The sequence below is a fragment of the Virgisporangium aurantiacum genome (assembly GCF_016863635.1).
Lineage (GTDB): Bacteria > Actinomycetota > Actinomycetes > Mycobacteriales > Micromonosporaceae > Virgisporangium > Virgisporangium aurantiacum.
In genome coordinates this window covers 56,864-114,534 of the sequence record NZ_BOPG01000017.1, presented here as the reverse complement: position 1 = coordinate 114,534, position 57,671 = coordinate 56,864, and the positions used below count along the sequence as shown (strand labels likewise).

Annotated in this window: 46 protein-coding genes (2 of these 46 running past the window's edge); 20 read left to right on the top strand and 26 right to left on the bottom strand. The window is 71.8% G+C overall.

All coding sequences use genetic code 11. The features are described 5' to 3' along the window. Both Vau01_RS14465 and Vau01_RS14460 read left to right on the top strand, forming a co-directional pair. A protein-coding gene (locus Vau01_RS14465) for a glycosyl hydrolase family 95 catalytic domain-containing protein (RefSeq protein WP_203992141.1) crosses the window boundary here: on the top strand, positions 1-627 show its 3' portion. Its footprint begins 1,521 nt before the window's first position; only the last 627 of its 2,148 coding nucleotides appear in the window; the start codon falls outside the window, past its left edge; it ends in the stop codon at positions 625-627. Between the two features lie 208 nt (positions 628-835). Beyond that, on the top strand, positions 836-3,115 hold the full coding sequence (locus Vau01_RS14460; RefSeq protein WP_239151582.1) for a TIM-barrel domain-containing protein: 2,280 nt from the start codon (positions 836-838) through the stop codon (positions 3,113-3,115). On the opposite strand, the gene Vau01_RS14455 is transcribed toward Vau01_RS14460, so the two are convergent. The 3 genes from Vau01_RS14455 to Vau01_RS14445 are packed head-to-tail and all read right to left on the bottom strand — an operon-like array spanning position 3,105 to position 6,735. Continuing rightward, a complete protein-coding gene (locus Vau01_RS14455) occupies positions 3,105-4,031 on the bottom strand; it encodes a carbohydrate ABC transporter permease (protein ID WP_239151580.1) in 927 nt (308 codons plus the stop codon). The two genes, Vau01_RS14460 and Vau01_RS14455, sit on opposite strands and share 11 nt — an antisense overlap. Further along, positions 4,028-5,062, bottom strand: coding sequence for an ABC transporter permease (locus Vau01_RS14450; RefSeq protein WP_203992135.1), 1,035 nt, complete (start codon positions 5,060-5,062; stop codon positions 4,028-4,030). The genes Vau01_RS14455 and Vau01_RS14450 overlap by 4 nt, the downstream gene beginning before the upstream one ends. Continuing rightward, complete coding sequence (locus Vau01_RS14445) at positions 5,059-6,735, bottom strand: extracellular solute-binding protein (RefSeq protein ID WP_239151579.1); 1,677 nt, start codon at positions 6,733-6,735, stop codon at positions 5,059-5,061. The genes Vau01_RS14450 and Vau01_RS14445 overlap by 4 nt, the downstream gene beginning before the upstream one ends. A gap of 192 nt (positions 6,736-6,927) precedes the next feature. Here Vau01_RS14445 and Vau01_RS14440 point away from each other — a divergent pair, with 192 nt between their 5' ends. From Vau01_RS14440 to Vau01_RS14430, 3 genes are all read left to right on the top strand, one after another. Continuing rightward, positions 6,928-8,181: an ROK family transcriptional regulator gene (locus Vau01_RS14440; protein WP_203992130.1), complete on the top strand. Its 1,254-nt coding sequence runs from the start codon at positions 6,928-6,930 to the stop codon at positions 8,179-8,181. Between the two features lie 224 nt (positions 8,182-8,405). After that, entirely contained in the window at positions 8,406-11,348 is a 2,943-nt protein-coding gene (locus tag Vau01_RS14435; protein ID WP_203992128.1) for a glycoside hydrolase family 3 protein, read from the top strand. Positions 11,349-11,421: 73 nt separating this feature from the next. Beyond that, a complete protein-coding gene (locus tag Vau01_RS14430) occupies positions 11,422-12,510 on the top strand; it encodes a LacI family DNA-binding transcriptional regulator (RefSeq protein WP_203992127.1) in 1,089 nt (362 codons plus the stop codon). On the opposite strand, the gene Vau01_RS14425 is transcribed toward Vau01_RS14430, so the two are convergent. From Vau01_RS14425 to Vau01_RS14415, 3 genes are all read right to left on the bottom strand, one after another. Then, complete coding sequence (locus Vau01_RS14425) at positions 12,507-13,739, bottom strand: lipase (protein ID WP_203992125.1); 1,233 nt, start codon at positions 13,737-13,739, stop codon at positions 12,507-12,509. The two genes, Vau01_RS14430 and Vau01_RS14425, sit on opposite strands and share 4 nt — an antisense overlap. 83 nt (positions 13,740-13,822) lie before the next feature. After that, positions 13,823-15,307, bottom strand: coding sequence for an FAD-dependent monooxygenase (locus Vau01_RS14420; protein ID WP_203992123.1), 1,485 nt, complete (start codon positions 15,305-15,307; stop codon positions 13,823-13,825). A gap of 3 nt (positions 15,308-15,310) precedes the next feature. Beyond that, positions 15,311-16,270: an MBL fold metallo-hydrolase gene (locus Vau01_RS14415; RefSeq protein WP_203992121.1), complete on the bottom strand. Its 960-nt coding sequence runs from the start codon at positions 16,268-16,270 to the stop codon at positions 15,311-15,313. A 92-nt stretch (positions 16,271-16,362) separates the two neighbouring features. Here Vau01_RS14415 and Vau01_RS14410 point away from each other — a divergent pair, with 92 nt between their 5' ends. The 3 genes from Vau01_RS14410 to Vau01_RS14400 are packed head-to-tail and all read left to right on the top strand — an operon-like array spanning position 16,363 to position 17,898. After that, entirely contained in the window at positions 16,363-17,058 is a 696-nt protein-coding gene (locus Vau01_RS14410) for an IclR family transcriptional regulator (RefSeq protein WP_203992118.1), read from the top strand. A 23-nt stretch (positions 17,059-17,081) separates the two neighbouring features. Further along, positions 17,082-17,510: an uL11 family ribosomal protein gene (locus Vau01_RS14405; protein WP_203992115.1), complete on the top strand. Its 429-nt coding sequence runs from the start codon at positions 17,082-17,084 to the stop codon at positions 17,508-17,510. After that, positions 17,503-17,898: a hypothetical protein gene (locus tag Vau01_RS14400; protein WP_203992112.1), complete on the top strand. Its 396-nt coding sequence runs from the start codon at positions 17,503-17,505 to the stop codon at positions 17,896-17,898. Before Vau01_RS14405 ends, Vau01_RS14400 begins: the two co-directional genes overlap by 8 nt. On the opposite strand, the gene Vau01_RS14395 is transcribed toward Vau01_RS14400, so the two are convergent. Beyond that, entirely contained in the window at positions 17,878-18,315 is a 438-nt protein-coding gene (locus Vau01_RS14395; protein ID WP_203992109.1) for a hypothetical protein, read from the bottom strand. The two genes, Vau01_RS14400 and Vau01_RS14395, sit on opposite strands and share 21 nt — an antisense overlap. Positions 18,316-18,371: 56 nt before the next feature. On the opposite strand from Vau01_RS14395, the gene Vau01_RS14390 reads away from it, so the two are divergent. After that, complete coding sequence (locus Vau01_RS14390; protein ID WP_203992106.1) at positions 18,372-19,016, top strand: TetR/AcrR family transcriptional regulator; 645 nt, start codon at positions 18,372-18,374, stop codon at positions 19,014-19,016. Between the two features lie 68 nt (positions 19,017-19,084). After that, entirely contained in the window at positions 19,085-22,624 is a 3,540-nt protein-coding gene (locus Vau01_RS14385) for an ATP-binding cassette domain-containing protein (RefSeq protein ID WP_203992103.1), read from the top strand. 52 nt (positions 22,625-22,676) lie between these two features. On the opposite strand, the gene Vau01_RS14380 is transcribed toward Vau01_RS14385, so the two are convergent. Genes Vau01_RS14380 through Vau01_RS14360 form a run of 5 tightly spaced genes read right to left on the bottom strand, consistent with a single transcriptional unit; the run spans position 22,677 to position 28,273 of the window. After that, positions 22,677-23,702, bottom strand: coding sequence for a LacI family DNA-binding transcriptional regulator (locus Vau01_RS14380; RefSeq protein ID WP_203992100.1), 1,026 nt, complete (start codon positions 23,700-23,702; stop codon positions 22,677-22,679). Between the two features lie 13 nt (positions 23,703-23,715). Further along, positions 23,716-24,723 (bottom strand): ABC transporter permease, encoded by a 1,008-nt coding sequence (locus Vau01_RS14375; protein WP_239151578.1) that lies wholly within the window; start codon positions 24,721-24,723, stop codon positions 23,716-23,718. After that, positions 24,720-25,670, bottom strand: a complete 951-nt coding sequence (locus Vau01_RS14370; protein WP_203992097.1) for an ABC transporter permease — start codon at positions 25,668-25,670, stop codon at positions 24,720-24,722. Before Vau01_RS14370 ends, Vau01_RS14375 begins: the two co-directional genes overlap by 4 nt. Beyond that, on the bottom strand, positions 25,663-27,186 hold the full coding sequence (locus Vau01_RS14365; RefSeq protein ID WP_239151577.1) for a sugar ABC transporter ATP-binding protein: 1,524 nt from the start codon (positions 27,184-27,186) through the stop codon (positions 25,663-25,665). Before Vau01_RS14365 ends, Vau01_RS14370 begins: the two co-directional genes overlap by 8 nt. Continuing rightward, complete coding sequence (locus Vau01_RS14360; protein ID WP_203992094.1) at positions 27,176-28,273, bottom strand: ABC transporter substrate-binding protein; 1,098 nt, start codon at positions 28,271-28,273, stop codon at positions 27,176-27,178. The genes Vau01_RS14365 and Vau01_RS14360 overlap by 11 nt, the downstream gene beginning before the upstream one ends. Before the next feature lie 228 nt (positions 28,274-28,501). Between Vau01_RS14360 and Vau01_RS14355 the strand changes: the two genes are divergently transcribed. Both Vau01_RS14355 and Vau01_RS14350 read left to right on the top strand, forming a co-directional pair. Next, entirely contained in the window at positions 28,502-31,015 is a 2,514-nt protein-coding gene (locus tag Vau01_RS14355; protein ID WP_203992092.1) for an AbfB domain-containing protein, read from the top strand. Positions 31,016-31,077: 62 nt separating this feature from the next. Beyond that, the gene (locus tag Vau01_RS14350; RefSeq protein ID WP_203992090.1) at positions 31,078-31,770 is read left to right on the top strand and encodes a tetratricopeptide repeat protein; all 693 of its coding nucleotides are present in this window, start codon (positions 31,078-31,080) and stop codon (positions 31,768-31,770) included. Between the two features lie 34 nt (positions 31,771-31,804). On the opposite strand, the gene Vau01_RS14345 is transcribed toward Vau01_RS14350, so the two are convergent. Continuing rightward, a complete protein-coding gene (locus Vau01_RS14345; protein WP_203992287.1) occupies positions 31,805-32,719 on the bottom strand; it encodes an NAD-dependent epimerase/dehydratase family protein in 915 nt (304 codons plus the stop codon). 145 nt (positions 32,720-32,864) lie between these two features. On the opposite strand from Vau01_RS14345, the gene Vau01_RS14340 reads away from it, so the two are divergent. Then, on the top strand, positions 32,865-33,584 hold the full coding sequence (locus tag Vau01_RS14340; RefSeq protein ID WP_373320240.1) for a TetR/AcrR family transcriptional regulator: 720 nt from the start codon (positions 32,865-32,867) through the stop codon (positions 33,582-33,584). On the opposite strand, the gene Vau01_RS14335 is transcribed toward Vau01_RS14340, so the two are convergent. From Vau01_RS14335 to Vau01_RS14305, 7 genes are all read right to left on the bottom strand, one after another. After that, positions 33,569-34,906 (bottom strand): sensor histidine kinase, encoded by a 1,338-nt coding sequence (locus Vau01_RS14335; protein WP_203992086.1) that lies wholly within the window; start codon positions 34,904-34,906, stop codon positions 33,569-33,571. The genes Vau01_RS14340 and Vau01_RS14335 overlap by 16 nt on opposite strands. After that, entirely contained in the window at positions 34,903-35,580 is a 678-nt protein-coding gene (locus Vau01_RS14330) for a response regulator transcription factor (protein WP_203992084.1), read from the bottom strand. The genes Vau01_RS14335 and Vau01_RS14330 overlap by 4 nt, the downstream gene beginning before the upstream one ends. A gap of 10 nt (positions 35,581-35,590) precedes the next feature. Then, positions 35,591-35,794, bottom strand: a complete 204-nt coding sequence (locus tag Vau01_RS14325; protein WP_203992081.1) for a hypothetical protein — start codon at positions 35,792-35,794, stop codon at positions 35,591-35,593. Next, on the bottom strand, positions 35,791-36,165 hold the full coding sequence (locus tag Vau01_RS14320; RefSeq protein ID WP_203992079.1) for a hypothetical protein: 375 nt from the start codon (positions 36,163-36,165) through the stop codon (positions 35,791-35,793). The genes Vau01_RS14325 and Vau01_RS14320 overlap by 4 nt, the downstream gene beginning before the upstream one ends. 62 nt (positions 36,166-36,227) lie before the next feature. Continuing rightward, positions 36,228-36,656, bottom strand: a complete 429-nt coding sequence (locus Vau01_RS14315) for a cupin domain-containing protein (RefSeq protein ID WP_203992077.1) — start codon at positions 36,654-36,656, stop codon at positions 36,228-36,230. Then, positions 36,653-37,423, bottom strand: coding sequence for a DinB family protein (locus tag Vau01_RS14310; RefSeq protein ID WP_203992075.1), 771 nt, complete (start codon positions 37,421-37,423; stop codon positions 36,653-36,655). Before Vau01_RS14310 ends, Vau01_RS14315 begins: the two co-directional genes overlap by 4 nt. After that, positions 37,423-37,572 carry a hypothetical protein gene (locus Vau01_RS14305; protein ID WP_203992073.1) on the bottom strand — a complete coding sequence of 50 codons (150 nt, stop codon included), beginning with the start codon at positions 37,570-37,572 and terminating at the stop codon, positions 37,423-37,425. Before Vau01_RS14305 ends, Vau01_RS14310 begins: the two co-directional genes overlap by 1 nt. Positions 37,573-37,808: 236 nt before the next feature. Here Vau01_RS14305 and Vau01_RS14300 point away from each other — a divergent pair, with 236 nt between their 5' ends. Together Vau01_RS14300 and Vau01_RS14295 are read left to right on the top strand one after the other, a co-directional pair. Further along, a complete protein-coding gene (locus Vau01_RS14300) occupies positions 37,809-39,842 on the top strand; it encodes a hybrid sensor histidine kinase/response regulator (protein ID WP_203992071.1) in 2,034 nt (677 codons plus the stop codon). Beyond that, positions 39,839-42,547: a PAS domain-containing hybrid sensor histidine kinase/response regulator gene (locus Vau01_RS14295; RefSeq protein ID WP_203992069.1), complete on the top strand. Its 2,709-nt coding sequence runs from the start codon at positions 39,839-39,841 to the stop codon at positions 42,545-42,547. Before Vau01_RS14300 ends, Vau01_RS14295 begins: the two co-directional genes overlap by 4 nt. Here the strand turns inward: Vau01_RS14295 and pdxR are convergent. Further along, entirely contained in the window at positions 42,519-43,958 is a 1,440-nt protein-coding gene (gene pdxR, locus Vau01_RS14290) for a MocR-like pyridoxine biosynthesis transcription factor PdxR (RefSeq protein ID WP_239151574.1), read from the bottom strand. The genes Vau01_RS14295 and pdxR overlap by 29 nt on opposite strands. Positions 43,959-44,026: 68 nt before the next feature. On the opposite strand from pdxR, the gene Vau01_RS14285 reads away from it, so the two are divergent. Together Vau01_RS14285 and Vau01_RS14280 are read left to right on the top strand one after the other, a co-directional pair. Continuing rightward, positions 44,027-45,388, top strand: a complete 1,362-nt coding sequence (locus Vau01_RS14285; RefSeq protein ID WP_203992066.1) for an MFS transporter — start codon at positions 44,027-44,029, stop codon at positions 45,386-45,388. An 83-nt stretch (positions 45,389-45,471) separates the two neighbouring features. Continuing rightward, positions 45,472-45,960 (top strand): YflT domain-containing protein, encoded by a 489-nt coding sequence (locus Vau01_RS14280; RefSeq protein WP_203992063.1) that lies wholly within the window; start codon positions 45,472-45,474, stop codon positions 45,958-45,960. Here the strand turns inward: Vau01_RS14280 and Vau01_RS14275 are convergent, their stop codons facing one another. The 5 genes from Vau01_RS14275 to Vau01_RS14255 form a co-directional block, all read right to left on the bottom strand. Continuing rightward, positions 45,961-47,949 carry a CehA/McbA family metallohydrolase gene (locus Vau01_RS14275; RefSeq protein WP_203992059.1) on the bottom strand — a complete coding sequence of 663 codons (1,989 nt, stop codon included), beginning with the start codon at positions 47,947-47,949 and terminating at the stop codon, positions 45,961-45,963. It abuts the gene before it with no gap. Between the two features lie 575 nt (positions 47,950-48,524). Next, positions 48,525-49,754 (bottom strand): hypothetical protein, encoded by a 1,230-nt coding sequence (locus Vau01_RS14270; protein ID WP_203992056.1) that lies wholly within the window; start codon positions 49,752-49,754, stop codon positions 48,525-48,527. Continuing rightward, the gene (locus Vau01_RS14265) at positions 49,738-50,907 is read right to left on the bottom strand and encodes a type III PLP-dependent enzyme (RefSeq protein ID WP_203992054.1); all 1,170 of its coding nucleotides are present in this window, start codon (positions 50,905-50,907) and stop codon (positions 49,738-49,740) included. Before Vau01_RS14265 ends, Vau01_RS14270 begins: the two co-directional genes overlap by 17 nt. 29 nt (positions 50,908-50,936) lie before the next feature. Continuing rightward, complete coding sequence (locus Vau01_RS14260; RefSeq protein WP_203992051.1) at positions 50,937-53,714, bottom strand: putative bifunctional diguanylate cyclase/phosphodiesterase; 2,778 nt, start codon at positions 53,712-53,714, stop codon at positions 50,937-50,939. A 135-nt stretch (positions 53,715-53,849) separates the two neighbouring features. Beyond that, complete coding sequence (locus Vau01_RS14255) at positions 53,850-54,827, bottom strand: NADPH:quinone reductase (RefSeq protein ID WP_203992048.1); 978 nt, start codon at positions 54,825-54,827, stop codon at positions 53,850-53,852. 92 nt (positions 54,828-54,919) lie between these two features. Between Vau01_RS14255 and Vau01_RS14250 the strand changes: the two genes are divergently transcribed. From Vau01_RS14250 to Vau01_RS14240, 3 genes are all read left to right on the top strand, one after another. Continuing rightward, the gene (locus tag Vau01_RS14250) at positions 54,920-55,192 is read left to right on the top strand and encodes an isoamylase early set domain-containing protein (RefSeq protein WP_203992045.1); all 273 of its coding nucleotides are present in this window, start codon (positions 54,920-54,922) and stop codon (positions 55,190-55,192) included. 27 nt (positions 55,193-55,219) lie between these two features. Then, positions 55,220-55,837: an alpha-ketoglutarate-dependent dioxygenase AlkB gene (locus Vau01_RS14245; RefSeq protein WP_239151573.1), complete on the top strand. Its 618-nt coding sequence runs from the start codon at positions 55,220-55,222 to the stop codon at positions 55,835-55,837. 131 nt (positions 55,838-55,968) lie between these two features. Beyond that, positions 55,969-57,671 carry the 5' portion of an AfsR/SARP family transcriptional regulator gene (locus Vau01_RS14240; protein WP_203992042.1) on the top strand. 1,087 nt of this gene lie beyond the right edge of the window, so 1,703 of the gene's 2,790 nt are visible here — the first part of the coding sequence; it begins with the start codon at positions 55,969-55,971; the stop codon falls past the right edge of the window.

Sequence of the window (57,671 nt, the reverse complement as noted above, 5' to 3'; positions counted from 1 at the left end):
CCGACCCAGCACCGCGGCGCCATCTTCAACGTCGGCCTGGCGGGCGGACTCCCGGCCGTGGTGGCGGCGATGCTGGTCCGCTCGACCCAGCGGGTTCTGGCGGAACCCGGACGGGCCCGCCCGTTCCAGCGCTCCGCCGCACACCCAGTTGGCGGTGCGTGGCCGGGGGGCCGGGGGTGGCCGGGAGGTGAGGCGCGGCCGGGCGGCGGAGCGTGGCCGGGCGGCGGGGCGTGGCCGGGCGGCGGGGCGTGGCCGGGCGGCGTGCGGCCGGATGGAGTGCGGCCGAGTGGCGGTGCGCGGAGCGGAGCGTGGCCGGGCGGCGGTGCGCACCTGGGCGGCGGGGCGTGGCCGGGGTCGGGTGGCAGGCCGCCGCGGCCGGGGCGGCTGGATCTGCTCCCGGCGCTGCCCGCTGCCTGGCCGGCCGGTTCGGTACGGGGCCTGGCCGCCCGTGGCGCGGTCACGGTCCGGCAGTTGTCGTGGGCGGGCGGTCGGTACGAGGCGGTCGTCGAGTCACGCATCGATCAGGATCTATTGATCACGGTTGCGGGTGGTGAGGCGGAGCTGTTGTCGGTCGTGGCCGGGCGGCCGGTCCGGATGGCGGGGCCGCTGACGGTCGTGCGCCTCTAAGCTCCGACTCGCTCCATGATCCTGGTGCGTGTGCGTGCCCGCTTTGGTCGGATTCAATGAACGGGGAGATTCGTGTGTGCCATGACGTGGACGGACTTCCCCGCTGATGCGTCGTTGTCCTCGGCGCGGGTGCCGGAGGCGGTGGGATGCCGTTGACAGTTAGTTCGGTTAGAAGAAAAACTAAAGCATGCCGTACCGTCCGCCTTTGGTGCCGTTCGAAACGTTCGTGGCCGATCCGCCCGACCTGCCCGTGCGCGGGCCGGGCGATGCCGGGCCGTCCGTCCTGACCAGGGCCGAGGTGCTCGGCACCGACGCCGGGGGCGCGACGTTCAAGGGGACAACGTCCGACGGCTCGTCGCTGATCGCGCAGGTCAGCGCCGCCGGCGAGGGGGTCATCCGGGTGCGGCTCTCGGCCGAGCCGGACGCACGCAGCCGGAGTGCGGCGGCGATCGCGCTCGTGCGGCCGGGCTCCTACCCGGCGGTCGTCGAGGTCGGTGACGGTACGGTGCGGATCGGCGCCGGACCGATCACGGCGGAGATCACGCTCGATCCGTGGCACCTGCGGTTCGTCGACGCGTCGGGCCGGACCCTGCTGGAGGAGGACCGCGGCGAGCGCGACATCAGCGGCCGGGTGCGTACGTTGCCGTTCGGGCGGTCGCTGGCCTGCGGTGAGGTGGCGGCGTACCACGAGAGCTTCGTCGCGCCGGCGTTGGAGCGGTTCGTGGGGCTGGGCGAGAAGTTCACCAGGCTCGACAAGCGCGGCCAGCGGGCGTTGATGTGGAACTTCGACGCGTTCGGCAGCGAGTCGGACCGGTCGCACAAGGCGGTGCCGCTCTACCTCTCCAGCGTCGGCTACGGCGTGCTCGTCGACAGTGGCATGCCGGTGGAGTTCGACATGGGCCAGTCGACGCACAGCTGCGTGCAGATCCTCGTTCCCGACGACCTCATCGACTACTACGTGCTCGCCGGCCCCACGCCGGCCGACGTGCTCCAGCGGTACGACATGCTCACCACCGCACCGCTGTTGCCGCCGAAGTGGGCGTTCGGCACCTGGATCTCGTCGGGCTTCTTCGTCGACACGCAGGAGCACGTGATGGCCCGCGCGGAGAACATCCGCCGCCGCGACATCCCTTGCGACGTCCTGCATCTGGACTGCTACTGGCAGGTCGACGGCCACTGGTCCGATCTGCAATGGGACGCGAACACGTTCCCCGACCCGGAAGCCATGCTGAGAGCGCTGACGGAGCAGGGCTTCAAGGTCTGTCTCTGGATCAACCCGTACGTCAGCCACCGCAGCCCGGCGTTCGACAAGCACCGCGACCACTTCCTCAAGAAGGCCGACGGCAGCGTCTACGTCGCCGACGTGTGGCACGGGTCGTACCCGGCCTGCGGCATCATCGACTTCACCAACCCGGCTGCCGTCCGGTGGTTCGCCGACGACCTGCGGGCGTTGCTACGTCAGGGCGTCGCGGTGTTCAAGACCGACTTCGCCGAGGGCGTGCCGGTCGACGCGGTGGCACACAACGGGATGCGCGGCGTCGAGCTGCACAACGTCTACACGTTGCTGTTCAACGACATCGTCTCGAAGACGACGCGCGAGATCGCCGGCCACGGCATGGTGTGGGCGCGGTCGTCGTTCCTCGGCGGGCAGCGCCACTCGGCCCAGTGGAGCGGTGACGTCAACGCGTCCTACCCGGGCATGGCGAGCACGCTGCGCGGCGGGCTGTCGCACGGGCTCAGCGGGGTCCCGTTCTGGAGCCACGACGCGGGCGGTTTTCACGGGACGCCCACCCCGGACCTCTACGCGCGCTGGAGCCAGTTCGGGGCGCTGTCGCCGCTGGTGCGCCTGCACGGCACCACGAGCCGCCTGCCGTGGGACTTCCCGGCCGACGCCGAGCGGCACGCCGTCGACGCGCTGCGGCTGCGGTACGCGCTCATGCCGTACCTGTACTCGGCGGCGGTGGAGTCCGCGCGCACGGGCGTCCCCATGATGAGAGCCCTCCTCGTCGACTCGCCGGACGACCCGGCGGCCTGGACCGCCGACCTCGAATACCGGCTCGGCGCCGACCTGCTCGTCGCGCCGATGGTCGACCCGTCCGGCGTCCGCGACGTGTACCTGCCGGAGGGCACCTGGCTCGACTACTGGACACGCGAGCCGCAACAGGGCGGCCGGTACATCAGGGTGAGCCAGCCCGTCGACCGGATCCCGTTGTTCGTCCGGGACAACGCGCTGATCACCGTCACCGAACCGACCGGAGCGATCGGCGCGGAGCCGTTCGCGGACCTCACCGTGGTCAGTTGGGGTGGCGGGGACGGCCGCACGGTGCTGCACGACGTGGACGGCGACTCGTCGGTGGTCGCCGTCCGCACCGGCGACACCCTGGCCGTCGACGTGACCGGCCCGGCACGGGTGCGCCGGGTTACGGTCGCACCGGTGCCGGGCCGTCTTACCCCCACCCGGATAACGCTGAACGGTGTCACCCTTTGACGGCACCCACGATGACGCCCTTCACGAAGTGCCGCTGAACGAACGGATACACCGCGACGATCGGCGCCACGGTGATGATCACGACGGCCATCTTGATGGCGAGCGTCGGCGGCATCGAGACGCCGACCGAACTGCCCGACACGTTGGGCGTCTGCCCGGCCAGGATGTAGCTCTGCAGCAGCCGTTGCACCGGCCACTTGTCGTTGTCGTCGATGTACAGCAGCGCGGTGAAGAACGCGTTCCAGTAGCCGACCGCGTAGAACAACCCGACCACCGCGATCACCGCCTTCGACAGCGGCAGCACGATCCGCCACAGGATGCCCAGTTCGCCGGCGCCGTCGAGGCGGGCGCTGTCGAGCAGTTCCTGCGGCACGTTCATGAAGAACGCCCGGATCACCACGAGGTTGAACGCGCTGATGGCGCTCGGCAGCACCAGCGCCCAGATGTTGTCCTTCAGGCCGAACGCGGTGACGACCAGGTAGCTCGGCACCATGCCCGGGTAGATGAGGAACGTCATCAGGAAGTAGAACAGGATCGCCCGGTGCCCGACCGAGTTGGGGCGGGACAGGCCGTACGCGGCCAGCACGGTGAGCGTCAGGCTGAACGCCGCGCCGACCACCGACACCAGCGTGCTGATCCAGACCGCGTTGGTCACCTGGCCGCCGGCGAAGATGGTGATGTACGCCGACAGGTCGAAGTCGCGCGGTATCACCACCATCCCGCCGGTCTCGTTGATGGTTTCGCGCGAGGAGACGCTGGTGACCGCGATCGACCACAGCGGAAACACCACCGCGAGCACCACGATCGCGAGCACGACGGTCTTGGCCGTCTGGCCCACCGCCGTCGGCGGCTCCTCCCAGGCGGGCCGGCCGGGTCGCCGCTTCCGGCGGACCGGATCCATCGTCTGTACGGTCATCGCTTGGAGTACACCCCCTGCTCGCCGAGCATGTGCGCCACCTTGTTCGCGAGCAGCACCAGCACCAGCCCGACGGCGGCCTTGAACAGGCCGGCCGCGGCGCCGATGCCGAACTGCTGGTTCGCGATCGCCTGGTAGTACACGAACGTGTCGAGCACCTCGGCGGCCTGCCGGCCGACCGCGTCGCGCTGCAGGATGAACTGCTCGAAGCCGACGGTCAGCGCGTCACCGAGGCGCAGGATCAGCAGCAGCACGATCACCGGACGCAGCGACGGCAACGTGATGTGCCACATCCGCCGCCACCGGCCGGCGCCGTCGACGGCGGCCGCCTCGTACTGCTCCTGGTCCACCATGGACAGTGCGGCCAGGAACACGATCGTGCCCCAGCCGATGTCCTTCCACACCGCCTCGGCGGTGACCAGCACGATGAACGTGTCGGGGTTGGTCATGATGTCCCACGGCCGCAGTCCCGCGTCGCGGAACGCCTCCGCGAGCAGGCCGGCGCCGCCGAACATCTGCACGAAGAACGTCACCACCAGCACCCAGCTGAAGAAGTGCGGCAGGTACACGATGCTCTGGATGAACGCGCGCAGCTTCGACGAGACCAGGCTGTTCAGCAGGATCGCCAGCGCGATCGGCAGCGGGAAGAAGAACACGAGCTGGAACGCCGTGATGGCGAGCGTGTTCTGCAGCGCCTCCCAGAACCCCTCGGTATGGAAGAGCGTCTCGAAGTTGCCGAACCCGATCCAGGTGCTGTGCAGGAACGCCTGCAGCGGCGAGTCGCCGGCGTACGGGTTGTAGTCCTGGAACGCCACCACGTTGCCCACGGTCGGCAGGTAGTGGAAGACCAGCAGCAGGAGCATCGCCGGGGCGCACATGAGAAGGAGCGGCCAGTCGCGCCGCAGCCGGGCCCGCAGCGGCATCCTCCGCCGGATCTCGCGTTTCGGCTTCGGCCCCGGCGGCGCAGGTGCGCGAGGGGGCACCCGGTCGGTGTCCGATCCGGGTGCCCCGACGGTTTCGCGTGTGGTCATCGACCCGCGTCGGACAGCGCCTTGGCCAGGAAGTCGCGCGCCTCGTCGCCGCCGTTGGTGCGCCACTCCGCCACGATGGCGTCGATGTCACTGAGCGGCCGGCGGCCGCGCACGACGTCGGTCATCTTGTCCTCCGTGGGCACCATGTTCGACTTGAACCTGGCCGGGAACTCCAGCTTCAGCCCGTCCCACGGGTCCTTCTCCAGGTACTTCACGTTCGTGTTGGAGTAGCCGAGCATGTCCTTGACGTAGTTCGGCGTCTCCGGGTACGGCTGCACCACCGGGTTGCGGCCGCTGATGAAGAAGTACTGGTTCTGGATCTCCTTGAAGGACAGGTCCTCCTTGGCGGGCACGCCGCCGGCACCCTTCTTCCAGTGCTTGCCCTCGACGCCGTACTCGCGCAGCAGGAACTCCTGGGTGCCGAACGGCGCCGAGCACCAGTTCATCACCCGCAGCAGTTCCTGCACGCGGTCCTTGCTCAGGCCCTTCTTCACGAACGTGTACGAGATCGGGTCGTCGGCGCGCCAGATCAGCGGGTCGCCGCCGGTGGCCGAGAAGTTCGGCACCGGCTGGATGTTCAGCGTCGGCGTGACCTTCTGGTACTGGGCCTGCAGCGGCTGCCAGCCACCCATGCCGTCCTGCACGATGGCGATCTTGCCGCTGGCGAACAGCGTCTTCTTGTCCGCGCCCTTCGACGCCACGACGTCGGGGTGGATGAGGCCGTCCTTGTACAGCTTGGCCATGAACTCGGCGGCCTGCTTGTACTGCGGGGTCTCGTACTTGTGCACGACCTTGCCGTCGACAACGCCCCAGCCCTCCTTGGAGCCGGGCGCCTTGTACAGCATCTGGACCATCTGGAAGATGTCGTCGAAGGCCCACACGCCCTTGTTCGGGTCGGTCATCTTCTTGCCGAGCTCGTACAGCTCGGCGCCGCTCTTCGGCATCTGCTGGCCGGCCGCGTCGAGCAGGTCCTTGCGGGCCAGCAGCACCCACGGGTACGCGCCGTCGGTGGGGTTCGGCACCGACATCAGGCGCTCGTTCCACACCGCCTCGCGCCACGCGCCGGTGGGGAACGTCGCGAGCATCGGGTAGGCCGACACCTTGTCGCCCGAGAGGTGGTCGGTGAGGTCCTCGAACAGCGACTTGACCGCGTCGGTGAACCGGGGGAGCTTGTTCACCTCCCAGCCCGGGATGCACAGCAGTTCGGGCACGTCGCGGGAGGCGAGCATCGCGCCGAGCTTGTCGGCGTAGGTGTTGCCGTCCTGGATGCTGAAGTCGACCTGGATGCCGAGCTCGCTGTTGATCGCGTCGTAGTAGGCGTTCGAGCCGAGCCCGGGCGGGGCGGGGCCCCACGCGGGCGTCATCGCGCTGATCTTCTGCCCGCTCTTGCCGGGCTTCTCGGTGATGACCTTCTTGAACGAGGACGGGAACGTGGTGTAGCCGTCGGCGATCGGCGGCGTGCTGGTGATGTCGGGCTTGATGTCGAGCGAGATGTTCTGCTGCTTGGGCAGGACGCCGCTCAGCTTGTCGGTGTCTGTGGCGCTGCCGGATCCGCTTCCGCTCTCGCTGCATCCGGCGAGAACGCCGCCGCCGGCCATGGCGGCGGCGCTGAGGCCGATGAGGCCGAGGAAACTCCGGCGATTGGTCGACGCGCCCGCGACGGGTGGAGTCACGGCGCACTCCCTTCGATATTGGATGTGATTCGGGGGTGTCATGCCCTACAGTTAGTTCGTCTGGCAATTAAACAAACTAGACGAAACTTTTCGTGTTCCACAAGGGACCGGTCGGCTGGCCCGGAGGCCGGGGCACATGCGGCATGATGGTCAAGCCGAACACCGCACACGCAAGGACAGACGGGCCACAACGTGATCACTGCGCAGCACGGGCCGCAGCCCGCTGACTTCGCCGACGTGCGGGCCACCAACCTCGCCGTCGTCCTGCGCCATGTCCGCCGCCACGCGCCCTGCTCGCGCGCCGACATCGCGGCGGTCACCGGGCTGAACAAGGCGACCGTGTCGAGCCTCGTGGCCGATCTCATCGAGCGGCGGCTGGTGCGCGAGTCCGGCCTCACCGAGCACCGCATCGGCCGGCCGGCCACCATGCTCATGCTCGACGGCACCGCGTACGCGGGCCTCGGCGTCACCATCGCGGCCGACCAGGTCACCGCGGTCGCGCTCGACCTCGCCGGCGAGCAGTTGCTGTCGTGGCGGCGCGCGGTGGCTGGTGGTAGCGCAGCCGGCGGCTCGGGCGGTCCGGCGAGTCCCGGCCGCCTCACGAGTGCGGTGGCCACCGTCGTCGGTCGCGCGGTCAACCGGCTCACGGCCGCCGGGCGCCAGGTTCTCAAGCTGACGGTCGGAGTACCCGGCCTGGTCGACGCCGACGGCACGGTCCGGCTGGCCAGCGACCTCGGCTGGCACGACGTCGACCTGCGCGGCGAGCTGACCCGCGCGCTGCGCAAGCCCGGCTACGACGTGGTCGTCGAGAACGACGCGAACCTCGCCGTGCTCGCCGAGTACCGGTTCGGCGCGCACGCCGCCACGGCGAACCTCATCCACGTCACCAATGCGGCCGGCGTGGGCGCCGGCATCATGCTCGACGGCCGGTTGGTGCGCGGCGGCCTCGGCTACAGCGGCGAACTCGGCCATCTCGAGGTCGAGCCCGGCGGCCCGGCCTGCCCGTGCGGCCGGCGCGGTTGCCTGGAGGCGGTGGCGGGCGCGGCGGCGATCGTGCGCCAGGTGCGGCCGGAGACGGCCGGCGAGGGTGCGGTGCTCGACCTGGCCGCCGAGGTCGACGAGGTGGTGCGCCGGGCCCGCAAGGCCGACCGGGCCACCATCGACGTGCTCGGTCGCGCCGGGCAACGGGTCGGGCGGGCGCTCGCGTCCACCGTGAATCTGCTGAATCCGGAGGTCGTCGCGCTCGGCGGGCACTACGTGGCGCTCGCCCCGTGGCTGCTGCCCGCCGCCGAGGTCGAGCTCGCGGCCGGCTCCATCGCGCCCGGCGGGGGTGGCTGCCGGCTGGTCGCCTCGGCCCTCGGCGCCGACGCGGCGGCCATCGGTGGCGCCGCCCGGTTGCTCGACGAACTCGACGGTGGTCTACTTCCAAGACCCAGCGGGACTTGACTGGGAGCGCTCCCAATGCGAGCCTCGAAAGCCAGCGGCAACACCCCCGAAACACGCGCCGCGCCACACCACCGCTAAGAACACCGTAAATACCTGCAGTCCGTTGTCGAAGCGCTTCGAACGGCAACCGTCGTTGCGGAGACGCGAACCGCGCCTCTCGGCGTCGGTGTCGTCGAAGCGCTTCGACATCGGCTGAGGTGTTCACGACCGAGAGAGGCACTCTCGTGACCGAGCTGAGCGAGCTGAGCGAGCGACCCCCCGAGCTCTTCCGCGATCCCGACGAGCCGCTGCCCGCGCGCATCGACGACCTGCTGGGCCGGCTCACCGTCGCCGAGAAGCTCGCGCTGCTGCACCAGTACCAGGCGGCCGTGCCCCGGCTCGGCATCGGGTCGTTCCGCACCGGAACCGAGGCCCTGCACGGGCTCGCCTGGCTCGGCCCGGCCACGGTGTTCCCGCAGGCGCTCGGGCTCGCCAGCACCTGGAACACCGGCCTCGTCGAGCGGATCGGCGCGGCGGTCGGCGCGGAGGTGCGCGGCTTCCACCACAAGGACCCGGACCGGGCCGGCCTCAACGTGTGGGCGCCGGTCGTCAACCCGTTGCGGGACCCGCGCTGGGGCCGCAACGAGGAGGGCTACGCCGAGGACCCGTGGCTCACCGGCGTCGTCGCCACCGCCTACGCCACGGGCCTGCGCGGCGACCACCCGCGGTACCTGTGCACCGCGCCGACGCTCAAGCACTTCCTCGGCTACAACAACGAGACCGAGCGCGACACGACGTCGAGCACGCTCGGCCCGCGCGTGCTGCACGAGTACGAGCTGCCGGCGTTCCGCATCCCGCTCGCCGCCGGTGCGGCGGTCGCGGTGATGGCGTCCTACAACCTCGTGAACAACCGGCCGGCGCACCTGAGCCCGCTCATCAACGACGAACTCCGCGCGGCGTTCGCGGGGGACCTCCTGGTGGTCGGCGACGCCGGCGGCGTGTCGAACATCGCCGGGTCGCAGCACTACCGGCCCGACGACGTCGCCGGCTTCGCCGCGGCGGTGCGGGCCGGCGTCGACAGCGTCACCGAACACGACAGCGACGCCGCCCGCACGGTCGGGCTGCTCGCCGACGCGCTCGACCGCGGCGAGCTGCGAATGTCCGATGTGGACACCGCGGCGCGGCGGGTGCTGTCGGTGCGGTTCCGGCTCGGCGAGTTCGACCCGCCCGAGCGGAACCCGTACGCCGCGATCACCGCCGAGGTCATCAACTGCGCCGCGCACCAGGATCTCGCCCGCGAGGCGGCCCGGCAGTCGATCGTCCTGCTGCGCAACGACGGGCTGCTGCCGCTCTCCCGCGACCGGCTGCGGCGCGTGGCGGTGCTCGGCCCGCTCGCCGACACGCTGCACGTGGACTGGTACAGCGGCACGCTGCCGTACGCCGTCACGCCGCGGGCGGGTCTGAGTGACCTGCTCGGCGCCGGGTCCGTCACGTTCCACGAGAGCGTCGACCGGGTCGCGTTGCGGACGCCGGCCGGCCACGTCGTCGCGTCCGACCGGGGCGAGGGCGAGCCGTTGGTGGTCGTACCGGATGGCGCCGGCGCCGCGGCCGGCGCCGCCACCTGGTTCGACGTCTTCGACTGGGGCGAGGACGCCGTCGTGCTCCGGGCCGTCGCCAACGGGCGGCACGTCGGTGCCGAGGATAACGGGACGCTCGTGAACGACCGCACCGGCCCGGGCGGCTGGATCGTGCGGGAGACGTTCGCGCTGACGGGCACCGATGGGGGCCGGGCGTTGCTGCGCAACCTGGCCCGCGACCGGTACGTGCGCGTCGACGCCGAGGGCATCCTGCGCGCGGACGCTCTTCTGGACGACGCCACCCCGTTCACGGTGGAACTCGTCGTCGACGGGCGGGCGGCGGCGGCCGCGACGGCCCGGGAGGCCGACGTCGCCGTCGTCGTGGTCGGCAACCACCCGATGGTCAACGGCCGGGAGACGCAGGACCGCGCCGACCTCGCGCTGCCGGCCGACCAGGCGGCGCTCGTCCGGGCCGTGCTCGACGCCAACCCGAACACGGTGCTCGTCATCTCCAGCAGCTACCCGTACTCGCTCGACGCGGTCGCCGCCGGCGCGCCGGCGATCCTGTGGTCGGCGCACGGCGGGCAGGAGTACGGCGCGGCGCTCGCCGAGGTGCTCGTCGGCGCGGTGAACCCGGGCGGGCGGCTCACCCAGACCTGGTACCGGTCGGCGGCCGACCTGCCCGACCTGCTCGACTACGACATCATCGCGGCCGACGCGACGTACCAGTACTTCCGCGGCGCGCCGCTGTTCGCGTTCGGGCACGGGTTGAGCTACACCACGTTCGAGTACTCGTCGTTGACGCTCTCGTCGCGCTCGATGGCTCCGGACGGGGCCGTCACCGTCTCGGTCGAGGTCACCAACACCGGTGACCGCGCCGGCTCTGAGGTCGTGCAGGTCTACACGCGACAGTTCCGGTCGCGGGTCAAGCAGCCGCTGCGGCGGTTGCGGGCGTTCCGACGCGTCGCCCTGTCGCCGGGCGAGCGGTGTGTCGTGGAGCTTCCGCTCCGCGCCGCCGACCTGGCGATCTGGGACGTGACGCGGGGCGCCCGGCACGTCGAGCAGTCGCCGCACCAGGTGTTCGTGGGCGGATCGGCGACCGAGCCGCGGCTGTCGACGTCGGTGCTCGTCGACGGAACCGTGATCCCGCCCCGCGATCCGACCCGGGTCACCCGGGCGGTCGACCACGACGACTACGCCGGCGTGACGCTCGTCGACGCGGCGACGTCGGCCGGTGACGCCGTCGCCGCCACCGAGCCGGGCGGCTGGATCGCCTTCCACGACACGGATTTCGGGTCCGATCCGGGGTCGTGCCGGCTCGCGCTGGCCCGTACCCACGCCGGCACCGCTGCGGTGACGCTGCGGCTAGACGACCCGCTCGGCGGGCCGGTGATCGCCACCGCGACCGTCACCTGCGTCGGCGGGCCGTACGAGTGGTCCGCGGTGAGCGTCCCCGTGCTGGGCGCCCTCGGCCGGCGCGACCTCTACGTGGTGTTCGAGGAGCCGGACACGCGGTTGCGCGAGCTGATGTTCACAGTGGACAGTCCACCGTTCACAGTGGACAGTCCGGCCGACCATGCCGACGGCCCGTTCACCGTGGATACGCCATGACCGAGCGGAGCGAGGGCATCATGAGGCAGAGCCCACCCGGTCAGGGCGGGTCACCACGAAGTGGGGACCCGGCATGACCGCCGCATTCGCGGGACGGCGGCGGCCGCCGGCCGGGCCGGTGACGATCGCCGAGGTGGCCCGGCACGCGCACGTCGCGCCGAGCACCGTGTCGTACGTGCTCAGCGGCAAGCGGTCGATCTCGGCGAGCACCCGCCAGCGCGTCCTCGCCAGCGTGCGGGAACTCGGGTACCACCCGCACGCCGGCGCGCGGGCGCTGGCGAGCAACCGGTCGAACGTCATCGCGCTCGTGTTGCCGCTGCGGGCCGGCATGCACCTGCCGGTGGTGATGCGCTTCGCCGTCTCGGTGGTCACCGCCGCGCGCCAGTTCGACCACGACGTCCTGCTGGTCACCGCCGACGAGGGCCCCGACGGGCTGCGTCGCGTCGCCGCCAGCGCGCTCGTCGACGGGCTTGTGCTGATGGACGTCGAGATGGACGACCGGCGGGTGCCGTTCCTCCGCGACCTGGCCCGGCCGAGCGTGCTCATCGGGTTCCCCGCCGACGCGGCCGGGCTCACGTGCGTCGACCTCGACTTCCACCGGGCCGGCGCCGAGTGCGTCGCGCACCTGGCCGGCCTCGGGCACCGGGGGGTCGCGCTGCTCGGCGCGCCGCACGCCGTCTACGAGCGGGGCACCGGGTTCGCGCACCGCACCCGCACCGGGTTCCTCGACGCGGCCGCCGCGCACGGCGTGCGGGCGGTGGCCGGCCCGTGCGAGGAGAACCCGCTCGCCGTGCGGCGGCGCATCGCCGAGCTGCTGGCCACCGAGCCCGGCGTCACCGGCCTGGTGGTACACAACGAGGCCGCCGTCGAGCACGTGCTGGCCGCGCTGCGCGACCTCGGTCGCAAGGTGCCCGAGGACATCTCGGTGGTGGCGATCTGCCCCGAGGAGATCGCCGAACGCACCGTGCCGGCGCTGACGTCGGTGCAGATCCCGGCCGAGGAGGTCGGCATCCGGGCGGTGGACCTGTTGATGTGCAAGCTGGGCGGCGTCCACCCGCCGCAGTCCACGCTGCTCGCACCGCGGCTGACGGCGCGCGACAGCACGATGACGGCCCCCGCGCGGTCCGAACCACCCGGCGGGGGCCGCCTCCCCGTCAGCTAGATCAGTTCGGCGAACCAGGTCGCCACGTGCGGGACCGACAGCACCAGCGACGTGATGTGGTCGACGTCGCCGGCGTCGGTCAGCGTGACGTCCGCGTTCCTGCCCCGGAGGTTGCGGTAGCACCGCTCGCTGTTGGCGTAGACGGCCTCCGGGTCGCCGTGCGCCCCGAACATCCGCACCGGGGCCGCCGGCGTCCACCGCTCGCACGCGTCGTCGTTGGCGCGGGCGGCGAGCGCGAGCTTTCCGGTCGGGTGCAGCAGTTGCCGCGCCCACTCCGGACGGATGAGGTCGCCGGGCCGCTTCGGCAGCGCGTCCTGTGTCTCCTCCAGGCTGTGCGTGCCGTCGAACAGACCGGCGACGCGTCCGGCGTACGGGCCCAGGAAGACCTCGGACTCGTCGTCGTACAGGTGGTAGATCCGGTTCCAGGCAACCGTGATGTAGGCGAGGTAGTAGGTCGCCGCCGCGGGTTCCACGTCTCCCGTCAGCGCGGCCGGCCACTCGACGTCGAACAGGTGGTACGCGCCGCTGATCGGTGCGAGCGCGCCGAGGCTGAAGTTCCGGTCGGCCCCCCGTTGCAGCGCCCGGGCGAGCAGGAACGAGCCGTTGGCGCCCTGCGAGAAACCGGCGACCGACACCTTGCCGCCGACCGTGCGGCTCTTGCCGGCTCCGCCGGCACTGCCGGCACTGCCGGCTCCGCCGGCGGCGAAGTTCCGGGTGGCCCGCAACGCGTCGACGGACGCGCTGACCATCGTCTCCTTGTGGAAGTACGGATGGGTGCCCGGCCCCGCGCCGAGGCCGAGATAGTCCGGCGCCGTGGCCGCGTAGCCGAGGGACGCGAACAGCACGCCCGCGGCGCGGTCGCAGCACTCGCTCACCGACGGCGCGCCGTCCTTGTCGGACTGGGTTCCGTGCAGCCAGACGGCCGGTCGCAACCGGCGGTCGCCGGAGCGCGGCAGCACGACGAGCGTGCTCGCGGTGGTCGACCGGCCGCGCACGTCGACGGTCTGGTACACCACCCGGTGCGCGTCGACGCCGTACCGCGCCTGCGGCACGTACACACCGACCGGTGTGAGGAAGTCCTCGACCTGCTTCGGCTCCAGGCCGAACAGGAACGTGCTGTCGACCACCGCCCCGCGGTTCGTGGGGCCACCGTCGGTCGCGGCGCCCGCGGGCACCGCAGTTGCCACCGTCGCCAGGAGGGCGAGGACGCCTGCCTTCACAACATTCATGCCCGTAACCATTGCCGGGACCGCTGTCCCGATCACGCCGGTCAGCACCCGACCCGGCGTAGGGCTGTCCCGACCGGTCGCGGTCAGGCTGCCGGTAGGCCCGTCGCGCGGCGGACGGCGGCCGCGATCGCGTCGGGGTCGCCGGCGTCGACGATCGCGGCGATGTGGGCGTCGGGGCGCAGCACCCAGGCCTCGCCGTCGGGCACCTCCGGGACCGTCGCGTGGTCGAGGACGACCGGGTCGCAGGTGGGGCGCCGGGCCCACGCCCGCACCCGGGTTCCGTCGCCGCACGGGACGTCGGGCACCAGCACACCGGGCGCCGGCGGGTTCACCTGTCCGCGGGGCGGCCGGCCGGCGGCGGGGTAGCGGGGGTTCGGGGTGGTCAACGGCGAGTCGGCGTACCAGAACGGCTCGGCGAGCCGGCCCGAGTCGACGAGCGTGCGGGCGGCGGGGTTGGTGGCGGCGCGGTCGAGCACGTCGCGGCGGTAGGCGCGGTCGGCCTCGGTGCGCGGGACGAGGAACCGCATCGTCGCCGCGGTGACGGTGAGGTTCTCCACCGCGGCGGCGTGCCGCTCGAGGTGGTACGTCTCCAGCAACGACTCCGGCGACCATCCATTGTGGACGTGGGCGAGCTTCCACGCGGCGTTCTCGGCGTCCTGCACACCGGAGTTGAGGCCCCGCGCGCCGAACGGCGACACCAGGTGGGCGCAGTCGCCCGCGAGCAGCACCCGGCCGACGCGCATCCGGGGCACCAGCCGGGAGCTGAACCGGTAGACCGAGCGCCAGAGAATCTCGTACGGCCGCTCGCCGACGATCTGCCGGATCCGCCGGTCGAGCCCGCCCGACGCCTCCTCGCCGGCCAGGTCGAAGTCCGGGTTCACCTGCCAGTCGACGCGGAACGTGCCGCCCGGGCACGGGTGCACGAGCACCTGCCGGCCGGGGTTCCACGCCGGGTCGAAGTAGAACCGGCGCTCGGTCTCCCACCCCGGGAGGTCGGTGCGGAGGTCGCAGATGAGGAACTGGTCGTCGAACGTCTCGCCGTCGAACGTCAGGCCGAGATCGGCCCGGATCGCGTCGGCCTTCGCGCCGGCGCAGACCAGGACGTGCGGCGCGCGCAGGGTGCGCTCGCCGGTGGGCGTGTCGCAGGTGACGGTGACGCCCTCGGCGTCCTGCGCGATGCCGGTGACCCGGTGGCTCCAGCGCACCTCCGCCAGCGGCGTGCGGGCCAGCCGCTCGTCGAGCAGTTCCTCGGTGCGGGCCTGTGACACGTTGGCGAACGGCGGGAACGGTGACCGTCCACTGTCGACGAACTCGACCGCGAACAGTTCCCGGTCGCGGTGGTACGTACGGGCGGTGCGCCAGGTGACGCCCTCGGCGGCGACGCGCCGGCCGACCCCCACCGCGTCCCAGATGTCGATGACGTCGCGCTGCTGCACGATCGCCCGCGAGCCGACCGGGTCGCGGGCCGTCCGCGCGTCGAGCACCACCACGGGCACACCCCGGCGGGCGAGCAGCAGCGCGGCCGTCTGGCCCACCGGGCCGGCACCGACGACGATCACCGACGGCACGGGTCAGCCCTGCATCGCGGCCCAGACCTCACGGTCCCGCTCCGCCGTCCAGATCCGAGGCCAGTCCACGCCGCTCAGCTCGTCCCATAGCCTTTGCACGTTGAACGGCAGGCAGTGTTCGAAGATCGGCCATTTGCCGAACGTCGGCGCGAGGGCGCCGTGCACCGACGCGAACGCCTCGCGTGGTGTGCCGCCGCGCGCGTGCACCTCCCGGGTGCGGTCGACCATCACGGTGAGGAACGACCGGGTCTGCGCGATCGCCGCGTCCACCGCCCCGCGCCCACGCGCGACGGCGCCGCGCCCGCCGACGAGCGTCTCCGCGCCGAGCGCCGCGACCCGGTCCAATGTGGACGATGACCAGTCGACGTGGAACGCGTCGCCGGTGTACAGGGCGGCCTGCGCCTCGACGAGGTCGCCGGCGAACAGGATGCGCTGCCCGGGCAGCCACGCGACGATGTCGCCGGCCGTGTGCCCGCGCCCGCAGTACTGCAGGACCAGTTCGCCGCGGGAGCCGCCGAGGTCGATCGCGAGGCGGTCGGAGAACGTGACCGTGGGCCAGGTGAGCCCGGGAATCGACTCCTCGCCGGTGAACAGGCGGGGCATCCGTCCCCGTTCCGACGCCCAGTCCTCCATGCCGCGCTCGGCGATGAGTCTCCGCGCCTGCTCGTGCGTCACGATGTTGCCGGCACCGAACGCGGCCGCGCCCAGCACGCGCACCGCGTGGTAGTGACTCAACACGAGGAACCGCACGGGTTTCGTGGTGTGCTCGCGCAACCGGTCGAGCCAGCGCGTCGCCATCACGGGCGTGGCGCGGGCCTCGAACGCGACGAGGAAGTCCTCGCCCTCGACCGCGCCGACGTTCGGGTCGCCCTCCGCGGTGAGCGCGTAGACGCCGTCGCCGATCACCTCGAGGGTCTCGGCCTTCTCGTCGAGATCGGCCGACGAGGCGAACGGCTTGACCACGGCGATCTCCCGTTTCTATATTCGAAAAAGTATTTCTCGTAGAGGTGACCGGACTATATGCGCGCCGTCACGGTGCGACAAGGGGGCGCACCGTGGCGCGACCGCGCAAGGAGCAGGCGACCCCGCACTCGCAGACGCTCGACCGCGGGCTGCGGCTGCTCACCGCGATCACCGACGCGGGCGGTCCGGTCGATCTGGCGGTGCTCGCCGCCGGTGTCGACCTGCACCGATCGGTCGCGTACCGGCTGGTGCGCACGCTGGAGGACCACCGGCTGGTGCGGCGCACCACCGACGGCCGCTACGAACCGGGGATCGGCCTGGCGGTGCTAGCGGCGAGCGTCCGCCGGCCGGTACAGGCCGCCGCGATGCCCGAACTCACCCGGCTCGCCGAGCGGGCGCGGGTCACCGCGTTCCTCGCGGTGCGCGACGGCGACGACGCGGTGACGGTCGCCAGCGTCGAACCGCCGCACGGGCCGGCGCACGTGGCGTACCGGCCGGGCAGCCGGCACCCCGTCGACCGGGGCGCGCCCGGGCTGGCGCTGCTGGCGGGTGCGCGGCCGCGGGCGGGGGAGCGGCCGGAGGTGGCGCTGGCCCGGTCCCGTGGCTACGCGACCTCGCGCGGCGAGGTGATCCCGGGCCTGGAATCGGTGGCGGCGCCGGTCGTGCGCGGCGACAACTCCGTCGCCGGCGCGGTCGCGGTCGTGTTCCTCGCCGGCACGGCCGATCTCGGCGACCTCGGCGCGATGGTGGTCGAGGCCGCGGCGGCCGTGCGGTTGACCCTCCAGTAGCTGGAGTTCCTAGCGTCGCCCGCATGGCACCTCCGAAGAAGTCCCGTGAGCTGACGCTGGAACTCGACGCGGGCAACGCCGCGATGGTCGACCTCGGAAAGATGCTCGGCCCGACGGGCGTCAACACGCGTCAGGTGAAACTCGACTACGACGCCGCGACGGCCGGTCAGCGCGGCGAGATCGTGCCGGTGGTCGTCACCGTGTTCGAGGACCGCTCGTACGCGCTGCGGTACAAGACCCCGCCGACCGCCTACCTGATCCGCCGGGTGCTCGGCCTGTCGTCGGGCTCGCCTCGGCCGGGTTCGCAGGTGGTCGCGAAGATGTCCCGGGCGCAGTTGCGCGAGGTGGCCGAGCGCAAGCTGCCCGACCTGAACACCGACGACGTCGACGCGGCGATGCGGCAGGTGGCCGGCACCGCCCGGTCGATGGGCGTCCTGATCGAGGATGACTGATGGGCTGTGGCGCGGGGTGGTGCCGCCGTACCGGATCCTTGACCCCGCGCTGCGCGACGCGGAAACTTTGCTGGCAACGGCTTTCGCCGACGTGGTGGCGGTACTCCCGGACGAACGCGCCGCGGCCCGCCGGCTGAACCGGTTGCTGGCCGGCGCGCGGCTGCGCGTCGAGCCGCTCGACGGGCGCTGGCGCATCGCCGTCACCGATCCGGTCGGCGCGGCCGCGGCGGCGCTCGCGGTCGTCGCCGTGGCCGGCGGGTGGCATCGCGTGAAGCGGTGTGTCCGATGTGGACGGACGTTCGTGGACCGCACGAACGCCGCGACCCGACGCGGCTGCGCCGACCACCCGGCCCGCCGCCGGTTCGCCTCATCCGGCGATCTCCGGTAGGTAGGCGACCAGCACTGCCGCGCTCAGGAGGCAGGCGGCGGTGCGGATCAGGTCGGCGCGGCGCAGGGTGCGGTAGGTGCCGGGCTGGAACCCGTCGCGTTGCAGGCGTACGTGCGACGGGATGGCGGCGGTGACGGTGGCGATCAGCGCCGTCAGGCCGCCGAGGGCGACCAGGCCGGCCGCCCACCGGGGGAGGTGATCGGCGCCGACCAGCGGCAGGGTCGCGCACGCCAGGAAGTAGGCGAAGCCGGGCGCGATGATGACCAGCGGGATGCGGCGGTTGTAGCGGCGGTGGTACTCGACGAAGGAGCCGGCCGGCACCGCGGCGTAGAGCGGGTAGGTGACCTGGCTGGTCATCAGCGACACGCCGGCCACGTAGACGGCCAGGACGGTGAGGGTGAGGAGGTAGGCGGTCACGGGGGCTCCATATTCGATACGGAAGATCAGTAACGAATATACTGTAGCGTGGGCGGGTGCCACCGGGAACCGCGAAGCCGCGTCGCGTGTACGACAGCTCGTTGCGTCGGGAGCGGGCGCGTGCCCGGCGGGCGGCGATCCTCGACGCCTGCCGCGCGGAACTCGCGCTCTCCGGGTACGCGGGACTGACCGTGCGGGCGGTGGCCGAGCGGGCGTCGGTGTCGCAGGAGACCGTCTACAAGGCGTTCGGGGGCAAGCGCGAGCTGGTGAAGACGTTGTACGACGTCACTCTGGCGGGTGACGACGAGCCGGTGCCGATGGCCGACCGGCCGGAGGTGCGGGACCTGCTCGGCGCGACCGATCCGGCGGTGACGGTGGCCGGCTACGCCCGGCTGGCGCGCCGGATCTCCGAGCGGGTCGGAGTGATCGTGGCCGCCCTCTCGGCGGGTGGGGCGGAGGCCGCCGCGATCATCGGGGAGACCGAGGCGGAGCGGCTCGTGGGTGTGACGGCGTTCGTGCGGCACGTCGAGTCCGCCGGCCGGTTGGGTGCGGGTGTCGATCCGGTGGCGGCCGCCGAGGCGTGCTGGGTGCTCACCGCGCCGGAGGTGTACCGGCTGTGCACCGCCGTCCGCGGGTGGACGGGTGACGCGTACGAGGTCTGGCTCACCCGGATGCTCACCGCGGTGGTCCTCGGCCCGTAAATCGTTTGAAACGCGGCGGGTACCCGGACAGCCTGGAGGCTCAGCCAACTTCTCGGGGTACTTCTGCCATGCGCCTGTTACGCGACCTGTGGGTCACCTCGCCTCGCCGTACGGCGGTGGTGGGCGTCCTCATCGTGCTCGGTGCCATCAGCGACTCGCTCGCGGCGGCGTTCGCCGGTCCGGTGCTGCTCGACCGGTCCCGGGTGCTGTTCGTGCTGCTCGCGGTCGTGCTCGTGGTGGCGGTGGGCACCGACCTGGCGCGGGGTCTGATCACCGCCGGCCTCACGGCCGACTGGGCGGCCGACGTGCGTCGGCGGTTGGCCCGCGTCGCGTTCGGGCAGGATCTGCCCACATTGGAGGGCACGCCGGTCGGTGAGCTGCTCGACCGGATGGACGGCGACGTCAACCAGGTCGCCGGCAGCCTGCGCGGGCCGGGCGTGCGCATCGTGCAGGCCGCCGCCACCGGGCTCGCCTCGGTCGTCACCGCGTTCGTGGTGTGGTGGCCGGCCGGGCTCGGGATGCTCCTCGTCACCACGGTGCTGGGGGTGGCGCTGCGCAAGCCCACCGCCCGCATCACGCCCGCCCGGATGGGTGAGGAGGAGGCGTGGTCCGACCTCGCGGCGGTGATGGAGGAGTCGATCCACGGCCAGGACGACGTGCGCACCAGCCTCGCCCGTCCCTACGTCCTGCGGTTGTTCTCGCGGCGGGCGCAGGTGATCCTCACCCGGGGGCGCCGGGTGTGGCTGCTGTCGGCCAGGGTCACCTCGTCGGCGGCCGCGGTGATGCGGGCCGGTATCGCCGCGGTGGTGGTGGGCGGGGTGGTCGCCATGGTCGCCGGGCGGATCGACGCCGCGCGGCTCACCGCCATCTGGCTGCTGGTGCTGGCGTTCGGGTCGATGATCGAGCATGTCAGCCGGATGGTGCCGGAGTTGCAGTACGCGCTCGGGGCGTGGAACCGCGTCCAACTGCTGCGGGAGGCGAAACAGGAACCCGCGGGCGGGCGCGCGCCGGTCGACGGTGACCTCTCCGTACGCGGCCTCACCTTCCGGTACTCGACCAATTCGGACCGCCCACCGGCCCTGCGCGACGTGAGCCTCACGTTCGCCCGGGGCCGTTCCTATGCGCTCATCGGCCGCACCGGCTCGGGCAAGTCGACGCTGGCGAAGGTGCTCACCCGCGCGGTCGACGTGCCGCGCGGCACCGTGTTCCTCGGCGGCACCGACCTGCTCGACCTCGACCTCGACGGGCTGCGCCGGTGGATCGCGATCGTGCCGCAGCGCACCGAGATCCTGGCCGGCACGCTGGCCGAGAACATCGCGCTGTTCGACCCCGCGCTCATCGGGCCGGCCGGGCGCGCGCTCGACGAGCTCGGGCTCGGCGAATGGGTCCGCGACCTGCCCGACGGGCTGAACACCAAGCTCGGCGACGGCGGTCACGTGCTGTCGGCCGGGCAGGAGCAGCTGGTGGCGTTCGCGCGGATCCTCGTGCGCGACCCGCACGTGGTGATCCTCGACGAGGCGACCGCGCGGATGGATCCGGTCACCGAGGGGCGCGTCCAACGGGCGACGGCCCGGTTGCTGACGGGCCGCATCGGCATCGTGGTGGCCCACCGGTTGTCGTCGGTGCGCAGCTGCGACGAGGTCGTGATGCTCGCCGACGGCGAGGTGGTCGAGGCGGGCCCGCTGCACGAGTCCGACCGGTTCGCCCGGCTGCTCGCCACCAGCCACATGGCGTCGGGGCCGGCGTCGTCTGAACTAAGGAGCGCAGGGAGCGAAGCGACCGGAGCGACGAGGGAAGACGGCGCCTCAGAGGCCCCGACGCCCGCGCCCGCGGAGGCGGGCGCCACCAGCACAGTGGCGACGGTGAACGGAGGGGAACCTCACGCCGTCATCTCGAATCCGACCGGCAGAGCCGCGCCGCCGGAACTGCCGCGACCACCGAAAGCCGGCGCGTTGCGTGAGCTCTTCCGGTTGATGACAAACGATCCGCGGTACGGGCTGCTGTCGGTGGTGTTCTTCCTGACGATGACGTTCCTCGGGCTCGACGGTGTGCTGCTGCCGCTGCTGTGGGCCGACCTGGTCGACGGTCAGCCGTTCTGGCCTGCGGTCGGCATCGTCGCGGCGCTGCTGCTGGCGATGCCGGTGCCGTGGTTCACCAACCGGTGGTTCCCGGAGTGGTGGGTCCGGCAGATGCTGCGGATCAGCCTGCGGTTGGTGCACGGGCAGACCGGCGCGCGGCGGGTGAGTTCGCACACGCCGGCCGAGGTGGTGGCGCAGGGCGGTGACACCGAACGGGTGGTGGAGCTGGCCGACAACCTGGTCGACCAGTTCATCGCGATGTTCGTGCTGGCGGCGATGACGGCGGTGTCCGGCTCCGTCGTGCCGGGGATGTTCTTCCTCGGGACGATGGTGGTGTCGGGCCTGGCGTCGACGATGTTCGCGCCGTTGCTGGAGAAGTCGGCGCAGGCCACGGTCACGGCGCGGGCCGCGTTCGCGACCTCGTTGGTGTCGTCGCTGTCGGCGGCGCGCACGGTGAAGCTGTCCGGTGCGACCGATCCGGTGCTGGGGCACCTGGCCGGGCTCGACACGGTCCGGAGCGCCCGCGTGCGGCGGGAGATCCGGCTGCAGGTGCTCGCCAGGTCGACGCCGGCGCTGGCGGCGGGCCTGCTGCCGATCGGCGTCTGGTACATGTACCTGAGCGGCGACCTGAGTGCCGGGGCCGCGCTGGTCGCGGTGTCGACGCTGGGGTCGGCGCACTGGTTCGCGTGGACCACGGCGTCGCTGGTGGCGCACCTGCCGTCGGCGCGCGTGTGGACGAACCGCACGGTCGCGATGACGGGCGTGGCCGCGTACTCGGCGGGCGTGCCCGGCGTCGACGTGGCCACCGGCAGCGCGCCGGCACCGCCGACCGCGCCGCGCAACCCGTTGCGGCGCCTCGACCTCACCGGCTTCACCGCCGTGCACGAGGACGGAACGGTCGGGGTGCGCGACATCGACCTGAGCGTCGAGCGCGGCAACCTGGTGCTGGTGGTCGGTCCGGTGGGCGCGGGCAAGTCGTCGCTGCTGCGGGCGATGGCCGGCATCGTGCACCACACCGGCGCGCTGCGCTGGAACGACGAGCCGGTCACCGAGCCCGAGGTGTTCCTGCGGCCCAACCAGGTCGGCTACGTGGCCCAGCTGCCGCGGGTGCTGTCCGGCACGGTCGCCGACAACATCCGGCTCGGGTACGACCTCGACCCGGACGGCGCGGTGTCGACGGCCCAGCTCGACCACGACCTGTCCGGCACCGGCGGCGGGCTCGGCCTCGTGATCGGCCACAAGGGGACCCGGCTGAGCGGCGGCCAGTTGCAGCGGCTGGCGCTCGCCCGGGCGCTGGCCCCGCACACGGAGCTGCTGATCGCCGACGACGTCTCGTCCGCGCTGGACGTGACGACCGAGCTGGAGCTGTGGCGGGCGCTGCGCGAGCGCGGGGTCACCGTGGTCGGCTCGACGTCGAAGCGGGCCGCGCTGGTGCAGGCGGATCAGGTGGTGGTGCTGATCGGCGGAAAGGTGGCCGCGAAGGGCTCCTGGGACGACCTCCAGGGCGCCTGGGGCCACCTGGCCGGCTGATCGTGGACCTCCCCGTGCACGGGGAGGTCCACGATCGCGCGGAAAGTGAACGTTAACGTATGGGGCGGAGGCCGCCGAGCGTGCTTTCGCGGGTGATCAGGCGGAACGGGGGCTGGACGTCGTACGGGGGGCTCACCGGCTTGCCCTCGATGCGCGCGATCAGCGCCTGCACCGCCAGCCGGCCGATGTACTCCTTGTCGGGGGCGACCGTCGTCAGCGTCGGGGTGCTGAAGCGGCCGTCCTCGATGTCGTCGATGCCGATCACCGCGATGTCGTCGGGGATGCGCCGGCCGGCCTCGCCGATCGCGCGCAGCGCCCCGATCGCGATCAGGTCGTTGTAGGCGAACACCGCGTCGGGCGGGCGCGGGAGGTCGAGCAGCGACCGCATGGCGCGCAGGCCGTCCATGCGCCCGAACTGGGCGGTGCTCACCACGAGGTCGTCCTCGAACGGCAGGCCGGCGGCGGCCAGCGCCTCGCGGTAGCCGAGGAACCGCAGGTGCGCCGACTGGCGCAGGTCGCCCGGCTGGGAGCCGATGAACGCGATGCGGTGCCGGTCCAGCGAGACCAGGTGCTGCACGGCGGCGTGGCTGGCCGCGATGTTGTCGATGGCGATGTGGTCGTGCGGGACGTCGTAGACGCCCTCGCCGATCAGCACCAGCGGCGTCGACACGGACCGGGCCAGGACCTCCTCCCGGGTGATGCTCACCGGGGAGAAGATCAGCCCGTCCATCACCTGCAGGCGGGACCCGGTCGCCAGGATCAGCTCCTTGTCGCGGTCGCCCGCCGTGTCCTCCATGACCAGCGTGTAGCCGAGGCCGGCCGCCTCCCGGATCGCGGCGCCGGCCAGCTCGGCGAAGTACGGGTTGTTCAGCTCCGGGATGGCCAGCACCACGATGCCCGTGCGGCCGCTGCGCAGGTGCCGGGCGCTCAGGTTGGGGGAGTAGCCGAGTTCGTCGATCGCCTGCTGCACCCGCAACCGCGTCGCCTCCCCGACCGGCCGGTATCCGTTGACGACGTTGGACACCGTCGCGAGCGAGACACCCGCCCGCTCGGCGATGTCCTTCAGGCTGACCCCCACGTACGAGCCCCTCTCATCGCAGCCGCCGGACCCGGCTCAGGTAGCTCTGGGTGACCACGACGACCACCAGGAACGCACCGCTCACCACCGACTGCACCGACGAGGTGAGGTTTCCGATCTGATTGATGACATTTTGGATGACGCCCAGCAGCAGTACCCCGCACAGCGTCCCGCTGACGGTACCCGCACCACCGATCAACAGGGTGCCACCGATGACCACCGCCGCGATCGCGTCGAGCTCCATGCCGACACCGAGGATCGTGACGCCCGACCCGAGCCGGGCCGCGTTGAGCGCGCCGGCGAACCCGGCGAGCAGACCGCTCAACAGGTACGTGAGCACCTTGATGCGGGCCACCGGCAGGCCCATCAGAGCAGCCGCGTCCTCGCTGCCGCCGATCGCGTACACGCCCTGACCGTACCGGGTCCGCTGCAACAGGACGCCACCGAGAACGCACAGCAGCACCGCCAGCCACACCGGGTAGCCGAAGCCGAGGAACGTCCCGCGGCCGAGGTCGAGCAGGGTGGAATCGCGGGGCACCAGGTACGTCTTCGCGCCCTCGTCGGTGATCGCGAGCAGCAGGCCGCGCGCGCCGAGCAGGCTGGCGAGCGTCACGATGAACGGCGCCAGCCCGGTGTACGCGATGACCAGGCCGTTGACGAGCCCCACCGCCCCGCACACCAGCAGCGGCGCGAGCAGCGCCGGCACGAACCCGTACTGGCTGGCCCACGCGGCCACCACCCCGCCGAGCGCGAACACCGAACCGACCGACAGGTCGATGCCGCCGGTGATGATCACGAACGTCATCCCCAGCGCGACCACGACGAGGAACGACGACTGGATGCTGATCCCGGTGACGTTGTCGAACGTCGCGAACGAATCGAAGACGAGCGACGCCACCGCGATGGCGATCAACAGGACCGCGAGAGCACCGTGCCGTTGCGCGAGCGCGGCGACGCGCTCGCTCCGGGCGATGCGTTTCTCCGGAACCTGCTGGGTTTCCGCGGTCATCACGGCTGTCACCGGGTCCTCCGTTGCCTCGCCACGTACACCGCCACGAGGATCACCACGGCCTGTACCAGTTGCGCGGTGGAGTCGGGGAGGTCGTGCTTGATGAGGGTGGCCCGCAGCAACTGCATCAGTAGCGCGCCCGCCACCGTGCCCAGCACCCGGATCCGGCCACCGGTCAACGGTGTGCCGCCGACCACCACGGCCGTGATCGCCGACAGCTCCATCAGGTTGCCGATCGCCGACGGGTCGCTCGCGGTGAGCCGCGCCGTGGCGAGCACGCCCGCCAGCGCCGCGAACACTCCACACAGGACATACGTGACGATCAGCACGCGCTTCACCGGCAGCCCGGCGAGCTGGGCCGCCGGCCGGTTGCCGCCGATCGCGACGAGCTGGCGCCCGTACGTGGTGCGGTGCACCACCAGGCCGACGACCGCCGCGAGCACGATGGCCACCGCGGCGTTGAGCGGGATCCCCAGGACCTCGTTCCCGCCCAGCGCAAGGAGATCGGCGTTGCGGATCTGCTTGAGCTGCCCGTCGGCGATCACCAGCGCGAGCCCGCGCCCGGCGACCAGCAATGCCAGCGTCGCCACGATCGGCTGCAACCCGACGACCGCGACCAGTGAGCCGTTCAACAACCCGGCCATCGCACCGGCCACGAGCGCCATCAGGACCGCCGGCCAGACCCCGAATCCGAGATACAGCGGGATCACCGCGGCGGCGAGCGCCATCACCGACCCGACCGACAGGTCGACACCCTCGCTGCCGATCACCAGCGCCATGCCGAGCGCGACGATGACGACCGGGGCCACCTGCACGAGTTGCGTGCGCAGGTTCGCCGTCTGGAGGAAGTTGTCGGTGAAGAACGCGTTGAAAATCAACAGGACCGCGACCGCGCCGTAGACGCCGTAGTCCTGGACGTAGCGCGAGACCTTCTTTGGATCGATCGCGAGGTCAGTCATGGGTTGCCTCCGCGGCGATCGTCGCCATGATCGCGTGCTCGCTCACGTCGTCGCCGATCAGTTCGCCGACGACCGCGCCGGCGCGCAGCACCACCACCCGGTCGGCGCCCTCGACCAGCTCCTCCAGATCGGAGGAGATGAGCACGACGGCCAGCCCGTCGCGGGCCAGCTCGTCGATGAGCTTCTGCACCTCGGCCTTGGCGCCCACGTCGATGCCGCGGGTGGGCTCGTCGAGCAGCAGCAGCCGCGGGTTCAGGCACAGCCACCGGGCCAGCAGCACCTTCTGCTGGTTGCCGCCGCTCAGTTCGGCCACCCGCTGCTCCGGGCTGGAAGCCTTGATGCGCAACCGTTCCATGAAGGTCTTCACGATCCGGTCCTGCTTCCCGCGGGTGACGATGCCGGCCGTGGCGAGCCGCGGCATCGCGGCCAGTACGATGTTCTCGCGCACCGACAGGTCGGGGATGATGCCCTCGGCCTTGCGGTCCTCGGGCAGCAGCGCGATCCCCTCGCGCAGCGACGCGGCGGGGGAGAGGCGTTTCATCCGCTTCCCGCCGACGGTCACCGATCCGTCGTCGAGCGGCAGGGCGCCGACGATCGCCTTCGCGGTCTCCGACCGGCCCGAGCCGAGCAGCCCGCCCAACCCGGTGACCTCGCCGGGTCGCACGTCGAACGAGACACCGTCGAGAACGTGGCGCTTGCGCAGACCGTCCACTTGCAACAGTGGCTCGGTGGACGCTGCTTCGCCGTGATCGCCGAACCCCGTCACCCCTTCGCGTTTCACCTGGACCAGATCGCGGCCCAGCATGTGCGAGACCAGCGTGAGCCGGTCGAGCTCCTGCATCGCACCGGTGTGCACGACGCGCCCGTCGCGCAGCACCGTGACCCGTTCGCAGAGCGCGTACAACTCGTCGAGCCGGTGGCTGACGTACACGACCGCGATGCCCTGCGTGCTGAGCTCGCGCACCACCCGGAAGAGCGTCTCGACCTCGCGCGGCTCCAGCGAGGACGTCGGCTCGTCCATGATCAGAACCTTTGATCGGACCGCGACAGCTCGTGCCAGCGCGACCATCTGCTGCGCCCCCAGGCTGATCGAGCGCAGGGGTCGGGTGACGTCGACGTCGATGCCGTATTTCTTTAGCGCGGCGTCGGCCTCGCGGTTCATGCGCGTGACGTCGACGAGCCCGAACCGGCGCGGTTCCCGCCCCAGGAACAGGTTCCGGGCGACGCTCATCAGCGGGACGAGGTTGACCTCCTGGTAGATGGTCGAGATCCCGGCCTGCTGCGCGTCGAGCGGCCGGCCGAAGCTGACCGGCTCCCCCTGGTACCGGACCTCGCCGCCGTCGGCCCGGTAGACGCCGGTGAGCACCTTGATGAGCGTCGACTTGCCGGCGCCGTTCTCCCCGACGAGCGCGTGCACCTCGCCGGGGCGAACCGACATGCTGACCCGGTCGAGGGCCAGCACGCCGGGGAACCGCTTGGAGACCTCGTGGGTCTCCAGAACAGCTTTAGTAGGCACTGCTCAGCGAAGACTGTGCGTTGGTCGAGTCGTACTCGCGGTCCTCGATGATGACGTTCTCGGGGATCGAGGTGCCGTTGTAGAAGTCCAGCGCCGTCTTGAACGCGAGCGGGCCGAACCGCGGGTTCGACTCGATCACCGCGTTGATGGTGCCGTCGACGATGGCCTGCACGGCGTTCTTGGTGCCGTCGATCGACACGATCTTGACGTCCTTGCCGGGGTTCTTGCCGGCGGCCTTCAGCGCGGTGACCGCGCCGAGCGCCATCTCGTCGTTCTCCGCGTAGACCGCGGTGATGTCGGGGTTGCTGGAGATGAGCTGCTCCATGACCGCCTGGCCCTTGTCGCGGGCGAACTCGCCGGTCTGCTGGGCGACGATCTGCAGACCAGGTGCCTTCGCCTTGACCTGGTCGACGAAGCCGTTGGTACGGTCCGTAGTTACGTTATTTCCGGACGAACCAAGCAGAATCGCCACCTTGCCGTTGCCGCCGGTCGCCTTGATCATGGCGTCGGCGGCCCGCTTGCCCTGCTCGACGAAGTTCGAACCGAGGAACGCCAGGTAGTCCTTGCAGCTCTTCGAGTTGATCTTCCGGTCGATCGTGAGCACCGGGACCTTCTTGGCGGCGGCGGCCTGCAGGGCCGGCTCCAGGCCGTCGGAGTTCAGCGGCGCGATGATCAGGAACTGGGCGCCCTGGTTGAGCATGTCCTGAATGTCGGCGATCTGCTTGCTGAGCTGCGACTGCGCGTTGGTGACCAGCAGCTGCTTGACGCCCTGCTTGGCCGCCTCCGCCTTGATCGACTCGGTCTCGGCGATCCGGAACGGGTTGGCCTCCTTCTCCGACTGGGAGAAGCCGACGACGGCGTTCTTCAGGTCGAGCTTGGTGGCACCGTACTGCTGCAGCGTGCAGCTCGGGCCGCTCGCGGCGGAGCTGCTGGCGACGACCTGGGCACCCTCAGTGCCGGACGTGGTGGGCTTGTCGCCGTCTTCGCTCTTGGTGCAGCCGGCGAGCAGCACGAGCAGTGCCGCGGTGGCGATGGTTTTTCTGGCGGTCTTGCGGGTGCCGATGGGCACGCGGGTACGAAGGGTCATGAAAGGGACTCCTCAGGGCGGCGGGTGAGGGGGATCGGCGCTCCCGGTGGGTGTGGGGGCGCGCTGATTCATCGATCGATGGTTATTGACTCGATCGTCGTGAGGGCTCTATAACGTTAAACACACGGCTTCGACGACGACAAGAGCCGTGACGGCGCCGTTATGAAAACGCTCTCTCGCCCCGCCTCGGCGCCGTATCCGCCCACCGCCTACCCTCACGGAGGCGAAATGTCCCCCATATCCGCGTTGCGGCTCGTGGCCGTGTTGCGGCTCATAGCCGCGTTGCGGCGGCCGCTCCGCGCCTTTCCGCGGCGGCCGCTCCGCGCCTTTCCGCGGCGGCCGCTCCGCGCCTTTCCGCGGCAACCGCTCTTCGCTTTCTCGCGGCGACCGCTCCTCGCCTTCTCGCGGCGGCCGCTCCTCGCCGCTGTGGCGCTGCTCGCCGTCTCGGCGGCCGGTGCGCTCGTCGCGTCCGCGCCGGCGCAGGCCGTGCCGGCCAAGACCCCGCCGCTGACCACCCCCTGGACGGCGCAGGCGCTCAACGGCACGCCGCTGCCCGAGTACCCGCGTCCGCAGATGACCCGTCCCGACTGGCAGAACCTCAACGGCGAGTGGCAACTGCGCCAGTCGGCCACCGACGACGCGCCGCAGTTCGGCGTCACCCTCCCCGAGCGCATCAACGTGCCGTTCGCCGTCGAGTCGGCGCTGTCGGGCGTGATGCGGTCGCCCAACGACAATCGTCACTACCTGTTCTACCGCCGGACGTTCACCGTGCCGTCGTCGTGGGCGGGCCGGCGCGTGCAGCTGAACTTCGGCGCCGTCGACTGGCAGACCACCGTGTACGTCAACGGGGTGAGCGTCGGCTCGCACACCGGCGGCTACGACGCGTTCAGCTTCGACGTCACGCCGCGGCTGAACGGTGGCACCAACGAGATCGTCATCAAGGTCTACGACCCCACCGACAGCCGCCAGAACGGGACGCTGCCGCTGATCGGCAAGCAGACCAAGACGCCCAGCGGCATCTTCTACACGGCGGTCTCCGGCATCTGGCAGACGGTGTGGCTGGAGCCGACGCCGGCGTCGTCGATCAGCAGCGTCGACCTGTACCCGAACCTGTCGAACAACACGTTGCGGGTACGGGTGTTCACGCGCGGGGACGTCACCGGGCACTCCGTGCTCGCCGAGGCGCTCAACGGGTCCACCGTGGTCGGTGCGGCCACCGGTGGCTTCACCGAGTTCTCCGTTCCGGTTCCCAACGCCCGCCGCTGGACGCCCGACGACCCGTTCCTCTACAACCTCCGCGTGACGCTCCGGAACTCCGGTGGGGCCCAGGCCGACCAGACCATGCACTACTTCGGGATGCGGACGATCACCACCGGCATGGTGAACGGCAAGCTGCGTCCGCTCCTCAATGGACAGTTCGTGTTCCAGACCGGGACGCTCGACCAGGGCTACTGGCCCGATGGCCTGTACACCGCACCCACCGACGCGGCGCTGGCCTTCGATCTGCAGAAGCACAAGGATCTCGGCTTCAACATGGTGCGCAAGCACATCAAGGTGGAGCCGCAGCGCTGGTTCTACCACGCCGACCGGCTCGGAGTCCTGGTGTGGCAGGACATCCCGTCGTTCACCGCGCAGGACATCAACGCCACCGACGCGCAGCAGGCGCAGTTCGAGGCGGAGGCCCGCGAGATCGTCAACGAGCACCGCGGTTCGCCGGCGGTGGTCGCGTACACGACCTACAACGAGGGCTGGGGCGAGCGGGCGCTGGCCGACACCCAGCGCGTCGGGCAGATGGTGAAGAACCTCGACCCTTCGCGATTGGTGAACGTCCACAGTGGATACAACTGCTGCCAGTCGCTGGGCAACCCCGGCAACGGCGACATCGACGACTGGCACATGTACCTCGGGCCGGCCTCGCCGCTGCCGTCGGCGTCGCGCATCGCGGTGCTCGGTGAGTACGGCGGCCTCGGCCTGCAGACGCCCGGGCACCAGTACAGCCCGAACGGCCAGTGGTTCGCGTACGAGTGGCAGGCCAACTCGACGGCGATGACCGACCGGTACGTCGGCCTCGTGAACGGCGTCCGGAACCTCATGGTGGGCAAGGGACTGAGCGCGTCGATCTACACCGAGATCACCGACCTGGAAGGGGAGCTGAACGGGTTCCTGACCTACGACCGTCAGGTCGTGAAGTTCGACCAGGCCCGGGTGCGGGCCGCGAACCAGGCGCTGATCGCGGCGTCCCGGAACCTGCCGGCGCTGTCGCCGGTGGGGCTACCGGTGAACGGCCGGGTCTCGTTCCAGGTGACGACGCCCGGATACACCGACCGGTACCTGCGGCACATGAACAGCCTCGCGTACACGGAGGTCGTCAACGCGTCGAGCGCCGCGACGCTCAAGGCCGACGCGACGTACACCGTGCGGCCGGGCCTCGCGGACGCGTCGTGCTACTCGTTCGAGTCGGTGAACTTCCCCGGCCAGTTCCTCCGGCACGCCAACTCGCGGGTGCAGAACTCGGTGAACGACGGCTCGGCACTGCTCCGCGCCGACGCGACGTGGTGCGCCCGCACCGGCCTCACCGGCAGCGGTGTGTCGTTGGAGTCGTGGAACTTCCGCGGCTCGTTCCTGCGTCACTACAGTGCCGAGGTCTGGATGACCGACGGCGCGGGCGGTACGGCGTACAGCAACCCCGCACCGTGGCTCGACGACAGCACGTGGCAGATCGCGGCGCCCTGGGCACCGTGACCTGAACGATCGGGCGGCGGCGGCACGGGTGTGCCGCCGCCAGCGCGATACGCTGCGGATCCATGACACTGGATCGCGGCATCGAGGCGATGACCGAGGCGGCGTTCCGCACGGGCGACTTCTCCGTCGCGGAAGAGCTTCTCGGTGACGCGCTGAGCGCCGCACCGGGCCCGGCGGCCGAAGCCGCGGCGCTGCACCAACTCGGCTGGCTGATGCACTGGCGGGCGCTCGAGTCCATCGTGGACGGTCAGGTGCGCGAGTCCGACCCGGACGCCGAGGAGGCATTGTTCCAGCGGGCGCTCGACCTGCGGCGCGGGCTCGACGACCGGGCCGGCGTCGCGGCGTCGCTGTTCGGTGTCGGGCTGGTGCGGCAGGTGCTGCGACGCGACCCGCGCGGCGCCATCGGATTGTTCCGCGAGGCGCTCCCGCTGGCCGAGGAGCACGGCGACCTCATCACGCGATCGGAGATCCACCGGCACATCGGGTTCTACCACCTCGTCGAGGAGAAGCGGTACGACGAGGCGCTGCGGTACCTGCGGATCTCGCTAGAACTGCGGGAACGGCACGGCGATCCGCGGTGGATCCCCAGCGGCACGCTCGCGATCGGGCAGGCGCTGCTGATGGCCGGCCGTCCGGCCGAAGCGGCGGCGACGTTGCGGATCGCGCTCGACCAGAGCCGGTCGGCGGGCCTGCGCCCCCACCGGATCGCCCAGGCGGAGGACTGGCTGAGCCGCGCCGCGGCCGCGACCGCCTGATCCCGGGCGGTCGCGGTCGCGCTGTTCCCGGCGCTCATGCGGCGACGGGTTCCCGGATCGTCGCGGCCAGGGCCTCGTCGAGACCGGTGGGACGCAGGCCGAACACGGCCTCGGTCTCCGACGAGTCGAGGATGAACGGCCGGTCGAACTGGTAGCTCATCTCGCGCATCTCCTTCGCGAACGCGTTGAACCAGCCGCTCGCGTACATCACCGGACCCGGGATGCCGCGCACCGTCGGCTCCGCGAAGCCGCCGACCCGCGCGGTCCGGCGGACCAGTTCGCGCATGGTGACCGGCGCGGTCGACGGCACGTGCCAGGCCCGGCCCCAGGCGCGCTCGTCGCGGCCGAGGGCGATCAGCGCGCGGGCGACGTCGCCGGTGTAGGTGAACGTGTGCGGCATGTCGAGCGGGCCCGGCAACCAGGCCGTGCGGCCGGCCTTGAGCGCGGGGATGACGAACTCCAGCGCCGAGTGCTTCGGGCTGATGAAGTCGGACGCGCGCACCTCGGTGACGCCGGAGATCCGGCCGGCGCGGTAAGCCGCCAGCGCGTCCTCCCACAGCTTCACCCGCACCCGGCCCTTGACGGTGGGCGCGGCGAGCGGCATGTCCGGCGTCATCGGCCGGTCGACCGGCCCGTAGACGTACAGGTTGCCGGTGATGACCAGCGGGGCGCCGCTGCTCTCGGCCGCGGCCAGCATCGACGCGGCGAGCGGCGGCCAGTCGGTCGGCCAGGTGTTGTACGGCGGGTTGGCGCAGTTGTAGATCGCCACGGCGCCCTCGCTGAGGCGGCTGAGCGCCGCCGCGTCGCCGGCGTCGGCCGAGACCCGCTCGATGTTCGGGTGGTCCGGGCCCGACCCGCTGCGCGTGACGATCCGGACCTTCTCGCCCGCCTCGGCGAGCTGGACGGCGGTGGTGGATCCGATGACCCCGGCTCCGACGATGACGTGCATGGCGTCCTCCTTGGTGTTCTCCTGCACGGTGTTCTCCGGCCAAATGAGAGCACTGCTCTCTGTTGAGAACAACGCTCTCGCATTGCCGGAGAATTGTCAAGAGCAGTGCTCTCGCTTTGCGCTGACCTGTGCAACCATGGCTGCCATGAGCGGAATCCGGGCCCGGGCCCGTGCACAGACGACCGACGAGATCAAGACGATCGCGCGGCGTCACCTGGCCACCGACGGCGCGAACCTGTCGCTGCGCGCGGTCGCCCGCGACCTCGGCGTGGTGTCGTCGGCGATCTACCGCTACTTCGCCAGCCGCGACGACCTGCTGACCGCGCTGATCCTCGACGCCTACAACTCGCTCGGCTCGGCGGTGGAGGCGGCCGACCGGGGCGTGGTCGAGGCCGCGGAACGGGCCGCGGCGTCGGGCGCCTTCGAGTGGGACGCGCTCAGCGCGCGCTGGATGGCCACGTGCCACGCCGTGCGCGACTGGGCGCTGGCGGCGCCGCACGAGTACGCGCTCATCTACGGCAGCCCAGTCCCCGGTTACCGGGCTCCGCAGGACACCGTTCCGGCGGCGACCCGCGCGGTCCGCGTCCTCGGCGGGATCCTGCAGGACGCCGCGCTGCGCGGCCGGTTCGACGCCGACGCCGGGCAGCCGCTGCCCGACCCGGTGGGCGGGAACCTCGCCGAGATCACCGCCGCGCTCTGTCCCGCCGCGCCGCCCGCGGCCGTGAGCCGGGGCATGGGCGCGTGGGTGCAGCTGTTCGGCACGGTGAGCTTCGAGCTGTTCGGCCAGTTGGAGAACGCGGTCGGCGACAAGGCCGCGTTCTTCGAGCACCAGATGCGGGCGCAGGCGGATTACATCGGACTCTGAAGCAGCCGGACGGTGAACCGGCCGCCGGGCGGCGGTCCGATCTCGATCGTGCCGCCGTGCAGCGACACCTGCTGCGCGACGAGCGTCAGCCCGAGCCCGGAACCGGGGCTGCCGGGCGACTTCGTGAACCGCTGGAACACCGCGGGCCGCAGCTCGGGCGGGACGCCGGGGCCGCCGTCCTCGACCGTGAGGGTCACGCCGTCGTCGAGCGTGACCCGCACGGTCGACCTCCCGGCCCGGTCGGCGCCGTGCACCGCGGCGTTGTCGAGCAGGTTGTCCAGGACGCAGCGCAGGCCGTCGGGCCAGCCGGTCACCGGGAGGGCGGCCGGGCCGGTGGCGGTGAACGTCGCGTCGGGGTGGCGGCGGCGGGCGGCGTCGACCGCGCCGTCGACCAGTTCGGCGAGGTCGACGCGCTCGAACTGCGCCGGCGTCACCAGTTCGCCCTGCGCCAGGATCCGCAGCATCGCCAGCAGGCCGACCGCGCGCCGGTGCTCGGCGATCAGGTCGCCGAGGATCTCGGCGCGCTCGGCCGGGTCGATGTCGTCGTGCCGGTGCAACACCTCGAGATTCGTGCCGATGCCGGCGAGCGGGGTCCGCAGCTCGTGCGCGGCGGTGGCCGCGAACGACCGGGCCGCCTGCAGCGCCTGGGTGGTCAGCGCGACCTGCGCGTCGTAGCGGTCGAGGGTGCTGTCGACGACCGCGGCCACCTCGTCGATCTCGGGCACGCCGGAGTCGCCGCCGACCCGCAGCGCCGGCCGCCCGGACAGTGCCGCCAATCGGTTCTGCAGCCGTCGCAGCGGACGGGTCGCGGCCCGGCCGACGAGCCACCCGACGAGCCCGGCCACCACGACCGCCAACCCGGTGACCACGCCGACCCGTAACCGCAACCGGTCGAGTTGACGCTGCGGCTCGCCGGGCGGCGCGAACACCCACAGCCGCCCGCCCACGCCGTCGGACGAGGCGATGTTGACCGCGATCGCCCGCCACCGCTGGCCGCCGCCGACGACCGTCTGCACGCCGGTGCGCTTCGTGGGGAGCCGGTCGACCGGTGGGTGGTCGCCGACGGTCATCCATCCGCCGTTGCCGTACACGGCGATCCCGCCCGGCACGTTGAAGCCGTTCTCCGGCCGTTGCGGCGGACCGGGCCTGTTGAGCACCCGCACCGCCTGCGGTCGCACCCGCAGCGACTGGGTGCGCAGTTGCGCGTCGAGCTCGCCGACGATGTCGGACCGCGCCAGGCGCAGGAAACCCAGCCCCGCCAACAGAACCAGCACCGCGACGGTGGCCGCGCAGGCGAGCGCGAACCGGGTGGCGAGCCTCATCGGGGCCGCATGAGGAAGCCGATGCCGCGCACCGTGTGGATCAGCCGGCTCGCGCCGCCGGCCTCGGTCTTGCGCCGCAGGTAGCTGACGAACGTGTCGACGGCGTTGGTGCCGACGTCGAAGTCGTAGCCCCACACCAGTTCGAGCAGCCGGTCGCGGCTGAGCACCACGCCCTGGTTACGGGCGAGCACCTCCAGGAGGTCGAACTCGCGCCGGGTCAGGTCGAGTTCGGTGCCGTTGCGACGGGCGGTGCGCGTGTCGGCGTCCACGACGAGGTCGCCGACCCGGAGCACGCCCGTCGCCGGCGGACGCCGACGCAGCAACGCCTTCAGCCGCAGTTCCAGTTCCGCGGTGACGAACGGCTTGACCAGATAGTCGTCGGCGCCCGCCTGCAGGCCGCTGATCCGGTCGTCGGCCTCGTCGAGCGCCGACAGCATCACCACCGGTACCTCGTTGCCGTCGGCGCGCAGCCGGCGGCACACCTCGGTGCCGCTGAGGTCGGGCATCGAGACGTCGAGGACGACGACGTCGGGCCGTCCGGCGGCGATGCGGGCCAACGCGTCGCGGCCGCCCTCGGCGACGTCGGTGGTGAACCCGGCCAGTCGCAGGGCGCGCGCCAGGGAACGGCGCAGCACGGCGTCGTCGTCGACGATCAGCACCGTCCCGGACGGCATCGCACCTCCGTCAGTCGTTCCCCGTGTCGGCTTCGGCTGAGCCTACGACGCCGTCGAGGCCGTTCACGATGTCCTCGATCTCCTGCACCTCGGCCGGGTCGGGCCGAACGCTGGTCGGCGTCGCGGGAGGCGGCGTGCCCACGTCGTCGGGAAAGCGTTTTCCACAACCGGTGAGCGCGACCGCCGCGACCAGGACGACCACGACGACTCTCATTCCGTGAAGCCGTGTTCGGCGCACCACTGCTTGGCCTTCGGCAGGCCCTCCTGCTTCTTCTGCAGCACGGTGATCAGGTCCTGGCGGGCCTTGGCGCGGCTGTCGAGCGCGGTGGCGAGGTCGGTGTTGCCGTTGGCGCGGGCGTGCTCGGCCCGCTTCCTGGTGTAGGCGACCGAGCCCTTGGTGTTCTCGTCGCCCCGCAGGCGGGTGAGCACCTTGTCGGCGCGGGCCTCGATCTGGGGCAGCCGGCCGCAGACCTTGGCGCCCCGCTCGGTCGTGTCGGTGCCCGGGTCGGCCAGAGCCGGTGCCGCGAGCGCGATCGTGAGTGCGGCGGCCGTCGTGCCGAGCGCCGCCAGTGTCCGGATACGCATGCGGGCATGCTGGCAACGCCGTTTGTGAAATCTCTGTGGGCGATTTTGCGGAGCTGGCCGCGCTACCGGAGTTGGAAGTCGGCGTAGTCGAAGCCCGGCGCCACCACGCAACTGACGAGCACCGGTTCGGTGCCGGCGGGCTCCGCACTCTGCCAGGTGCCGCCCGGAACCAGGAGCTGCGGCCGGTGCCCGGCCGTCACGTCCGGGCCGAGGAGCATCCCGTGCGGTTCGCCCGGGTCGGTGCCGGCACCACCGAGGGACAACGTGAGGGGACCGCCGGAGTGCCAGAGCCACAACTCGTCCGACCGGACGACGTGCCAGCGCGACCGCTCACCGGGGTGCAGCAGGAAGTAGATGGCGGTGGCGGCGCTGCGCGGGTCCGGGTAACCGTCGGGGGTGAACGAGTGGGCCGACCGGTAGGTCTCGCGGAACCAGCCGCCCTCCGGGTGCGGTACCAGTTCGAGCGCGTCGACGAGGGGGTTGGTGGTCACGGCTGGGTAGTCTGCCGCAGCACCGCCAGATCGCGCACGGCGAACCGGTGGTGCGCCCACTCCTCGCTGAAGAGGACGTTCAGGCACTCGATCGCCGTGCGCTCGGCGGGCGGCGGAAAGCCGGGGGACGGGTTGGGCCCGCGGGTTCGGGTGAGGTCCTCGTCGGTGGCGGTCGCGAGGAATGCGCTTACCCGGTTCAGCCGGTCGGTGTGCAGGCGCACGGCGTCGTCGAAGGTCATGGTGGCTGCGGGATCGATGCCGAACGCCGGGCCGTCGGTGACGAACGACGGCGGCAGGCCGGCCGGGTGGAACGGCGCGGGCTCGCCGAGGAGGGCGTGCCCGAACCAGGCGTCGACGACGAAGACGAGGTGCCGCACCGTCTCCGTGAGCGTCCACTCGTTGTATACCGATTGTGTGGCGTAGGCGTGCGCGTCGTGCACGGTCTCCGTCCAGAGCGACGTCACCACGCGCGCCGCCTCACGGGCGCCGTCGGCCGTGGTGGGGCGCAGGAGCCGGCGCTCCGGGTGCCGGCGGTCGAGTTCGGCCGCGATCAGCGGCGCCACCTCGACCCCGTTCACGGTGAGGCCCCCGATGACGCCGTCGATCTCCACGCCGACGAGGAGGACACCCCGCAGGCGGGCGCCGGTGAGGTCGACGTCGCGGATCTCCGCGGCGGTGAGGTCGACGTCGCGGATGTCCGCGCGGGTGAGGTCGACGGCGTGGATCTCCGCGCCGGACAGGTCCTCGCCGTGGATCCGTCGCGGCATCAGTCCAGCGGCTCCACGTAGATGACGTCGTTGGTGCCGATGCCGCCGGTGCGGAAGTTCTCCAGCCAACGGCGGGCGTTCTCGGCGGTGACCCGGACCAGCGTCTCGACGTGACCGGTCTCGATGTCGTAGAGCTTGATGGCGACCATTGTGATCACTCCCTGGGTGATTGTGGCTTCTACTCACACGTCGAACCACCGCGCCCGGTTACGACAGATCATGTCGAAATTTTCCCCGAACATGTCGGGCGGTAAACCGGGTGCGGCCGAGGTGCGCCCGGGGTGCCGTGCGGTCGGCCCGAAGAGCAATTTGGCCGGAAAAGCCGGAATCGGCGACGTGACAGCGAAGAATGTTCCCTGGGAGGACCGGCCATGGAGGAGGCGTGATGGCGACCGTCCTGGTGGTCGACGACGTAGCCAGCAACCGGGAGATCGTCGGCGCGTTGCTGGGCTACCGCGGCCACCGGGTGCTGGAGGCCGGCGCCGCGAGCGAGGCCCTCGCCCTGGCCCGCTGCGAGCACCCCGACATCATCGTCACCGACGTCCTCATGCCCGGGATGGACGGCTACGAGCTCGCCGCCGAGCTGCGCCGCGACCCGCTCACCGCCGCCACCGCGTTGATCTTCTACAGCGGCAACTACAGCACCGACGAGCTGAACTCGATCATGCTGGAGAGCGGTGCCAGCCGGGTGGTGTCCAAGGCCGACGGTCCACAGGAACTGCTGGAGGCTGTGGAGGAGGTGCTGGAGGGGACGCCGCGGAGCGGCGGGACGTCCACAGCCGGCGACATCGCCCACATCCGCCTCGTCAACACCAAGATGGTGGAGAAGATCCATGAGCTGAACGTCAGCCAGCGCCACTTCCGGTTGATGGCCGAGGCCGCGCCGGTGGGCGTCCTGCTCGTGGACACCGACGCCAACCTGACCTACTGCAACGACCGGCTGCGGGAGATCGCGCTCGCGACACCGGAGCAGTTGGGCGGACGCGGTTGGCTGCGGTGCTACCACCCCGACCAGCGCGCCGAACTGCTCGCCGCGATCCTCGACGGCCGGCACCTGCAGCAGGAGGGCATGGAACGGGTGCGCCTCGTCGGGCCGGAGGGCCAGGTGCGCTGGTTGAACACGCGGCTGCGGCTGGTCCGGGACGACCACGGCGCGCCGGCCGGCGCCGTCGGAGTCGTCGACGACGTCACCGCGACGCTCGAGGCGGAGCAGCGCGCGATCGCCGAGCGGCACCGGAAGGACGCCGACGCCCGCGCCCGCGTCAGCCAGCGGTTGGAGAGCCTGCGCCGGCTCGCCGGCGGCGTCGCCCACGACTTCAACAATCTGTTGGCCGCGATGCTGTCGTTCGGCGAGTTCGTGGAGGAGGCGCTGACCGCCCAGCTCGCCGAGGGCACGCTCGACGAGACCGCGATGCGCACGGCGCTGGCCGACATCGGTCAGGTGCTGTCGGCCGCCGACCGGGCCCGCGGCCTGTCCCGGAAGCTGCAGTTGTTCGGTAGCCGCACGGCGTTGCAGCCGACCGCCGTCGACCTCAACGCCGTCGTGGGCCCGGCCGCGGAGACGCTCGCGGCACAGGTCGCCAACGGGGTGACGGTGGACGTGCGGCTCGCGTCCGACGCGCGCGAGGCGCTGGTGGACGCGGAGCAGGTGCTCCAGGTTCTCGGCGAGCTCACCGCGAACGCCCGCGACGCGATGCCCGACGGCGGCACGCTGACCATCGAGACGGCGAATGTCGAGGGTGCCTCGGGTTCCGCCGCCGGTTCCGCCTCCGGGTCGGCCGACGCCCAGGTGCGGCTGACCGTGCGGGACACCGGCGTCGGCATGGCGGAGGACGTGCGGACGCATGCCGTGGAACCGTTCTTCACCACCAAGCCGCGCGGCAAGGGGCAGGGGCTCGGGCTGGCCGCCGCGTACGGCGTCGCCGTGCAGGTGGGCGGCGAACTCGTGATCGAGTCGGAGGCGGGCGCCGGCACCGTCGTCCACCTGATCTTGCCCGCGACGCGCCCGGCACCGGCGCCACCACCCGCACCACCGCGGGCCGACACCGGGCGTCCCGGTTGCATACTCGTCGTCGACGACGAGGAGCAGGTGCGCGAGGTGGTGGCGCGGATCCTCCGGCGGGCCGGGTACCGGGTGCTCGTGGCACCCGACGGGCCGACCGCGCTCGAGATCGCCGACCAGCACCGCGACCAGATCGACTGCCTCCTCACCGACGTGGTGATGCCGCGGATGCTGGGCAGCGAGGTGGCCCACCGGATCACCGCGCGGTACCCGGCGATCCGGGTGCTGTTCATGTCCGGCTACGCCGACCCGATGCTCGACGGGCCGAACCGCATCGCCCCCGACGTGAACATCCTGGCCAAGCCGTTCCGGGAGAACGAACTGCTCGCGGCGATCCAGGCGGCCGCCCCGGCATGACGTCGTGCGAGTGGCTCGCCGCGATCGTCGACACGCTCGCCGACGCCGTGACCAGCACCGACCTGACCGGCAGGATCATGACCTGGAACCGGGCCGCCGAGGACCTGTACGGGGTCTCCGGCGCGGAGGCGGTCGGGTCGTCGGCGATGGAGTTGCTGCCGGCCTGGGCCGACAGCATCGGCGCGATGCTGCAGGTGATCTCCCGCGGCGACACCCTGCGATTCGACGACGGTCAGCTGGTGCGGCGCGACGGGACGACGATCTCCGTCACGTTCTCCGCCACGCCGATCCGCGACGACGCCGGCCGCATCGTCGGCCAGGTGTCGGTCGCGCGGGACGTCTCCGCCCATCGCCGGGCCGAGGAGCGGTTCCGGCAACTGGTGCAGGGCGCGCCGGACGCGATGGTCATCGTGGCCGCCGACGGCACGATCGTCGAGGTGAACGAGCAGACGTCGCGGCTGTTCGGGTATCCCGCCCGTGATCTCGTGGGACAGCCGGTGGAGGTCCTCGTGCCGGAGCGGTTGCGCCTGCTGCACGTCGCGCGGCGGCAGGCGTTCCTGGGCCGGCCGACGGTGCACGGGATGGGTGTCGGGCTGGCGATCTCGGGGCGGCGCCGGGACGGGTCCGAGTTCCCGATCGAGGTCAGTCTGGCGCCGCTGGACCTGGGTCCCGACAAGCTGGTCTCCGCGTCGGTGCGTGATGTCACGGACCGCCAGCGCTCCGAGCGCGAACTGGCCCGGGCGCTCGAGGAGGCGGTGGCGGCGGCGCAACTGAAGTCGCAGTTCGTGGCGATGGTGAGCCACGAGATCCGGACGCCGATGAACGGCGTGCTCGGGCTGACCGACCTGCTGCTCGACACGCCGCTCGACCTGACCCAGCGCCGGTACGTCGAGACCATCGGCTCGTCCGGGAGAGCACTGCTCACAATCATCAACGACATCCTCGACTTCTCGAAAATGGAGTCCGGCCGGATCGAGTTGGCGTCGGCCGACCTGGATCTGTACCTGTTGCTCGAAGAGGTCGTCCTCGTCGCGGCGGAACTGGCCCGCGACAAGGACATCGTGGTGACCGGCTACTACCCGCCGGCGCTGCCGCGCGTGGTACGCGGTGACGCGGGACGGCTGCGGCAGGCGCTGCTGAACCTGGTGGGCAACGCGGTGAAGTTCACGCGCCGGGGCTCGGTGCTCGTCTCGGCCGGACCCACACCCGACGGGGCGGTGACGTTCGCGGTCACCGACACCGGAATCGGCATCGCGCCCGGTGACGTGGAACGCCTGCTGGAACCGTTCGCGCAGGGCGACGACCTGGCCGACCGGCGCTTCGGCGGCACCGGGCTGGGCCTGACGATCTGCCGGAACCTCGTCGAACTGATGGGTGGCCGGCTGCTGGTCGAGAGCGAGCCGGGGGAGGGCAGCCGGTTCTCGTTCACGGTCGCGCTTCCGCCGTCCGCCGTTGTTCCGGCCGTGTCTCCGGTGCTTCGCGGCCGGCGCATGCTCGTGGCCGACGGCAATCCGAACACGTTGCGGCTCATCGACGAACACGCCCGGTCCTGGGGAATGGAGCCGACCGCGTGCGGCGACAGCGCGACGGCGATGGAGGCGCTCCGGTCGGCGGCCGCGGCCGGGGAGCCGTTCGAGGTGGCGGTGCTCGACCAGTCCATGTTCGGCGCCGACGGGATGTCGATCGTCGACGCGGTCGCGGCGGAACGCGGGCTCGGGGTGACGCACGTGATCGTGCTGACGTCCGGGGCGTACCTGTCCGATCTGGTCGCCAAGCGGACGGGTTCGGTCGACGTGCTGGCGCGGCCGGTGCGGTTGTCGCAGTTGTTCGACAGCCTGTCCGACCGTTCCGTCACCCGGGGCCGTTACGAGGCACCGGTTTCTGCCGTCTCTTCCGACTCGCCCGTTGCCTCCGGTCCGAAGGTGCTGGTGGCCGAGGACAACGAGGTCAATCGTCTGGTGGCGGTCGGGACGCTGGCCGCCCTGGGCTACCGGTGCGACATCGCGCCCAACGGCGTCGACGCCGTGCGGTTGGCCAACGCGCACACCTACGCCGCCGTGCTCATGGACTGCCAGATGCCCGAGATGGACGGCTACGCCGCGACCGCCGAGATCCGCCGCACCGCCCGCCCCGACCGTCGGGTCCCCATCATCGCGATGACCGCCGGCGCCCTGGCCGAGGACTGCGATCGTTGCCTGGCCGCCGGCATGGACGACTTCGTGTCCAAACCCATCGACCGCGAGATCCTCCGTACCGTCCTGGAACGCTGGATCCGGTCCGACCCACCACCCGCCGAACCGGTCGGTGCTGATTCAGCACCACCGTCACCGGTGTCAGCACCGCGGCAGGACCTGCCCGCACTCCGCGAAACGGTCGCCAACCGGCTCGCGTTGCTCCGCAACCACCGGTCACCCGATCCGGCCGACCTGGCGAGCCGCGTGCTCGCCGCTTTCCAGAACGGTGTGCCGGAGCGCCTCGACGAGATGACCATCGCGCTCCGCATCGGCGACGCCGGACCGCTGCGGCAGCACTCCCACGACCTGGTCGGCATGGCCGGCCACCTGGGCGCGGAGGACCTGGCGGCGCTCGCCCTCGACCTGCAACGCGTCGCCCGCGGCGGTGACCTGTCGGCCGCCGGCGACATGCTGCCGCTGATCCGCGCCGAGTACGACCGGATCAGTCCGGTGCTCGCCGAGCTCGTCTGAAGCACGTCGCGAGCGTGCGCAGGCCGGCCGCGATCCGGTCGGTGGGTACGGCGCCGTAGCCGAGCACCAGGCCGTCCTCCTTTCGGGACGGGGCTGCGCCCGTCCGGTACGCCGACAGCGGTTCCACCGTGACGTCCGCCGCACGGGCCAGGGTCACCACGTCGCCGAGGTCGACGCCAGCGTCGGCGCGGCGCAGCGCGCACAGGTGAAGCCCCGCGGCGGAGGGGACCGGAATCATCCATTCCGACAGTTCGCCGTGCAGGGCGGCGGTGACCAGCGCGTGCCGTTCCGCGTACACGCGGCTGGCCCGGCGGACGTGCCGCGACAACTCCCCGGAGTCGATGAACCTCGCCAGCGCGGCCTGCGCCACCACGTCGCCGTGCCAGTCGGTGAGGCGGCGGGCGGTACGCAGCGCCGGGAGCAGCGACGGCGGGGCGACCGCGTAGCCGAGGCGCAGTGCGGGCAGCAGGGTCTTGGAGAACGTGCCCACGTAGACGACCCGGCCCGCGCGGTCGAGGCTCTGCAGCGGTTCCAGCGGACGGTCGGAGAAGCGGAACTCGCTGTCGTAGTCGTCCTCGATGACGGCGACGTCGCGGGTGGCCGCCCACTCCAGCAGCGCGGCCCGGCGGGCGAGCGACATCGGCGTCCCCAGCGGGAACTGGTGCGACGGCGTCACGTACACCACCCGCGCGGTCGGCGGAAGCGCGTCGACCACCAGCCCCTCGGCGTCGACCGGGACGCCGACCACCGTCGCGCGGAGCGCCCGGAACAGGTCGCGGGCCGGCGGGTACCCGGGTTCCTCGACGGCCACCGTGTCACCCGGCCCGACCAGCACCCGGCCGATCAGGTCCAGCGCCTGCTGGGCGCCCTGCGTGACCACCACGTCGTCGGCCGCCGCCCGGACCGACCGGGACACCCCGACGTAGCGGGCGATCGCCGCGCGCAGGCGGGCGTCGCCGGCCGGGTCGGCGTACCCGACGGGCAGGAGAACGGCGGCCCGGAGTTCGGCGGACACGAGCCGGCGCCACGTCGCGAGCGGGAACAGCGTGCCATCGGGACTGCCCACGGCGAAGTTCGTCGTTCCGGGAGCGGCGCTCTCGTCGGAGAGCAGCGCGTCCCAGATCGGTTGTGGACGGACCCCAGGGCGCGGCCGACGGACCCCGCCCCCCACGGCGGCCGTGCCGACGAACGTGCCCGCGCCGACGCGGGCGGTGAGGAACCCCTCGGCGGTGAGGCGTTCGTAGGCGACGGCGACCGTGTTGCGCGCGACGCCGAGGCCGGCCGCGAGGTCGCGCGTGGGTGGCAGGCGGTCGCCCGGGCGCAGGCGGCCGTCGAGGACCGCGGCCCGGATCTGCCGGTAGATGCGGGACGCGCGGTCGCCGGGGCCGGCGAGGCTGATGTGGACATCCACAATTGGCCCAATCATCTTGGGTTCGATTGGCACTTCTACGGGCCAATGTATGCCGGTGTGATGGGTACATGCGATTCCTCCCGCCGCCCGGACCGCCCCGCGTGCTCGCGCTCGCCCAACTCGCGAACTCGATCGGGGACGGGGCGTTCTACGCGACCTCGGCGCTGTTCTTCACGCGGATCGTCGGCCTGTCGGCGACCCAGGTCGGCCTGGCACTGACGATCGCCTGGGCCACCGGGATGCTGGCCGGCGTCCCGCTGGGCATGGCCGCCGACCGGTGGGGCGCCCGCCGCGTCGCGGTACTGCTCGCCGTGGCGACGGCCGGCATGCTCTCCGCGTTCCTGGTGGTGCGGGCATTCCCGCTGTTCCTGCTGGTGGCGTGCCTCTACGCGGCCGGCCAGGGCGGCCTCGGCGCCGCCCGGCAGGCGCTGCTGGCCGAGCTGGTGCCGGCGACGCAGCGGGTGGCGGTGCGCGCCCACATGCAGTCCACGGTGAACCTCGGGCTGGCGGTTGGCGCGGGTGTCGGCGGGCTGGCCCTGACCGTGGACAACGCGTCGGCGTACCTGACCGTCTTCGCCGTGGACGCGGTGACGTTCCTCCTGTCGGCCCTGGTGCTGAGAAGGTTGCCCGCGGTGCGAATTTCGCACCGACCGGCCGGCGTCCAGCCCGGCCCCCGGCTGGCCGTGCTGCGCGACCGCCCGTACGCCGTGCTGACGCTGCTCAACGCCGTGATGTACCTCAACATGCCGGTGCTGAGCCTCGGCCTGCCGCTGTGGATAGTCGAGCGCACGGACGCGCCGCCGGTCATGGCCGCGCTCGTGCTCGTGCTGAACATGCTGACGGTGGTGCTGTTCCAGGTGCGGGTCGCCCGGATGGTGCACGACCTCCGGTCGGCGGCCCGCACGGCCGGACTCGCCGGGTGGGTGCTGCTCGCCGCCTGCGCGGTGTACGGGGTGTCCGGCGGCTCGATCGGTGCCGTCGGTGCCGTGGCGGTGCTGCTGCTCGCCGCCGCGGTTCAGGTGTTCGGCGAGATGATGCACGGTGCGGCGTCCTGGGAGGTCGGGTTCGCGCTGGCGCCGGCCGGACGGCAGGGCCAGTACCAGGGCTTCTACGGGATGGCGCCGCAGATCGCCCGCATGCTGGGCCCGGTGGTGGTCACGACGCTGCTGATCGGCTGGGGGATGCCGGGCTGGCTCGTGTTGGGGGCGCTGTTCCTGGTGGCCGGGCTGCTGGTGCGACCGGCGGTGCGGTGGGCCGAGCGCCGATCGGTGGCGGGGCAGGACGCGTCGGAGCCGGTGGCGGCGCCGGCCGTCTCGGTGCCGGCCGTCTCGGCGCCGGCCGTCTCGGCGCCGGCCGTCTCGGTGCCGGCCGTCTCGGAGCCGGTGGCGGCGCCGGCCGCTCCGGAGTCGGCATCGCTCTGCACCGCCTAGCGGTTCCCGGCATGTTCACGGCGTCGCTGCGGGTGGGTCACAGGTTCGACGGGGAGAGGTGGACACAGGACTTGGAGGTTCCGATGACTGTTCCGCTTCAGAACACCGCAGCGCTCCAGAACGCCGACCGGCCGACGGTCTCGATCGCCACCTACCCGGACTACCCACAGGCGCAACGGGCCGTGGACTACCTCAGTGACAACGGTTTCCCGGTCGAGCACACCGCGATCGTGGGCACCGGGCTGCGCCTCGTGGAGCAGGTCACCGGCCGTCTCACCGTCGGTCGGGCCGCCCTCGCCGGCGCGGGTACCGGCGCCTGGTTCGGCCTGTTCATCGGTGTGCTGCTCGGTCTGTTCAGCGACTCGAACTGGTTCGCGGTCGTGCTCACGGCGCTGATCGTCGGCGCCTTGTGGGGCGCGGCTTTCGGCGCGATCGCACACGCGATGACGGGCGGGCGGCGGGACTTCTCGTCGCGGAGTTACCTCGCCGCCGAGCAGTACGGGGTCACCGTCGACGCCGAACACGGGGAGGTAGCCCGGAATCTGCTCGGGCGCCTCGCGATGACCCTGTAGTCAACGCCGAGCCCGGTCCAACACCTCGCGGTAGAAGATCCGGGCCTCGTCGAGCACGGTCACCAGATCCGCCAACCGCTCCGCGCGGGTCTCCGGCGCGAAGTGACCGTGCTCGGCGGCGAACGCCTGCAGCCGGTCGAGCAGATCCAGGCACCAACGGGCGTCGGCCCGCCGCGCCACCCGTTGCCCGGCAACGTCGACGTACACGGGTGACGTGTGCGCGAACACCCCGGCGTCCAATGTGGACGGATGCTCGCCGCCGCGTGCGATCGCCGCCAACCAGGTCGGTCCGTCGAGGGTCAGGTCCGCGCGAATCCCGCTCTCGCCGGTCTTTTCGAGGTGGACGCCGTCCGGCCCGACGATCGCGATCCGTTCGACGCCCGGCCCGTCCGTGGTGACGGTGACCGTGACGCGGCTGCCGTCGGGCCGGTCGAGCACGTCGCCCGGCCCGTGCCCGTCGACGTCGATGGTCAGCCACGGTCCGTTGGTGACGATCGTGCGGCCCGCGCGCACCGCGTCCTGGAAGTTCTTGACGGAAAGCGCTTTCCCGCCCAGTTCGGCGTAGACGCGGCCCCAACCGGGCGGGTTCGACGCCAGCGGGATGCGCGAGAACGACAGGAACACGTCGGTGCCGGCGGTCGCCGCGAGCCGCAGCCCGCACGAGAGCAGCCGGTGGTAGAGGAAAGCGCTTCCCTCATGGTCGAACGGCGAGATGACGTCGACCGAGTCGACCAGGCCGAGCGCCGCGTCGGCGACCAGTTCGCGGGCCTCGACCGATCGCGGCATGGCGAAGAACCGGTCGGTGCTCCAGTCGTCGGGGAAGGCGGTACCGGCGGGATGGGCGTAGCCGACGGTCGCACCGGCGTCGCGGAGATCGGCGCACGCCGTCGCGTTCGGCGGCCAGTCGTCGGGGTGGTCGGAGCGCTCGTGGCCGGCCTGGTACTGCCGCGGCGGCCGGGTCGGCCCGAGCGCGTGGACGTGCCCGAGCAGGTCGTTGCGGTACTCGACGCCCATGCGTGCCTTGTGCTCGTGGTCCGACCACGGCAGGTCGGTGCCGGCGGTCTGTTCGAAGAGGTCGCGGTCGTAGATGAGTGAGGTCTGCCAGTTGCCGGCGACCAGGTTCATCAGGTGCAGGCCCTCGCCGCGTTGCATCCGGGCCGCGTCGGCCGGTTCGATCACCAGGTCGCCGCTGTAGTTCAGGTGAACGTGCAGGTCGCCGCCGTACCAACCGGTGGCGGCCGGGTCGAACCGGCGCGGCGGCTCGGCGGCGACCGTGACCGTGGCGCCGGCCGTCGCGGTGACGGCTCGCACGACGGTGTCGTACTCGAGGCCCCGTCCACAGGTGACGGTGAGGTCGCCGGCCGGCACCGGCACGGTGACCTCGTGGCTGTGGAAGAACGGCCGGCCGTGGTAGTCCCACTTGTGGACGACGCCCGGCGGGAACCAGGCGGTGCCGCTCCCGTCCGTGACCGACCAGCGCGCACACCGGTCGGCGACGAGTCGCACGGCAGCCGCAGGCCGTGGATCGGTGACCGGAACGGAATGCTCCCCTACCGTCAACGTCGGCCCGGCGGTGACGAGGATCCGCTCGACCTGTCCACTGTGGACGGCCACCGGCTCACCGTTGACCGTCAACGTGGCGTCGGCCGCGGAATCCACAACCATGTGGACGGTCGCCGTCAGGTCGCCGCCGGCCAGCACCGGAACAGGCGGACCCGCGGTGACGGTGGCACGCGCACCCGCGTCCACTCGAACAAGGACGACCCCGGCGGGGAGCGGATCGACGACGACCGCCCGGAGCGTCTCCGCCGTGCCGTCCGAGTACCGGGCGACGACCTCGTTGATCAGCGGGAATCCGGCCAGGCGGGCGAACCAGACGCCGTCGCCACCCCAGTCCGGGCCGCGGACGCTGCGCAGGTGGCGGTAGTACGCGATCGCCTCGATCGCCTCGGCGGGCAGGTCCAGCACCTCATCGTCCTGGCAGCACATCCGCCCACTCTGCCACGCGCGCCGAGCCCCGGCCGATGTGGGCCCGTTTGCGGATCTTGGACTCCTGTGGGGGTTATGGCACCTCTTGCAGTCCAAGATCCGGAATTCCGGGCTCACAAATCGGGTGAAAAGGTAGGGCCTATCGGAGGCCGTGATCGCGGAGGCCGGGCAGGTCGAGTAGTCGATCTTGCAGTTGTGGTGGTGCCAAAACGAGGCCAAACACGGTGTGATCGGGCACCACAACTGCAAGATCGGCGGTGGCCTGCCCCGGCGGGGATATACGGCGCTCGATCTGGGGTGGTTGCCGGGCGGAGAACCGCACTGGATCGAGCGTCGTATATGCGAGCGCCGGCCAGCGGGCACGCGACGGGGGGCGCGTGGACGGGGCGCGTGTGGACGGGGGCGCCGGTGTGGGACGGGGCGCCGGCGTGGGACGGGGGCGCCGCGTTGACGGGAGGCGCGTGTGGACGGGGCGCGTGTGGACGGGGCGCGTGTGGACGGGGCGCGTGTGGACGGGGCGCGTGTGGACGGGGCGCGTGTGGACAAGGCGCACCCGCCGAAACACGAGATCCCGGCTACGCCAACGATCGGGATCGGCTGGCCATGATCAATGCTGCCCCGCCCCCGGCCGCCAGTACCAGGACACCTGCGGCCACCCCCGCCGCGGCGCCTACCGCCGCCGCGCCCGCCATCATCGGGATGGCGCGTACCGCCAGGGCGCTGCCGAGGGACCGGGTCGCGGCGCTCCAGGCCAGGGCGGTGGTCACCGTGCCGGGCTCGGCGCGGCTCGCCACCCGTGCGTCCATCACTCCCTCGAACGCGGTGAGGCTCAGGCCGGACAGGAACTGGGCCACCAGCAGGCCGGCCACGTGTGCCGGTGCCAGCACCCAGCCGATCACCATGCCGACCGCCCACAGCGGCCACGCCACCGGCGGGGGGAGGCGCAGGCGCGTCACCACGTCCACGGCGACCGGCGAGACCAACGCTCCCATGCTGAACGCCAGCGCGGCGCCCGCCACTGCGGTGCGGCCGTGCAGTTCGGTGGCCAGCGCGACCGACAGCAGCGTCGGCCCCGAGCCCAGCAGCATGACCAGGCCGCCGCCCAGAAACATGCGCAGCGGCAGCTTCCCGACGACAAGCGGGGTCGCGGCCACGGTGCAGGCGCTGGGCACGCGGGCGCGGGTGGCGGAGACGAACGTGGGGATCAGGCAGGCGGTGTAGGCGATCGCCACGACCGTCAGCACGGGGGTGGACGGCAGGCCGGAGCCGCCGAACGGCAGCAGCGCGGCGAGGCCTGTGCCACCGGCCTCGACGGCCGCGATCGACAACGCGTAGCCGGTCATCGCGCGGTCGCGACCGTCGACGGCGGCGACCTCGGCCCGCATCCCGGCGTACCCGACCCACGCCACGGTGTACATCACCAGCACGCCAAAAGCGATCAGCGGAACCGGCCAGCCCAGGACGAGTCCCACCAGCGTCGCGATGCGCAGCAGCGCCTCGACGCCGGCCGCGGCGCGGACCAGCAGGCGACCCGGCCAGCGGTTCGCGAGCCAGGTGGTGACCGGCGCCGACAGCACGACGCCGACCAGCATCGCGGCGTTGTACAGCGCCGCGTCGGCCAGGCCGCCGACGAGCACCGCGAGCAGCGTGAACATCGTCCAGCCCAGCGACAGGCCGAACGAGTCGACGAGGCCGGCCACCAGCAGTTCGCGCAGCCGGCCGGCGCGGTGCCGGCCGCCGGGTGCCGCCGCGGCGTGCCGGCCCGCGGACCCGACGGCGAGGGCGTGCCTAGGCAGGACCGGCATGGTCCACGAACACCGGTGTGGGGGGCGGGAATCCGTTGAACCCGGACGCGTAGCTCAGCGTGTAGGCGCCGGCGGAACCGATGTACACGCGGTCGCCCGGAGCGATCGTCGACGGCAGGTCGACGCCGTAGAACATCGTGTCGGAGCTGTCGCATGACGGCCCGGTCACGGTGAATTTTTCAAAAGAAGCAAGACCGTGGTCGGACCGCGACGTCCACAGCGGGTACTCCCACGTGTTCCCGGTCTGCAGCGTCTCCATCATGCCGTTGAAGGCGCCCACATCGAGGTAGATCCAGTTCTCGTCGTCGCGCGTCTCGCGTCCGAGCACGGTCGCGACCAGCACGCCGCTCTCGGCCACCAGGTGCCGACCCGGTTCCGCCGTCAGAAGAGAAGGCCGGTACGGCAGCAACTCGTCGATCGCCGGCATCACCGCCGCGCCGATCTCCTCGATCTCCGGCACGTCGGCGACGTACCGGGACGGGAAGCCACCGCCGATGTTCAACATCGTCAGAGTCACATCAGCTTCGGCCATGATCCGGCCGGCCGCCGCCACCGCGCCCCGCCAGGCGGACACGACGGCGCTCTGCGACCCGACGTGGAACGTCAGCCCGTACGGGCGCAGCCCGAGCTTGCGGGCGCGCCGCAGCAGATCCGCGGCCTCCGGCTCCGTCGCGCCGAACTTCCGCGACAGCGGGAACATCGAGTTGCTGTCGTCGACCCGCAGCCGCAGGTACACCGCGCTGCCGGGCGCGTGCTCGGCGATCTTGTCCAGCTCGCCGGGCGAGTCGAAGCTGAACCGCCACAGCCCGGCCGCGTGCGCCGCGGCGACGTGCGACGGCGGCTTGATCGGGTTGCTGTAGAGCACGTCGGCCGGGTCGACGCCGATGTACTGCAGCATCTTGAGCTCGCCCAGCGACGCCACCTCGAAGCCCGCGCCGGCGTCGGCCAGCGTGCGCAGGATCTCCGGCGACGAGTTGCACTTCATCGCGTAGTGCGGCCGGATCCCGGGCAGCGCGGCGCAGAACCGGTGGTACCGGTCGGCGACCGTCGACAGGTCGGTGATCAGGTACGGCGTCGGCGTCTGCACCGAAGCGAGCACGTCGGGCGCAAGGGCACGAGGCCAGAACGCGGGCACGGTGAGAACAGCGGACATCGAGAAACTCCAAACGGGGGAAGGGGGAATCAGGCAGCGGCGACAGGAGCGGGCGCGAGCATCGAGGCGGCCTTGTTGCCGGCCATCAGCGCCGCCGGCGAACCGCCCGCGATGACGGCACCCGCCTGTATCGCGGGCAGCGGACGCGAGAAATAGAAGCCCTGGGCCCGTTCGCACCCCATCCGGCGCAACGCCAGGAACTGCTCGGAGTGCTCGATGCCTTCGGCCACCGTCGACATGCCGAGGCTCTGCCCCAACTGGACGATCGTGCGGGCCAGCGTGGCGTCGTCGGACTGCTGGCCCAGCCGCTCCACGAACGAGCGGTCGATCTTCAGGGTGTCGACCGGGAAGCGGCGCAGGTACGACAGCGACGAGTACCCCGTACCGAAGTCGTCGATCGCCAGCTTGACGCCGATCTCCTTCAGCCGCATCAGCAGCGCGAGGTTCTCCTCGGTGTCGTTCATGACGACGCTCTCGGTCATCTCCAGGCACAGCCGGTCCGGCGACAGGCCGGTGTCGGCGAGCACCTTCTCCACCAGGCCGGCGAAGTCGGACTGGCCGAACTGGCGACCGGAGACGTTGACCGCCATCGTCATGGGCCGGGTCGGGTTGGCCTCCAGCCACTCGGCGGCCTGCCGGCACGCCTCCGTGAGCGCCCACTCCCCGATCGGCAGGATCATCCCGGTGGCCTCGGCCAACGAGATGAACTCGCCCGGCGACACCAGCCCGCGGGTGGGATGACGCCAGCGCAGCAGCGCCTCGAACCCCACCACCGTGCCGGTGTCGAGCCGCACCGTCGGCTGGTAGTGCAGTTCGAACTCGTCGCCCTCCAGCGCGCGGCGGAGGTCGGCCTCCAGCTGCAGCCGCTCGATCAGGCCCGAGTGCATCTGCGGGTCGTAGCTGGCGAAGCCGCCGGCGCCGGCCGCCTTCGCGTGGTACATGGCAAGGTCGGCGTTGCGCATGATCTGGTCGGTGTCGGACGCGTCCGGGCCGGCGACGGCGATGCCGATGCTGCCCCGGATGTGGATCTCCCGGCCCTCGATCGTCACCGAGTCGTCCATGCCGTCGATGACGCGCTGGGCGAACTCCTCGGCCGCCGCCTGGTCGGGCACGGTCTCGATCAGCACCGCGAACTCGTCCCCACCGAAGCGGGCCACGGTGTCCTCCGGCCGCACGGCCGCGACCAGGCGCTCGGCGACCTTGATCAGCAGCTCGTCACCGGCCGCGTGGCCGAGGCTGTCGTTGACCTCCTTGAAGCCGTCGAGGTCGAGGAACAGCACGGCCACCGTGGAGCCCTTCGGACGGCGGCGCAGCGCCTGGGTGACGCGGTCCTTGAACAGCGCGCGGTTGGCGAGCTTGGTGAGCGCGTCGTGGAACGCCTCGTGGATGAGCTGGTCCTCCAGCTCCTTGCGCTCGCTGATGTCGCGGGTGTTCAGCACCAGCCCGTGCACGCTCGGGTCGTCGAGCAGGTTGGTGACCGTCATCTCGGCCTGCCGCACCCGCCCGTCGGCGTGGGGGACCGGCACCTCGATCATCGTGTTCGCGTAGGGCCGGCCGGTGAGCTGCTGCGCGGCCAACTGGAGCCGCTGCGTCGCCTCCTCGTTCAGCAGTGTCGTGAGCGGCTCGCCGGTCAGCGACGCGGCCTGGTGGCCGAAGACGCGCGTCACCGACTCGCTCTGGTAGAGCACGGTCAGCTCGGCGTCGACCACGGTGACCACGTCGGAGCTGTGCTGCACCAGCGCGTAGAACCGCCGCTCGCTGGCCCGCAACTGGGCCGTGCGGGCGGTGACCCGGGCCTCCAGCCCGCGGGTGAGCGCCCGGTTGTCCAGGAGGCTCAGCACCTGCCGCCCCACGATCATCACAATCATCAGGGACCGCGTGACCGAGGCGAAAGCGTCGATGTGACCCGTGCGGAGCACCTCGACCAGCGTGGCGAGCACCGAGACGATCACCACGACGTACGGCATCATCAGCGCGATCGGGCGCCCGTCGGTGGGCTTGCGGTGCGTGCTGGGCCGGGTCTCCGCCGGGCACAGCGCCGCCATCAGGATCAGCGCGAAGCCGGCGAACCAGCCGAGGTCGGTCACCGCGCCCGACGAGTACTGCCCGGTCATGGTCAGGTAGGCGTAGCCGCTGTCGGCGACGGCGAACGTCACGATGCCGGTGCCGATCATGGTCAGTGGCAGCGGCACGGCGCCGATGTGGCGCATCCGGGCCACCATGTAGAACACGATGGTGACGATCACCAGGTCGCCGAGCGGGTAGGCGAGGCTGATCGCCAGCGTGCTCTCGGTCTCCTCGCCGGCGGCCAGCATCGGCTGCACCAGCAGCGACCAGCTCACCAGCAGCAGCGCCGCGGCCACCATGAGACCGTCGAGCACGGTCCGGGCGCGGTTGGCCACGTTCTGGGCGCCGGTCGGCACCGTCAGCAGCCCGGCGGCCAGCAGCGGGATCATCGAGAGGTAGCCGACGTCGGCCAGCGACGGCAGCGGCACTTCCTGGCCGAGCACCGATTCGTAGTAGACGCACGCGGTCTGGCCGAGCCCCCACGACAGCGTGCCGGCCCCGATGAACATCAGGGCCAACCGGTCCCGGCCGGTCCGCCGCTTCAGGCCCACCCAGCCGCACGCCGCCGCCGCGGAGAACGCGGCGATGATCAGAGCGAGGTTCGACACCGTCTGGGTGACCACCGGACCACCCAGTCCGAGGCTGAACCACACCGCCAGCACGCCGGTGGCGACGAGCGCCGCCAGCCAGAGCCGTCGGTAGCCGGGGGTGGGGGCGACCACCTGGAGGCGGCCGCGCATCGCTGCCCACCAACGCGGTGCGCTGCGTGCGGTCGTGCCAGTGCTCGCCATCGACGATCTCCGGTCCGGGGGTCGGGGATGCGCTGCTGCGCTCCCCGAAGATCGGACCGTCGACCCGCGATGTGAGGGGTTGTGCTAGAGATCGATGAGGACCTTGCCGACCGCGCCGGCCTCGACGGCGTCGTGGGCGGCGGCCGTCTCGTCGAGCGTAAAGCGGTGCGACGGCAACGGTGTCAACCCACCGGTCGTGAGAACCGCCGTGATGTCCCTGGTCGCCCGGCGCAACGCCGGTTCCGGCACCGTGTACAGCAGCATGAACCGCAGCACCAGGTTGCGCACCATCAACTCGCGCACCGACAGTTCCGGCTTCCGGGCGTCGGCCGCGTACGTGACGATCGACGCGTGCGGCGCGGCGACGGCCAGGTCGAGGTCCAGGTTGGTGGCGAGGTTCACCTCGACGATCCGGTCGACCCCGCCGGGCGCGATCGCCCGGATCTGGTCGGCGGCGTCGCCGTCGCGGTAGTTGACGACGTGGTGGGCGCCGGCCGCGGTGGCCAGGTCGGCCTTCTCGGGGCTGCTCACGGTGCTGATCACGGTGACACCGGCGGCCCGCGCCAGCTCGATCGCGAAGTGCCCGACCGCGCCCGCGCCGCCGTGCACCAGCACGGTTCCGGTCGGGTCACCGTCGGCGTACAGACAACGGTGGGCGGTCATCGCCGGGACGCCGAGGTTCGCGCCCAGATCGAAGGGGACGCCGGTGGGCAGCGCCACCGCGCGTTCCTGCGGTACGACGGTGTACTCCCCGGCCGTCCCGTAGCGGTTCTGCCACGCGGCGAGGTACAGCCACACGCGCTCGCCCACGCGCGACCCGTCGACGCCCGGGCCGACCTTGTCGATGACGCCCGCGCCGTCCTGGTTCGGCACCTGGAAGTCGGCGCCGTCGGGTGCCGGCATGGGTACCGCACCCGACCGGTTCTTCCAGTCGGTGGGGTTCACCCCGGACACGGCGATCCGCACCCGGACCTGCCCCGGCCCCGGCTCCGGTGTCGGCACCTCCTCGACCCGCAGGACGTCGGCGGCGGGACCGGTGGACCGGAACACAGCTGCACGCATCGGATCTCCTCCTGGTCAGACGGCGTGTCGCTACACACGTGAAACGTCGGGCAGCCACCATTGTCCCTGGTGAACCCCGCGAAGGAGGACCGATGATCCGTCGTTCCCGACTGTTCGGATCGAAGACCCGGGTGACCTTCAGCCTGCCCGCTGACGACAACGGTGCCGTCAGCGTCGTCGGCACGTTCAACGACTGGACGCCGGGGAAGCACGAACTCGTGCCCCGGCGCGACGGCACCCGCAGCATCTCGGTGACGCTGCCACCCGGCGAGCACCGGTTCCGGTACCTGGCCACCGGCGGCCGCTGGTTCGACGACCACGGCGCCGACCGCGTCGACCCGGCCGGCTGCACGCTGAAGGTTTAGAACGGACGTTCGAGTACGCTGGCGGGCATGACCCGCCAGCCCTCGATGTTCGACGACCTGGTCGACGCGCCGTCGCTCGGGCCGGTCGCCCCGGAGCGGCACCACCTCACCCGGGGCGCCTGGCTCGACCACCTGCCCGGCTGGGTCCGCGGCTCCGAGGCGGTGCTCGACGTCTTGCTCGGCATCGACTGGCGGGCCGAGCGGCGGGTCATGTACGACAACGAGGTCGACACGCCCCGGCTGCTGCGCTGGTACGGCGGCGCCGAGCGGCTGCCCCACGACGTCCTCACCGAGGCCCGCATCCGGCTCAGCGACCACTACGCGGCCGAGCTCGGCGAACCGTTCGTCACCGCCGGAATGTGCCTCTACCGCGACGGCCGCGACAGCGTCGCCTGGCACGGCGACACCAAGGGCCGCTCCGCCACCGCCGACACCATGGTCGCGATCGTGTCGTTCGGCGCGCCCCGGCCGCTCCTGCTGCGCCCGCGCGGTGGCGGCGCCAGCCTGCGGTTCCCGGTGGGCCACGGCGACCTCGTGGTGATGGGCGGCTCCTGCCAGCGGACGTGGGAGCACTGCGTCCCGAAGACCGCCCGGCCGGTCGGGCCGCGGGTGAGCGTGCAGTTCCGACCGGTCGGGGTCGCGTGAGCCCCCGGTAACGCGTGAGCCCCCTGTAAGCGGACCGTGAGCGACGCCCGGTACGGGAGCGTTGCGTTGCTAGTGTTGGCCTCTTCTGGGATTTGCGGGTACCTGGCGAGCTTGGGGTTTGTTTGTCCGCCATGGAGTTCAGGATTCTCGGGCCGGTGGAGGTGTGGGCCGGCACCACGCGCGTCGACCCGGGGCCACCCCGTCAGCGGGGAATCCTGGCCGCGTTGGCCGTCGATGCCGGGCGCCCCGTGGCGATGGACACCGTCGTCGACCGGGTGTGGGGCCCCACCGCGTCCGGCCGCACCCGCCACACGCTGCACGTCTACATCGGCCGGATCCGGCGGGTCCTGGAAGACGCCGGCGGTGCGGCGCAACTCCTCCTCCGCTCCGGCGGCTACCTGCTCGACACCGACCCCGACCAGGTCGACGCCCTGCTCTTCCGCCGCCTGGTGCAGGCCGCCCGCGACACCGGCGCGACCGGTCAGCTGCGCGAGGCCCTGGACCTCTGGCGCGGCACCCCGCTCGCCGACGTGCCCGGGGAGTGGGCCGACCGGGTCCGGGCCGGCTGGGAGCGGCAGCGGGTCGACGCCGTCGTCGCGTGGGCGCAGGCGGAACTGCAGCAGGGCCGGCCCGGCAACGTGCTCGCCACGGCGAGCGAACTGGTCACCGAGTATCCGCTGGTCGAGCCGCTGATCGCGGTGCAGATGCGGGCCCTGGCCGCGGCCGGTCGCGGCGCCGAGGCGCTGGAGATCTTCGCCCGCACCCGCCACCAGCTCGTCGAGCGGCTCGGTGTCGACCCGGGCGCCGACCTGCGCGCCCTGCACCAGTCGGTGCTGCGGGGCGAGTTCGAGGAGCCCGTCGAGGAACCGGTCACCGCGGCGATCGTGGTCAACACCCCGGCGCCGGCTGCCGACGTGCCGGCGCAACTTCCGCTGGACGTCTTCGGCTTCACCGGGCGCGCCGACGAGCTCGCCCACCTCGACGCGATCCTCGCGACCGCCGAGGAGCAGCGGACCGCGATGGTGATCGCCGTCCTCGCGGGCTCCGCCGGTGCCGGCAAGACGGCGCTCGCCGTCCACTGGGCGCACCGGGTGCGCGACCGGTTCCCGGACGGCCAGCTCTACGTCAACCTGCGCGGCTTCGACCCGACCGGCGCCGCCGTGACCCCGGCCGAGGCGCTGCGCGGGTTCCTCGACGCGCTCGACGCGCCGCAGGACCGCATCCCCGCCGGCCTGACCGGACAGACCGGTCTGTACCGCAGCCTGCTCACCGGCCGCCGGGTGCTGGTGGTGCTCGACAACGCCCGGGACGCCGAGCAGGTGCGTCCGCTGCTGCCCGGCACCCCGGGCTGTTTCGTCCTCATCAGCAGCCGCGACCAGCTGCGCGGCCTGGTCGCCGCGGAGGGGGCGCACCCGGTCGCGGTGGGCCAGCTGCCCGACGACGACGCCCGCCAGTTCCTCACCCGTCGCATGGGTCCGGCCCGCGTCAGCGCCGACCCGCAGGCCGTCGACGCGATCATCAAGGGCTGCGCGCGGCTGCCGCTGGCGCTCGCGGTGGTGGCGGCGCGCGCCGTCACGAGTCCCGCCTTCCCGCTGGCCGCGGTCGCCGACGAGCTGCGGGACGCCCGCACCGACCTCGACGCGTTCGCCGACGGCGACCTGGCCACCGACGTCCGCTCGGTGTTCTCGTGGTCGTACCACACCCTTCGGCCGGCGGCGGCGCGCCTGTTCCGCCTGCTCGGCCTGCACGCCGGCCCCGACATCACGGCCGGCGCCGCAGCCTCGCTCGCCGCGCTGCCGCCGCGCGACGCCGACGACCTGCTCACCGAGCTGGC

Coding starts and splice junctions, on each gene's coding strand:
- Vau01_RS14455 (WP_239151580.1), bottom strand. CDS start 4,031: ATGACCGTACAGACGATGGATCCGGTCCGCCGGAAGCGGCGACCCGGC.
- Vau01_RS14370 (WP_203992097.1), bottom strand. CDS start 25,670: ATGACTGACCTCGCGATCGATCCAAAGAAGGTCTCGCGCTACGTCCAG.
- Vau01_RS14345 (WP_203992287.1), bottom strand. CDS start 32,719: ATGCACGTCATCGTCGGAGCCGGGGTCATCGGATCCACCACCGCCGTC.
- Vau01_RS14330 (WP_203992084.1), bottom strand. CDS start 35,580: ATGCCGTCCGGGACGGTGCTGATCGTCGACGACGACGCCGTGCTGCGC.
- Vau01_RS14310 (WP_203992075.1), bottom strand. CDS start 37,423: ATGCCGCGACGGATCCACGGCGAGGACCTGTCCGGCGCGGAGATCCAC.
- Vau01_RS14405 (WP_203992115.1), top strand. CDS start 17,082: ATGGCACCTCCGAAGAAGTCCCGTGAGCTGACGCTGGAACTCGACGCG.
- Vau01_RS14285 (WP_203992066.1), top strand. CDS start 44,027: ATGCGATTCCTCCCGCCGCCCGGACCGCCCCGCGTGCTCGCGCTCGCC.
- Vau01_RS14265 (WP_203992054.1), bottom strand. CDS start 50,907: ATGTCCGCTGTTCTCACCGTGCCCGCGTTCTGGCCTCGTGCCCTTGCG.
- Vau01_RS14300 (WP_203992071.1), top strand. CDS start 37,809: ATGGCGACCGTCCTGGTGGTCGACGACGTAGCCAGCAACCGGGAGATC.
- Vau01_RS14250 (WP_203992045.1), top strand. CDS start 54,920: ATGATCCGTCGTTCCCGACTGTTCGGATCGAAGACCCGGGTGACCTTC.
- Vau01_RS14305 (WP_203992073.1), bottom strand. CDS start 37,572: ATGGTCGCCATCAAGCTCTACGACATCGAGACCGGTCACGTCGAGACG.
- Vau01_RS14260 (WP_203992051.1), bottom strand. CDS start 53,714: ATGCGCGGCCGCCTCCAGGTGGTCGCCCCCACCCCCGGCTACCGACGG.
- Vau01_RS14385 (WP_203992103.1), top strand. CDS start 19,085: ATGCGCCTGTTACGCGACCTGTGGGTCACCTCGCCTCGCCGTACGGCG.
- Vau01_RS14400 (WP_203992112.1), top strand. CDS start 17,503: ATGACTGATGGGCTGTGGCGCGGGGTGGTGCCGCCGTACCGGATCCTT.
- Vau01_RS14360 (WP_203992094.1), bottom strand. CDS start 28,273: ATGACCCTTCGTACCCGCGTGCCCATCGGCACCCGCAAGACCGCCAGA.
- Vau01_RS14270 (WP_203992056.1), bottom strand. CDS start 49,754: ATGCCGGTCCTGCCTAGGCACGCCCTCGCCGTCGGGTCCGCGGGCCGG.
- Vau01_RS14280 (WP_203992063.1), top strand. CDS start 45,472: ATGACTGTTCCGCTTCAGAACACCGCAGCGCTCCAGAACGCCGACCGG.
- Vau01_RS14275 (WP_203992059.1), bottom strand. CDS start 47,949: ATGTGCTGCCAGGACGATGAGGTGCTGGACCTGCCCGCCGAGGCGATC.
- Vau01_RS14450 (WP_203992135.1), bottom strand. CDS start 5,062: ATGACCACACGCGAAACCGTCGGGGCACCCGGATCGGACACCGACCGG.
- Vau01_RS14430 (WP_203992127.1), top strand. CDS start 11,422: ATGACCGCCGCATTCGCGGGACGGCGGCGGCCGCCGGCCGGGCCGGTG.
- Vau01_RS14340 (WP_373320240.1), top strand. CDS start 32,865: ATGAGCGGAATCCGGGCCCGGGCCCGTGCACAGACGACCGACGAGATC.
- Vau01_RS14255 (WP_203992048.1), bottom strand. CDS start 54,827: ATGCGTGCAGCTGTGTTCCGGTCCACCGGTCCCGCCGCCGACGTCCTG.
- Vau01_RS14350 (WP_203992090.1), top strand. CDS start 31,078: ATGACACTGGATCGCGGCATCGAGGCGATGACCGAGGCGGCGTTCCGC.
- Vau01_RS14245 (WP_239151573.1), top strand. CDS start 55,220: ATGACCCGCCAGCCCTCGATGTTCGACGACCTGGTCGACGCGCCGTCG.
- Vau01_RS14425 (WP_203992125.1), bottom strand. CDS start 13,739: ATGAATGTTGTGAAGGCAGGCGTCCTCGCCCTCCTGGCGACGGTGGCA.
- Vau01_RS14320 (WP_203992079.1), bottom strand. CDS start 36,165: ATGCGTATCCGGACACTGGCGGCGCTCGGCACGACGGCCGCCGCACTC.
- Vau01_RS14355 (WP_203992092.1), top strand. CDS start 28,502: ATGTCCCCCATATCCGCGTTGCGGCTCGTGGCCGTGTTGCGGCTCATA.
- Vau01_RS14295 (WP_203992069.1), top strand. CDS start 39,839: ATGACGTCGTGCGAGTGGCTCGCCGCGATCGTCGACACGCTCGCCGAC.
- Vau01_RS14325 (WP_203992081.1), bottom strand. CDS start 35,794: ATGAGAGTCGTCGTGGTCGTCCTGGTCGCGGCGGTCGCGCTCACCGGT.
- Vau01_RS14335 (WP_203992086.1), bottom strand. CDS start 34,906: ATGAGGCTCGCCACCCGGTTCGCGCTCGCCTGCGCGGCCACCGTCGCG.